Annotated in this window: 64 protein-coding genes and 1 tRNA gene (1 of these 65 running past the window's edge); 14 read left to right on the forward strand and 51 right to left on the reverse strand. The window is 40.6% G+C overall.

Going from position 1 to position 54,608, the window contains the following annotated elements:
* Nucleotides 1-254: 254 nt before the first annotated feature.
* Nucleotides 255-4,697 (reverse strand): retention module-containing protein, encoded by a 4,443-nt coding sequence (locus CVS91_RS08535; protein ID WP_159071411.1) that lies wholly within the window; start codon nucleotides 4,695-4,697, stop codon nucleotides 255-257.
* A gap of 82 nt (nucleotides 4,698-4,779) precedes the next feature.
* On the reverse strand, nucleotides 4,780-5,157 hold the full coding sequence (locus CVS91_RS08540; RefSeq protein WP_035142338.1) for a RidA family protein: 378 nt from the start codon (nucleotides 5,155-5,157) through the stop codon (nucleotides 4,780-4,782).
* A 94-nt stretch (nucleotides 5,158-5,251) separates the two neighbouring features.
* Between CVS91_RS08540 and CVS91_RS08545 the strand changes: the two genes are divergently transcribed.
* The gene (locus CVS91_RS08545; RefSeq protein ID WP_107831589.1) at nucleotides 5,252-5,725 is read left to right on the forward strand and encodes a cysteine permease; all 474 of its coding nucleotides are present in this window, start codon (nucleotides 5,252-5,254) and stop codon (nucleotides 5,723-5,725) included.
* Here CVS91_RS08545 and CVS91_RS08550 read toward each other — a convergent pair.
* From CVS91_RS08550 to CVS91_RS08560, 3 genes are read right to left on the reverse strand one after another with little or no spacing between them, the layout of a single operon-like run.
* Nucleotides 5,703-6,242, reverse strand: coding sequence for an L-cystine-binding protein TcyA (locus CVS91_RS08550; protein ID WP_107831591.1), 540 nt, complete (start codon nucleotides 6,240-6,242; stop codon nucleotides 5,703-5,705). The genes CVS91_RS08545 and CVS91_RS08550 overlap by 23 nt on opposite strands.
* 42 nt (nucleotides 6,243-6,284) lie before the next feature.
* Nucleotides 6,285-6,845: a Fe-S-containing hydro-lyase gene (locus tag CVS91_RS08555; RefSeq protein WP_002942950.1), complete on the reverse strand. Its 561-nt coding sequence runs from the start codon at nucleotides 6,843-6,845 to the stop codon at nucleotides 6,285-6,287.
* A gap of 9 nt (nucleotides 6,846-6,854) precedes the next feature.
* On the reverse strand, nucleotides 6,855-7,700 hold the full coding sequence (locus CVS91_RS08560) for a fumarate hydratase (protein ID WP_009295312.1): 846 nt from the start codon (nucleotides 7,698-7,700) through the stop codon (nucleotides 6,855-6,857).
* Nucleotides 7,701-7,858: 158 nt separating this feature from the next.
* Between CVS91_RS08560 and CVS91_RS08565 the strand changes: the two genes are divergently transcribed.
* The 3 genes from CVS91_RS08565 to CVS91_RS08575 are packed head-to-tail and all read left to right on the forward strand — an operon-like array spanning nucleotide 7,859 to nucleotide 9,979.
* Nucleotides 7,859-8,422, forward strand: a complete 564-nt coding sequence (locus tag CVS91_RS08565) for a LemA family protein (RefSeq protein WP_103580958.1) — start codon at nucleotides 7,859-7,861, stop codon at nucleotides 8,420-8,422.
* Between the two features lie 9 nt (nucleotides 8,423-8,431).
* On the forward strand, nucleotides 8,432-9,322 hold the full coding sequence (locus CVS91_RS08570; RefSeq protein ID WP_107831593.1) for a DUF3137 domain-containing protein: 891 nt from the start codon (nucleotides 8,432-8,434) through the stop codon (nucleotides 9,320-9,322).
* A 9-nt stretch (nucleotides 9,323-9,331) separates the two neighbouring features.
* Nucleotides 9,332-9,979 (forward strand): sugar transporter, encoded by a 648-nt coding sequence (locus CVS91_RS08575; protein WP_107831595.1) that lies wholly within the window; start codon nucleotides 9,332-9,334, stop codon nucleotides 9,977-9,979.
* A gap of 462 nt (nucleotides 9,980-10,441) precedes the next feature.
* On the opposite strand, the gene CVS91_RS08580 is transcribed toward CVS91_RS08575, so the two are convergent.
* The gene (locus CVS91_RS08580; RefSeq protein ID WP_107831597.1) at nucleotides 10,442-11,782 is read right to left on the reverse strand and encodes a hemolysin family protein; all 1,341 of its coding nucleotides are present in this window, start codon (nucleotides 11,780-11,782) and stop codon (nucleotides 10,442-10,444) included.
* Between the two features lie 170 nt (nucleotides 11,783-11,952).
* On the opposite strand from CVS91_RS08580, the gene CVS91_RS08585 reads away from it, so the two are divergent.
* Entirely contained in the window at nucleotides 11,953-13,266 is a 1,314-nt protein-coding gene (locus CVS91_RS08585; protein ID WP_107831599.1) for a sodium-dependent transporter, read from the forward strand.
* A gap of 39 nt (nucleotides 13,267-13,305) precedes the next feature.
* Here the strand turns inward: CVS91_RS08585 and CVS91_RS08590 are convergent, their stop codons facing one another.
* Entirely contained in the window at nucleotides 13,306-13,752 is a 447-nt protein-coding gene (locus CVS91_RS08590; RefSeq protein WP_107831601.1) for a DUF411 domain-containing protein, read from the reverse strand.
* A gap of 109 nt (nucleotides 13,753-13,861) precedes the next feature.
* On the opposite strand from CVS91_RS08590, the gene CVS91_RS08595 reads away from it, so the two are divergent.
* The 5 genes from CVS91_RS08595 to CVS91_RS08615 all read left to right on the forward strand — a co-directional run bounded on the left by CVS91_RS08595 (nucleotide 13,862) and on the right by CVS91_RS08615 (nucleotide 18,562).
* Nucleotides 13,862-14,830: a putative transporter gene (locus CVS91_RS08595; RefSeq protein WP_107831603.1), complete on the forward strand. Its 969-nt coding sequence runs from the start codon at nucleotides 13,862-13,864 to the stop codon at nucleotides 14,828-14,830.
* 707 nt (nucleotides 14,831-15,537) lie between these two features.
* Nucleotides 15,538-16,341 carry a M48 family metallopeptidase gene (locus CVS91_RS08600; RefSeq protein WP_107831605.1) on the forward strand — a complete coding sequence of 268 codons (804 nt, stop codon included), beginning with the start codon at nucleotides 15,538-15,540 and terminating at the stop codon, nucleotides 16,339-16,341.
* A gap of 2 nt (nucleotides 16,342-16,343) precedes the next feature.
* Nucleotides 16,344-16,826 carry a GNAT family N-acetyltransferase gene (locus CVS91_RS08605; protein WP_107831607.1) on the forward strand — a complete coding sequence of 161 codons (483 nt, stop codon included), beginning with the start codon at nucleotides 16,344-16,346 and terminating at the stop codon, nucleotides 16,824-16,826.
* 43 nt (nucleotides 16,827-16,869) lie between these two features.
* Nucleotides 16,870-16,957: transfer RNA gene (locus tag CVS91_RS08610), tRNA-Ser, on the forward strand.
* A gap of 30 nt (nucleotides 16,958-16,987) precedes the next feature.
* Nucleotides 16,988-18,562: a Na+/H+ antiporter gene (locus CVS91_RS08615; protein WP_103569983.1), complete on the forward strand. Its 1,575-nt coding sequence runs from the start codon at nucleotides 16,988-16,990 to the stop codon at nucleotides 18,560-18,562.
* On the opposite strand, the gene CVS91_RS08620 is transcribed toward CVS91_RS08615, so the two are convergent.
* The 12 genes from CVS91_RS08620 to CVS91_RS08675 form a co-directional block, all read right to left on the reverse strand.
* A complete protein-coding gene (locus CVS91_RS08620) occupies nucleotides 18,559-19,071 on the reverse strand; it encodes a chemotaxis protein (RefSeq protein WP_103569982.1) in 513 nt (170 codons plus the stop codon). The genes CVS91_RS08615 and CVS91_RS08620 overlap by 4 nt on opposite strands.
* A gap of 829 nt (nucleotides 19,072-19,900) precedes the next feature.
* Nucleotides 19,901-20,308, reverse strand: a complete 408-nt coding sequence (locus tag CVS91_RS08625; RefSeq protein ID WP_107831609.1) for a tetratricopeptide repeat protein — start codon at nucleotides 20,306-20,308, stop codon at nucleotides 19,901-19,903.
* Nucleotides 20,309-20,441: 133 nt separating this feature from the next.
* A complete protein-coding gene (locus CVS91_RS08630) occupies nucleotides 20,442-21,269 on the reverse strand; it encodes an ABC transporter permease (protein ID WP_009295293.1) in 828 nt (275 codons plus the stop codon).
* Nucleotides 21,262-21,915, reverse strand: a complete 654-nt coding sequence (locus CVS91_RS08635; RefSeq protein ID WP_002941553.1) for an ABC transporter ATP-binding protein — start codon at nucleotides 21,913-21,915, stop codon at nucleotides 21,262-21,264. Before CVS91_RS08635 ends, CVS91_RS08630 begins: the two co-directional genes overlap by 8 nt.
* 9 nt (nucleotides 21,916-21,924) lie before the next feature.
* Nucleotides 21,925-22,824, reverse strand: a complete 900-nt coding sequence (locus CVS91_RS08640; RefSeq protein ID WP_107831611.1) for a NapH/MauN family ferredoxin-type protein — start codon at nucleotides 22,822-22,824, stop codon at nucleotides 21,925-21,927.
* 2 nt (nucleotides 22,825-22,826) lie between these two features.
* Nucleotides 22,827-23,288: a c-type cytochrome gene (locus CVS91_RS08645; RefSeq protein ID WP_087581143.1), complete on the reverse strand. Its 462-nt coding sequence runs from the start codon at nucleotides 23,286-23,288 to the stop codon at nucleotides 22,827-22,829.
* Nucleotides 23,285-23,836, reverse strand: a complete 552-nt coding sequence (locus CVS91_RS08650; protein ID WP_107831613.1) for a c-type cytochrome — start codon at nucleotides 23,834-23,836, stop codon at nucleotides 23,285-23,287. The genes CVS91_RS08645 and CVS91_RS08650 overlap by 4 nt, the downstream gene beginning before the upstream one ends.
* Nucleotides 23,833-24,510, reverse strand: a complete 678-nt coding sequence (locus CVS91_RS08655) for a 4Fe-4S dicluster domain-containing protein (RefSeq protein ID WP_107831615.1) — start codon at nucleotides 24,508-24,510, stop codon at nucleotides 23,833-23,835. Before CVS91_RS08655 ends, CVS91_RS08650 begins: the two co-directional genes overlap by 4 nt.
* Nucleotides 24,503-25,759, reverse strand: a complete 1,257-nt coding sequence (locus CVS91_RS08660) for a nitrous oxide reductase family maturation protein NosD (protein ID WP_107831617.1) — start codon at nucleotides 25,757-25,759, stop codon at nucleotides 24,503-24,505. Before CVS91_RS08660 ends, CVS91_RS08655 begins: the two co-directional genes overlap by 8 nt.
* Entirely contained in the window at nucleotides 25,752-26,507 is a 756-nt protein-coding gene (locus CVS91_RS08665) for a cytochrome C (protein WP_103571961.1), read from the reverse strand. The genes CVS91_RS08660 and CVS91_RS08665 overlap by 8 nt, the downstream gene beginning before the upstream one ends.
* An 81-nt stretch (nucleotides 26,508-26,588) precedes the next feature.
* Nucleotides 26,589-29,177 carry a Sec-dependent nitrous-oxide reductase gene (gene nosZ / locus CVS91_RS08670; RefSeq protein ID WP_107831619.1) on the reverse strand — a complete coding sequence of 863 codons (2,589 nt, stop codon included), beginning with the start codon at nucleotides 29,175-29,177 and terminating at the stop codon, nucleotides 26,589-26,591.
* 12 nt (nucleotides 29,178-29,189) lie between these two features.
* A complete protein-coding gene (locus CVS91_RS08675) occupies nucleotides 29,190-30,008 on the reverse strand; it encodes an ATP-dependent protease (RefSeq protein ID WP_107831621.1) in 819 nt (272 codons plus the stop codon).
* Nucleotides 30,009-30,423: 415 nt separating this feature from the next.
* On the opposite strand from CVS91_RS08675, the gene moaC reads away from it, so the two are divergent.
* From moaC to CVS91_RS08690, 3 genes are read left to right on the forward strand one after another with little or no spacing between them, the layout of a single operon-like run.
* Nucleotides 30,424-30,900 carry a cyclic pyranopterin monophosphate synthase MoaC gene (gene moaC, locus CVS91_RS08680; protein WP_199906254.1) on the forward strand — a complete coding sequence of 159 codons (477 nt, stop codon included), beginning with the start codon at nucleotides 30,424-30,426 and terminating at the stop codon, nucleotides 30,898-30,900.
* The gene (locus CVS91_RS08685) at nucleotides 30,875-31,141 is read left to right on the forward strand and encodes a DUF493 domain-containing protein (protein WP_009295275.1); all 267 of its coding nucleotides are present in this window, start codon (nucleotides 30,875-30,877) and stop codon (nucleotides 31,139-31,141) included. The genes moaC and CVS91_RS08685 overlap by 26 nt, the downstream gene beginning before the upstream one ends.
* A 9-nt stretch (nucleotides 31,142-31,150) precedes the next feature.
* Complete coding sequence (locus tag CVS91_RS08690) at nucleotides 31,151-32,389, forward strand: hypothetical protein (RefSeq protein ID WP_107831625.1); 1,239 nt, start codon at nucleotides 31,151-31,153, stop codon at nucleotides 32,387-32,389.
* A gap of 69 nt (nucleotides 32,390-32,458) precedes the next feature.
* Here the strand turns inward: CVS91_RS08690 and CVS91_RS08695 are convergent, their stop codons facing one another.
* The 14 genes from CVS91_RS08695 to CVS91_RS10230 all read right to left on the reverse strand — a co-directional run bounded on the left by CVS91_RS08695 (nucleotide 32,459) and on the right by CVS91_RS10230 (nucleotide 43,518).
* Nucleotides 32,459-33,253: an undecaprenyl-diphosphate phosphatase gene (locus tag CVS91_RS08695; RefSeq protein WP_002941660.1), complete on the reverse strand. Its 795-nt coding sequence runs from the start codon at nucleotides 33,251-33,253 to the stop codon at nucleotides 32,459-32,461.
* Between the two features lie 58 nt (nucleotides 33,254-33,311).
* Complete coding sequence (tkt, locus tag CVS91_RS08700; RefSeq protein WP_107831627.1) at nucleotides 33,312-35,222, reverse strand: transketolase; 1,911 nt, start codon at nucleotides 35,220-35,222, stop codon at nucleotides 33,312-33,314.
* A gap of 107 nt (nucleotides 35,223-35,329) precedes the next feature.
* Nucleotides 35,330-36,229 carry a polyprenyl synthetase family protein gene (locus CVS91_RS08705; protein WP_107831629.1) on the reverse strand — a complete coding sequence of 300 codons (900 nt, stop codon included), beginning with the start codon at nucleotides 36,227-36,229 and terminating at the stop codon, nucleotides 35,330-35,332.
* Nucleotides 36,226-37,335, reverse strand: a complete 1,110-nt coding sequence (locus CVS91_RS08710) for a PDZ domain-containing protein (RefSeq protein WP_103571955.1) — start codon at nucleotides 37,333-37,335, stop codon at nucleotides 36,226-36,228. Before CVS91_RS08710 ends, CVS91_RS08705 begins: the two co-directional genes overlap by 4 nt.
* Entirely contained in the window at nucleotides 37,332-37,646 is a 315-nt protein-coding gene (locus CVS91_RS08715) for a YbaB/EbfC family nucleoid-associated protein (protein ID WP_002941513.1), read from the reverse strand. Before CVS91_RS08715 ends, CVS91_RS08710 begins: the two co-directional genes overlap by 4 nt.
* Before the next feature lie 3 nt (nucleotides 37,647-37,649).
* Nucleotides 37,650-37,997 (reverse strand): aspartate 1-decarboxylase, encoded by a 348-nt coding sequence (panD, locus tag CVS91_RS08720; RefSeq protein ID WP_002941539.1) that lies wholly within the window; start codon nucleotides 37,995-37,997, stop codon nucleotides 37,650-37,652.
* A gap of 2 nt (nucleotides 37,998-37,999) precedes the next feature.
* Nucleotides 38,000-39,283: a UDP-N-acetylmuramoyl-L-alanyl-D-glutamate--2,6-diaminopimelate ligase gene (locus CVS91_RS08725; protein WP_107831631.1), complete on the reverse strand. Its 1,284-nt coding sequence runs from the start codon at nucleotides 39,281-39,283 to the stop codon at nucleotides 38,000-38,002.
* Nucleotides 39,261-39,815 (reverse strand): hypothetical protein, encoded by a 555-nt coding sequence (locus tag CVS91_RS08730; protein ID WP_035142362.1) that lies wholly within the window; start codon nucleotides 39,813-39,815, stop codon nucleotides 39,261-39,263. Before CVS91_RS08730 ends, CVS91_RS08725 begins: the two co-directional genes overlap by 23 nt.
* Entirely contained in the window at nucleotides 39,802-40,077 is a 276-nt protein-coding gene (locus CVS91_RS08735) for a NifU family protein (protein WP_009295267.1), read from the reverse strand. Before CVS91_RS08735 ends, CVS91_RS08730 begins: the two co-directional genes overlap by 14 nt.
* A gap of 136 nt (nucleotides 40,078-40,213) precedes the next feature.
* On the reverse strand, nucleotides 40,214-41,134 hold the full coding sequence (locus CVS91_RS08740; RefSeq protein ID WP_107831633.1) for an ABC transporter substrate-binding protein: 921 nt from the start codon (nucleotides 41,132-41,134) through the stop codon (nucleotides 40,214-40,216).
* 74 nt (nucleotides 41,135-41,208) lie between these two features.
* Nucleotides 41,209-41,901: an ABC transporter ATP-binding protein gene (locus CVS91_RS08745; RefSeq protein WP_107831635.1), complete on the reverse strand. Its 693-nt coding sequence runs from the start codon at nucleotides 41,899-41,901 to the stop codon at nucleotides 41,209-41,211.
* Nucleotides 41,898-42,647: an ABC transporter permease gene (locus CVS91_RS08750; RefSeq protein WP_107831637.1), complete on the reverse strand. Its 750-nt coding sequence runs from the start codon at nucleotides 42,645-42,647 to the stop codon at nucleotides 41,898-41,900. Before CVS91_RS08750 ends, CVS91_RS08745 begins: the two co-directional genes overlap by 4 nt.
* Nucleotides 42,644-43,255: a hypothetical protein gene (locus tag CVS91_RS08755; protein ID WP_107831639.1), complete on the reverse strand. Its 612-nt coding sequence runs from the start codon at nucleotides 43,253-43,255 to the stop codon at nucleotides 42,644-42,646. The genes CVS91_RS08750 and CVS91_RS08755 overlap by 4 nt, the downstream gene beginning before the upstream one ends.
* A gap of 104 nt (nucleotides 43,256-43,359) precedes the next feature.
* Entirely contained in the window at nucleotides 43,360-43,518 is a 159-nt protein-coding gene (locus tag CVS91_RS10230; protein ID WP_159071412.1) for a hypothetical protein, read from the reverse strand.
* A gap of 134 nt (nucleotides 43,519-43,652) precedes the next feature.
* Here CVS91_RS10230 and CVS91_RS08760 point away from each other — a divergent pair, with 134 nt between their 5' ends.
* Nucleotides 43,653-44,579 carry a formylglycine-generating enzyme family protein gene (locus CVS91_RS08760; protein WP_159071413.1) on the forward strand — a complete coding sequence of 309 codons (927 nt, stop codon included), beginning with the start codon at nucleotides 43,653-43,655 and terminating at the stop codon, nucleotides 44,577-44,579.
* A gap of 86 nt (nucleotides 44,580-44,665) precedes the next feature.
* Here CVS91_RS08760 and CVS91_RS08765 read toward each other — a convergent pair whose 3' ends face one another.
* The 18 genes from CVS91_RS08765 to rplX form a co-directional block, all read right to left on the reverse strand.
* Nucleotides 44,666-44,890: a hypothetical protein gene (locus CVS91_RS08765; protein WP_107831641.1), complete on the reverse strand. Its 225-nt coding sequence runs from the start codon at nucleotides 44,888-44,890 to the stop codon at nucleotides 44,666-44,668.
* Between the two features lie 1,059 nt (nucleotides 44,891-45,949).
* On the reverse strand, nucleotides 45,950-46,306 hold the full coding sequence (gene rplQ / locus CVS91_RS08770) for a 50S ribosomal protein L17 (RefSeq protein ID WP_002941584.1): 357 nt from the start codon (nucleotides 46,304-46,306) through the stop codon (nucleotides 45,950-45,952).
* An 11-nt stretch (nucleotides 46,307-46,317) separates the two neighbouring features.
* Nucleotides 46,318-47,334: a DNA-directed RNA polymerase subunit alpha gene (locus CVS91_RS08775; RefSeq protein WP_002941564.1), complete on the reverse strand. Its 1,017-nt coding sequence runs from the start codon at nucleotides 47,332-47,334 to the stop codon at nucleotides 46,318-46,320.
* A 14-nt stretch (nucleotides 47,335-47,348) separates the two neighbouring features.
* On the reverse strand, nucleotides 47,349-47,975 hold the full coding sequence (gene rpsD, locus CVS91_RS08780; RefSeq protein ID WP_002941501.1) for a 30S ribosomal protein S4: 627 nt from the start codon (nucleotides 47,973-47,975) through the stop codon (nucleotides 47,349-47,351).
* A 25-nt stretch (nucleotides 47,976-48,000) separates the two neighbouring features.
* Entirely contained in the window at nucleotides 48,001-48,393 is a 393-nt protein-coding gene (rpsK, locus tag CVS91_RS08785; protein ID WP_002941551.1) for a 30S ribosomal protein S11, read from the reverse strand.
* A 22-nt stretch (nucleotides 48,394-48,415) separates the two neighbouring features.
* Nucleotides 48,416-48,784, reverse strand: coding sequence for a 30S ribosomal protein S13 (gene rpsM, locus CVS91_RS08790; RefSeq protein WP_012140556.1), 369 nt, complete (start codon nucleotides 48,782-48,784; stop codon nucleotides 48,416-48,418).
* A gap of 3 nt (nucleotides 48,785-48,787) precedes the next feature.
* Nucleotides 48,788-48,901 carry a 50S ribosomal protein L36 gene (gene rpmJ, locus CVS91_RS08795; protein ID WP_002941545.1) on the reverse strand — a complete coding sequence of 38 codons (114 nt, stop codon included), beginning with the start codon at nucleotides 48,899-48,901 and terminating at the stop codon, nucleotides 48,788-48,790.
* Nucleotides 48,902-49,090: 189 nt separating this feature from the next.
* On the reverse strand, nucleotides 49,091-49,309 hold the full coding sequence (gene infA, locus CVS91_RS08800) for a translation initiation factor IF-1 (RefSeq protein WP_002848031.1): 219 nt from the start codon (nucleotides 49,307-49,309) through the stop codon (nucleotides 49,091-49,093).
* Between the two features lie 33 nt (nucleotides 49,310-49,342).
* On the reverse strand, nucleotides 49,343-50,101 hold the full coding sequence (gene map, locus CVS91_RS08805; protein ID WP_087583627.1) for a type I methionyl aminopeptidase: 759 nt from the start codon (nucleotides 50,099-50,101) through the stop codon (nucleotides 49,343-49,345).
* A 1-nt stretch (nucleotide 50,102) separates the two neighbouring features.
* The gene (gene secY / locus CVS91_RS08810) at nucleotides 50,103-51,365 is read right to left on the reverse strand and encodes a preprotein translocase subunit SecY (protein WP_009295263.1); all 1,263 of its coding nucleotides are present in this window, start codon (nucleotides 51,363-51,365) and stop codon (nucleotides 50,103-50,105) included.
* The gene (gene rplO, locus CVS91_RS08815; protein WP_107831643.1) at nucleotides 51,365-51,766 is read right to left on the reverse strand and encodes a 50S ribosomal protein L15; all 402 of its coding nucleotides are present in this window, start codon (nucleotides 51,764-51,766) and stop codon (nucleotides 51,365-51,367) included. Before rplO ends, secY begins: the two co-directional genes overlap by 1 nt.
* A 15-nt stretch (nucleotides 51,767-51,781) precedes the next feature.
* Entirely contained in the window at nucleotides 51,782-52,225 is a 444-nt protein-coding gene (rpsE, locus tag CVS91_RS08820) for a 30S ribosomal protein S5 (RefSeq protein ID WP_002941646.1), read from the reverse strand.
* 15 nt (nucleotides 52,226-52,240) lie between these two features.
* Nucleotides 52,241-52,597 (reverse strand): 50S ribosomal protein L18, encoded by a 357-nt coding sequence (gene rplR, locus CVS91_RS08825; RefSeq protein ID WP_002941658.1) that lies wholly within the window; start codon nucleotides 52,595-52,597, stop codon nucleotides 52,241-52,243.
* A gap of 10 nt (nucleotides 52,598-52,607) precedes the next feature.
* Entirely contained in the window at nucleotides 52,608-53,144 is a 537-nt protein-coding gene (gene rplF, locus CVS91_RS08830) for a 50S ribosomal protein L6 (RefSeq protein WP_002941606.1), read from the reverse strand.
* Nucleotides 53,145-53,341: 197 nt separating this feature from the next.
* Nucleotides 53,342-53,737 (reverse strand): 30S ribosomal protein S8, encoded by a 396-nt coding sequence (gene rpsH / locus CVS91_RS08835; protein ID WP_009295261.1) that lies wholly within the window; start codon nucleotides 53,735-53,737, stop codon nucleotides 53,342-53,344.
* 9 nt (nucleotides 53,738-53,746) lie between these two features.
* Entirely contained in the window at nucleotides 53,747-53,932 is a 186-nt protein-coding gene (locus CVS91_RS08840) for a type Z 30S ribosomal protein S14 (RefSeq protein WP_002941532.1), read from the reverse strand.
* A 1-nt stretch (nucleotide 53,933) separates the two neighbouring features.
* On the reverse strand, nucleotides 53,934-54,479 hold the full coding sequence (gene rplE / locus CVS91_RS08845; RefSeq protein ID WP_002941643.1) for a 50S ribosomal protein L5: 546 nt from the start codon (nucleotides 54,477-54,479) through the stop codon (nucleotides 53,934-53,936).
* A gap of 5 nt (nucleotides 54,480-54,484) precedes the next feature.
* Nucleotides 54,485-54,608, reverse strand: partial view of a 50S ribosomal protein L24 gene (rplX, locus tag CVS91_RS08850; protein ID WP_009295260.1) — the 3' portion only. Its footprint extends 113 nt past the window's final position; the window shows 124 of its 237 coding nt (coding positions 114-237); the start codon falls outside the window, past its right edge; its stop codon occupies nucleotides 54,485-54,487.

The following is a 54,608-nucleotide window of genomic DNA, read 5'->3' on the forward strand; positions in this document are numbered from 1 at the left end:
AAGATTGACTAATAGTTTAACAATTGTAAGTTAAAAGAACAACGATAAGAAAAAGGCTTTATTAACGGTGAAGTTAAAGGTGGTTTCTCGTTTCGTGAGCTGGAATTATATATGAGGGATGCTTAAAAGAAGTTGAAAGATCGTAAAAATGTTTTATAAATTTAAATTTTATTTTTGAGATAGAAATTTGGAGAGCTTCCTTGCTCTCCATTTTAATTTAGCACTGCCATTTAGCAGCAAATTTACATCTATGATTACATAGGTTGTGTTACTTCGTCTTTGATCTCGACGGTAACAGTTGTTCCTGTAGTATCATTTGTGTATGTAGTATAGCCATCAGCTGAGGCACCTTTTTGCCATCCACCATCTTTAAATGCTACTTTGTCACCAGAATCAGCTGTGATCTTAAGTATATTGTCATTATCTGTTAAATTTATTACATCAGATAGTTTGACATTTAAAGTAGTATTTTGACCCTTGTTAGAGATGTCAAGCTCTTCAAAGTTATGTGCTTTGTCTGCGCCTGCGATATTGCTTAGATCTACATTTGTGCCTGGGCTGGTGATAGCTAGTTTATCGTAGCCAGCGCCACCATCTATATTACTACCTGTTATGTCTGGCTTTGTTATCATCAACGTGTCATCACCAGCACCTAGCTCTATAGTAGAGTGATGGATATAGTTACCAACTTTGATGGTGTCGTTTCCACTTCCAGTTTTTACAGTGCTACCTTCTATGTTTGTTCCAACTGTTAGTGTATCGTTACCATCGCCTAAATCTATATTAGAACCTTTTGTTATCCAGCCCTGACCACCTTTTTGCCATTCACCAACAGTTACCACATCATCGCCATTTCCCGCTGTAACAGTTGCTTTATCGATATTTGTTGCAACATCCAATGTATTGTCGCCATTACCTAAATTCAATGTTGAACGATCGTTTAACCAACCATAGCCACCACTACCAGTTTTTGTAATGGTTACATGATCATCTCCATCACCTAAAGTGACTGTAGAGTTACGAGTAATGACATTTACGTTGATATCAAAATCTCTATCAGGATTTGTGTCTATCTTATCATGTTGAAGATCAGATGCTTGAAGTTTTCCAAATTGACCAGGCAATACCCCTACAAGAACTTTCTCCCCATAGATGGTTGAGGCATTTATTGTTGGTGCATGTTGAGCTCCTTCATACATAAAGTAATCTTTAGCTTCATTTGATTTATTACCTGCTTCGTCAGTAATATGTGCTTTAGCTACTGTCCAACTGCCCTTTTTCATGCCTATGCCATTTATGTCAATAATCTTACTACCGTTACTAGAAGTTTGGATAGGAGCTGCCGCGCCTATTGGAGCCATTCCTTTAAGTGACTCGCTAGCGCTTTCGACAACTGCACTATTACCTACTTTTTTCAAGACTATATCGCCACTGCCCTTAGAAGGATCGTCTAGATGTAAAGTGATCTTATCGCCATCTTCAAAGCTGCCGCTCACTTTTAACTGAAGTATAGTAGCTTTTACATTACCATCAGTCTTGTTTTCTTTTAAAGTCAGTCTATGATCATCATTTCTATCTTCGACAAATCTAGCCTCTATAGTTCCTATGGTGTTATCGATAGTTATCGCATATCCATCACTTGCGTTGCTGCTAACTCCACCGATGATTGTTTTGGCTGTAAAATTATGCTCACCGTCATTTAGTGGAGTTTTAGGAGTGAAATTCCAGTTACCATCTTTGTCAGCCTTAGTTGTGCCTAAAGAGTGTGTGCCATCAAAAATTTCAACTGTAGCAAATTTCTCTGCCTTGCCTTTCAACTCTGGAGTTTTGTCGTCAGTCTTGCCATTTTTTGATACATCTCCTGTTGTGCTACCAAAATCATCATATATGGTTGTGATAGTAGGTTCTTGCACATTACTGATGTTTTCAAGGAATACATAGCTAGTGCTAGATACATTTTCATTACCATTAAGTAGTTCATTATCAGGAGTATCAGAGACTTTTGCTGTGACCTCAGTAGCATGAACGAATTTATCGCTAGATCTACTCATCATGCCTATGCCAGGTATATCTATGGCATTGTTATTTACTGATGGGATGCCTGCATGTATGACGTGACCACTCGCATCAACCTCGTCAAATGTCACTGTGCCATCAGCTGCTTTATGTGCGATAAATGTCTTAACTTCTGTCGGAGCTGGGTTGTTGCTTGGATATACTTTTACGCCAGTGTCTGCATAAATTTTGTTAAAGTCAGTTATCGATACTGTTATCTTATCGCCATCGACTATGCCATTTTTTATAACTACACGTGCGGTTGTATGATCTATATCGCCATCTCTCATAGCTTCTGCTAGTTTCATGCCACCACTGTTTGGATTTGCACCATCGCCAACTTGACTGTTAGTGTATGTTTTATTACCTTCCACAAAAACAACTTCTGGTTCAACCCTGCCCCTATTTGTCCATCTAGGGTTCATACTTACACTTGCATCATCTTCGCCTTTTATGCTTACTTCTATACCACGTGATGTAGTTTTATAAATGACAGCTGTTGGCATATCATGGATATCTATACCAAATTTCTCTCCAGCGCCGTTTGTAGATGTAAGACCTGACTTGATAACTGTCTTATCAGTAGCTGAAGTGATCTGATCAACTGTCATAGAGCCATCAGCTGCTTTATGAACTAAGAAATACTTATACGCAGTTGTATCTGTGCCACCTGTTGCAGCCAAAGATGCAGCATTAGGTCCAAAACCATATCTTACAGTAACAATGTCGCCATCTTGGACATTATCAGGTAGTGAGATACGTGCTGTGGTGTGGTTGATGTCGCCATCAAGTGCAGCTTCAGCTCTATTATAGCCTTTGACAGTATCAGTGTTCGTAGTTTTCTTATCACTTAGAACATTACCATGGCTATCAAGCTCTACAAATTCAACGTCAGCCATTTTGACATTTTCAAATTTAACGCTTCCTGTTGTCTTAAGAGCTGTGTTATCAAGCTGTGCTGTGATATTGACATTGCTTCCACCAGCTGTATATTTATACGCGATAGTAAAGCCGTTATTGCCGTCAAATACGTTTTTGTTATTACTGTCAGTAACACTTATGACGTTGCCGCTAGCATCTTTATGAACTGTAAATTCACCATCATTTATACCAGTGCCTGAAATTTTTATCTTGCTACCATCTTTTGCAAGGTTTGGTATGCCGATAGTTGCAGTGGCTTTTGTGCCTTCATCAGCATAGTTCTCAGCTCTTGTAATGATGCCATCAGGTGTAGTGTCATCATTAAATTTGATACTAATCTTGTCTGGTGTAGTAGCACTATCTTCGCTTGAGTTACCAGCATTATCAGTCACTTTTGCAGTTATAGATGTGCCATCTTTTGTAGCATTATCACTAACTACGACTTTACCACTGTGTGGATCAAGTGTAAAGTCAGTTGCAGGTGCTGTTGTCTTACCAGGAGTGCTATCTACGACCCACCCAGCACTTGGGTTTTTGATCACAGTGATGGTTTGTGAGTTGCCGTTATTGTCAGTGTATGAAATTTCGACTTTAGACGCATCACCATCATGTGAGACAACGCTAACTGTGCCATCAGGGTTTGGAGTAAGCTCAGCATGAGGCGGCACTACGTCAGTTGTTGGATTAGAATTTACTGGGTTACTTGAGCCACCATTATCTTCTGCTGTTGCTGTTACAGTAGAGCCTGGAGTAAGTGGGTTATTACCTGGAGTTGGAACAGTCCAGTTACCATTGTTATCTACTGTTGTAGTAGCTGTGCTTCCATCAGGGAATTTAACAGTTACAGTAGTGTTTGGCTCAGCATTAGGAACTTTACCAGATACAGTAGTGTCATCGTTATCAATTGGATTGATTGTTGGATCTTTTGCTGGAGTAACGTCAGTTGTTGGATTAGAATTTACTGGGTTACTTGAGCCACCATTATCTTCTGCTGTTGCTGTTACAGTAGAGCCTGGAGTAAGTGGGTTATTACCTGGAGTTGGAACAGTCCAGTTACCATTGTTATCTACTGTTGTAGTAGCTGTGCTTCCATCAGGGAATTTAACAGTTACAGTAGTGTTTGGCTCAGCATTAGGAACTTTACCAGATACAGTAGTGTCATCGTTATCAATTGGATTGATTGTTGGATCTTTTGCTGGAGTAGTATCTATATCTGCTCCAGTTCCTGCAATGCCACCTGATGCTCCACCGCTTACGCCACCTATCCTCTCAGCGCCTGTTGCACTGTTTAGATCGCCTAAAGAGCGGAAATTTTCACTGATATTTGAGTAGTGACCACCCTCATCAAATGACGCTGCTCCAAGGCTAACACCATCTCCGCCACCAGCTGCGGCTGCATTACCACCAGCGGCAGTTTCTTCTAATTTTGTTAAGTCTTTTCCATCAAGTAACGCTTTTTGCAAGTCGCTAACATCGGCTACCGTATTTGAATTTTGTCCTGCGATTGTATTTTCGTCAAGTTTTAATGACTCATCACCCAAAATAGTGACATCTTTGCCATTATCCATTGAAACTACGGCTTTAGAAGCTGCTGAAGATGTTTTTATAACCTCTCCAAGATATAAAGCATCGCCAACTTTTAAAACGCGGCTAACACCATTTTGATCTACAGCCACCACTAAGCCCGAAATTTGTTTGATTACTCCTACTTGAGTTGCCATAAAAGTCCTTTCATCCTTTAGATTTATTTGCATTATTATAAGTAAAAATATAATTGTTGTAAATTGTACCTAAGTACAATGTTTATTTGCAAACTGCGATAACCTCAATTTCTACAAGTGCATCTTTTGGCAAAGTCTTCACAGCTACCGTGCTTCTGGCTGGATATGGCTCTTTGAAAAATTTAGCATATGTGACATTTACTTTGGCAAAGTCAGCCATATCAGCTAAAAATATCGTAGTCTTTACGACATTATCAAAACTAAGTCCAGCCTCAGCCAAAATGTTTTGTAAATTTGTAAGTGACTGCTCGGCCTGAGCCTCTACACTACTACCTGCAAACTCACCCGCTGGTGTGACGCCAAGCTGACCTGAGATAAATAAAAATCCATTCGCGCTAATCGCCTGAGAATATGGTCCGATCGCTTGTGGGGCGTTTTTTGTTGAAATTTGTTTTTTCATATCTTCTCCTTTGAAATTTGGCAAAATCCTACTATAAATTTCTAAATTTTTAGGCACCAAAGGCTATAATGAGCAAAATTTCAAAAGGACAAAGATGCAAATAACCCTTGCACCAAACGAATTTTTAGATGACTACGTGCTTAGCGCGCAGCTTGCCAAAAATGCCGGCATCTCATCAAATGCCTATCTTTTTTGGAAAAATGCGATCAGCGCTAAATTTGAAAACTCGCGCATCGTTTTTATTAGAAAAAAGAGCGTCCCAGAGAAATTTGCAAGCGCTTTGCAAGCTTGCACGCCCTTAAATGGCCTCGTGCCAACTGGCGTATTTTGCTCATTTACCTCACTCGCCCCCTCGCACCTCGTGGCGAAAAATGGCTCGAAAATTTTTGAGTTTTTTGAATTTCATGAAATTTGCGGTATCAAATTTTTAAATTTAAAGAAATTTTATGATGATTTTAAGCTTAGCTACTCGTATAGAATTTACATCGAAAAGTGCAAATTTTTCTCGCCAGCGCCCTTTGAAAAGCGCATAAAACTGACTGAGACTATGTGTCTTGGCTACTACTAGCCACCTCGTAAACGATTAGCGCCTCGGTTTTGTAGCCCCCTATCCTATCTTTATATAGTAAAATTTCGTCGTTTTCTCTTTTGGCGTAAATTTTAATGTGAGCGGAGTTTGTGCTCTCATCGTAGTCCTCGTATATAAATTTAAACTCCTTGCTACCCAGCGTGACAAACTGCAGTGCTTGAAACGAAACAGCAAGCACTATCTCCTCGCTAATGCCACTTGCTCTAAATTTATCAGCCAGTCTCACTACAAACGAGCCCACGTCGCTAAAGTACTCCTCGCAGCTTTCATACTCGCTTTCAAAAACTACTATCTCATTTATCGACCACTCATTTTGCGTCTTGTTTTGCTCAAATTTCTGCCTTTTTCTTATGGCAGCTTTTAAAAATATCCCTTGTGGTTTTGAGATAAAGCCCTCGTTTAAAATTTGCTTTAGTTTTAAATTTACTAGCTCGCTTTTGGTTTTGGTAAAAAATTTAAGTAGTGGCTTTGCTTGATCGTTGTAAAAAGTTTTCATTTTAGAAGAAATTCCGCTAGCCCCAAAGCTAGCGGATCAAATTTAGATTTTTTTGTAAGGTGCTTGGCCAACTTCGTAGAAGTTATTGCCCTCGCAGTCGATAGCGACTATCGCTGGAAAGTCCTCTACTGTGAGCCTTGCGACTGCCTCTGGTCCTAGCTCTGGATATGCCAAGACTTCATATTTTTTGATACTTTGGCTAATGACCGCTCCGATGCCACCGATAGCGACCATATAAACACAGCATGATTTTTTCATCGCATCAACTACGGCGTCGTTTCGGTAGCCCTTGCCGATCATGCCATTTATGCCAACTTCGTTTATCATAGTTGGTGTGTATTTGTCCATTCTGCCGCTTGTTGTTGGACCTGCTGCGCCGATAGCTTGGTTTGGTTTAGCTGGTGTTGGTCCGACGTAGTAGATAGTCTCGCCTTTTAGCTCAACTGGTAGCTTCTCGCCACGTGCTAGAGCCTCTGTTAGTGCCTTGTGAGCGGCGTCACGAGCAGCGATGATAGTGCCTGAGATTAGGACATTGTCGCCTGCTTTTAGGCTTTTTACCACCTCTTTATCAAATGGTGCTGTTATTCTTTTTACTTCTGACATGTTATCTCCTTAAAGCTCGGCGTCTGCGTGGCGTGCAGCGTGGCAGTTGATATTTATGGCTACTGGTAGGCCTGCGATGTGAGTTGGATACCACTCAACATTTACTTTTATGGCAGTTGTATCGCCACCAAGCCCTTGAGGTCCGACGCCTGTTTTGCTAGCAAGCTCAAGAAGCTCATCTTCAAGTTTTGCATATCTAGCATCGGCATTTTTGCTATCTACTGGACGAACTGCAGCTTGTTTAGCTAGAAGTGCAGCTTTATCCATAGTGCCGCCTATGCCAACGCCTATTGTCATAGGAGGGCAAGCGTTTGGTCCAGCATATTTTACAGCCTCTAAAAATACCTTTTTAACGCCCTCTATGCCATCAGCTGGCACAAGCATTTTTAGTATTGATTTGTTTTCACTGCCAAAACCCTTTGGAGCGACTTTTATCTTTAGCTTATCGCCTGGGACGATCCTAGTATGGATGACTGCTGGAGTGTTGTTTGTGGTATTTTTTCTTTCAAAAAGGGGCTCAGCGACGACTGATTTTCTAAGATAGCCCTCAGTGTAGCCTTTTGCAACGCCTTCGTTGATCGCATCTTCGATATATCCGCCTTCTATATGCACATCTTGACCGATCTCGACAAAGACAACCGTCATGCCTGTATCTTGGCAAATAGGCGCAACACCCTCTTCTGCTAGCTTGGCATTTTGCAAAATTTTGCCCAAGATATCCTTACCTAGAGATGAGCTCTCAGTGGTTTGTGCTTTTGTAAAAGCAGCCTTTAGATCTGGCGTAACGACGTAACAGGCTTGTTTGCAAAGCTTTGCAACAGTCTCTTTTATATCTTTTACGTTTACCGTTCTCATTTATCCTCCTCGTAAAAAACAATTTTTAATTATATAAATTATATGTAAAATTTAAGATTAAATTATAATATTAAATTTAATTGCCCAACCTCGGTGTTTAAATACTCTTAAGCAACTTTGGATAAACTACAACAAACTTAAATTTCAAAGGAAAAGTTATGAATTCGTTAGTCATCGTGATACTTGTTATCGCAGTCATTTTTGTCTTTTTCATCAGCCTTTACAACTCGCTTGTTGCAAAGCAAAACCAAGTAAAAAGCGTGGAGGCTGGCATCGACGCACAGCTAAAAAGAAGATATGACCTCATACCAAATTTAGTAGCTACTGCAAAAGAGTACATGGTGCATGAAAAAGGCCTACTAGAAAACATCACTGCCCTTAGAGAAAGTGCTAGAAGCGCCTCTACAAATGAGGAGAAATTTGAGCTAAATAACAAAATTTCAGGCTTACTAAATGGCCTAAGAGTGAGCGTAGAAAACTACCCTGATCTAAAAGCAAATCAAAATTTACTTCACATCCAAAGCACACTAAACGAGGTTGAAGAGCAAATTTCAGCTGCCAGACGCGCTTACAACTCAGCTGTTGAAATTTACAACAACGCCACACAGATGTTTCCTTCAAACATCGTAGCTTCAATGTTTGGCTTTCACAAAGATGTGTTTTTCGATATCCCTGAAAATGAAGCAGCTGCTCCAAACGTCGGTGATCTTTTCAAAAAATAAGGCATAAAAATGCAAGCAGACGAACTAAAGGGCATCGATCTAAGCGACCTTGACGAGCTTGAAAAAGAGCGTCTTGCTATGGGGCAAAAAGCCTTTAAAATGATCGTTTATGGCTTTCTTGGCATCATAGTTATAAGTGGTTTTTTGGCGTCACTGCACCTTGGAAATTTATTTTTCTTTTTGCTAATAGGCGGAGTTTTTTATCTTGGCAAGACGATAAATGGGCTAAAAAACGAGCTTGTAGCAAAATTTAAACAAAAAGTAGTTGGCGTCATCGTAAAAAACTATGGCCTAAATTTCAGCGCAAATGGCGGGCTAAGTTTGGATGATTTTTTAAAAATTTACGACGCTGATGTAAATAGACACTACGCAGAGGATATGATCTACGGACAGATCGATAACACGCAGTTTAAGCTTTGTGATTTTTATGCGGCAAAAGAAGTAAAAGGTGAAAAACGCACCACTACAACAGTGAAATTTCAAGGAATTTTGTTAAAGGCTGAGTTTAAAAAAGAGCTAAACGCCACGATCTACGTCTGCGATAAAAAGCGAACATCTGATCTAAGAAGCGAGGGTGAGCAAGCTGTGATGGATAATCCTAAATTTAATGAGCTTTTTAAGACCTATGCGACCGATCAGATCGCTGCTAGATACGCTCTAACGCCAAAGCTGATGGAAAATTTAACCACTCTAAGAACCAAATTTAACGCCCCGCTTTCGGCAGTGTTTTTAAAAAATGAAATTTTCATCGCGATCGATCTTAGAAAGGACAGCTTTGAGCCTGATCTTAAAAAGCCGATAAACAGCAACGAGAGCGTGCAAAACTACATCTCAAGTATCAGTGACTTTTCACAGATCATGCGTGATCTGGAGCTAAATAAAAACATCTGGAAGAGCTAAATTTATAAAATGCCAGATAAGACAAAGCTCAAAGAAGGCGACATATTTTACGTCTATAATGATTACTACAAGAAATTTTTCTTTGGCAAGATATTAGCCGATATCATGAACCGTTTTATAAAGCGAGCGAATGAGGGCCTTCTTTGGCCGCTTGATTTTTTTAGTGACTGCTACTTGGTTGCTGTTTATAAAGATATAGCAGATACGCCAGTGCTAAAAAGCCGTGAATTTATAATCCCGGGTAGCTTCATTTACAAAAGTAGTTTCAACCGCAAAAATGAAGACGGCATAAAGTGGGTGTATTATGATCACGAAGATATCAACTACAAAGAGCTAGAATTTCCAGAATATATCGTCAGTAGCAATGATAAAATTTGCCTACAACGGGGAGAGCTTAGCATACCAACTGGCTTAACTCGCGCGCAATATGAGAATGAATTTAACATTACTGGCAGCAAAACTGGCGGCATAAACTACTCAAATGCCCTGCTCTTACAAGGTTTGCCAGCGTATAAAGAGAGGATAGACTATAGCGATCTTCGCCTTTTACCAGAGCTTCGTAAAAAGCTCTATGAGATGATAGGAGAGAACCCAGACACGCCGTACTACGAGCTAGCATTAAAGCACGGCAAAGATCTAGCACGCTTTTATAAATGATAAATTTACACATAAAAATAGATAAGCAAATTTGGCTACAAAAGAGCTATTAAGAAGCGCTTTAAAAATTTAACAAAAGAAATTTAGCTCTCTTGTTGCAGCCTAGTTGAGCGCGATAGAGAAATTTATGATGAAATTTCGTGACACATCTCCAGTCAAGGTTAATTAACTTTAGTAAATTTAAATATCACAAACAAGATCAGTCTTGGCTACTTTTGCAAGCAGATGTTAAATTTAAAACTCGCAAGCCATTTTAAAAATTTATAACCAAATTTACGAAAAAAGCGATGGTAACGTTTTAGAGAGCTATTTAAAAAGGTAGTGCCGCTTTGAATTTTGTGGTTTTAAAAGCTAAATTTGATGGCTTAGAGTTTTAAAAAGCGCAATGCCACTTAAATTTGCCCTATTTTTTATGATTTGTGAGGTTAAATTTAATGGCCAAAAAGCCATTAAATTTATAAACTAAGCCTGAGCAGGCTCCTCTTCTTCTTTTATCTTTTTTCTAACTTTTACGCGTGAGATGCTAGCTCCATCCATCTTTCTCACCTCATAGTAGCAGTTTTCATCCTCGATCTTATCCCCGACTACTGGCAAACGACCGATAAGGTTAAAGACATATCCGCCGATCGTGACTTGATCGGTCTCTTCATCAAAGCTTATGCCAAGAAGCTCCTCAACGCTCTCCAGATCGTATCTGCCTTGGAATTCATAGATGTTTTCATTTATCTTTTTGTAGTGTTGATCGACCTCGTCGTGCTCGTCGTTAAAGTCGCCAAGCACCTCTTCCATGATATCTTCCATCGTAAGAAGTCCAGCCGTGCCGCCATACTCATCAACGACAAGTGCAGCTGAAATTTGCTCCTTGTTCATCATCACAAGCACCTTTGAGATAGAAAGGCTCTCAGGCACGATGACAAATTTACGCACGATCGCGTCAAAACTCTTCTCTTTTTCCTCACTAAAGTGCAGCTGCAAGATATCTCTAATGTGTATCATGCCTAAAATGATATCTTTTGAGCCGTCTATATAAGGATAGCGAGTATATTTTGACTCAAAAACGACTTGTAAATTCTCTTCAAAGCTTTTTTGTTTGTTTATACAGATCATGTCGCGTCTTGGCGTCATAACCTCTTTTGCGACCGTGTCACTAAAATCAACTGCATTTTTGATAATCTCAGTCTCAAAGCTATCAAGCACGCCGCCCTTTAAGCTCTCGCCAACGATGATCTTGATCTCCTCTTCAGAGTGCGCTAGCTCATTCTCTTTTGCTGGCTGGATACCTAAAATTTTAAGTCCAAATGTAGCTAGGATGTCAAAAAGCTTTATGATAGGCGAAAACAGTATCCAGAAAAAGTGAAGCGGACGAGCGATTTTAAGCACTGCTGATTCTGATTTGGCTATGGCGACTGACTTTGGCACAAGCTCGCCCATAACGACGTGAAGTAGCGTGATAAGCGTAAATGCAATCGCAAAGCCGACTGTATGAACTAAGATATCGCTAAGATTAAAAACATTTTTAAGTGGGGCTTCTATGAGCCTTGCGACTGCTGGCTCACCGATCCAACCAAGGGCGAGCGAGCTTAGCGTGATGCCAAGCTGAGTGGCGCTAAGATAGGTATCAAGCTTGTTTGACATCTCAAAGGCAAGCTGGGCGTTTGGCTTTTTCTCTTTGATAAGCTCTTCAAGTCTAGACTTGCGAACCTTAACAAGGGAAAATTCCGACAAAACAAAAAATGCGTTTAGTAAAATGAATATAATGGCAAGTATTACCATTAAAAGCGAGTTATCGCTACTGGGGTACAATTATGATCCTTAAGAGTTAAAAATTTTGGCTGATTATAGCGAATTTATATTTAGCGGTCAAATTAGCCGCGCCCAAAAGTAACAACATTTCTTAAATTTAAGATTTATAAAAAGTTCTTAAATCATATTTTGATAACATTATTTTTATCACTAAATTTATGGATTTTACAATGAGCAAAAAGAATTTTTCATCACGCTGGGCGTTTATACTAGCCTCAGTTGGTTCAGCCGTTGGTATGGCAAATGTTTGGGGCTTTCCTTACAAGCTTGGCACAAATGGTGGTGGAGCGTTTTTACTCATCTACATCTTTTTTGTAGCACTTTTTTCTTACGTTGGACTAAGCGCTGAGTATGCGATCGGCAGACGCGCAAAGACTGGCACGCTAGGATCATATAAATTTGCTTGGCAAAGTAGAAATTTAGGTGTCATCGGCAGTATCGTCGGCTGGCTCCCACTTGCTGGCTCACTTTGCATAGCCATCGGCTACGCTGTCATCATCGCTTACGTGCTAAAAGCCCTTACTCAGGCGCTTACTGGCTCATTTATGAGCGTTGATACAAATGTTTGGTTTAACTCTTTTGCGCTTCATGAGTACTCGGTCCTGCCATATCACTTCATAGTCATCGTTGGCACGCTTCTTACGCTATTTTTTGGAGCAAAAAGCATCGAAAAGACTAATAAAATAATGATGCCGCTATTTTTCGTGCTATTTGCCATTTTGGCTATAAATGTCGCGATGCTTCCAAACGCATTTGAGGGGTATAAATTTCTTTTTATCCCTGATTTTAGCAAGCTTGAAGATCCGATGGTCTGGGTCACAGCGATGGGTCAAGCCTTTTTCTCGCTCTCTATCACTGGTTCTGGCATGATAGTTTATGGAGCATATCTTTCAAAGGATGAGGACATCGTAGAAAGTGCCAAAACTACGGCATTTTTTGACACGCTTGCAGCCCTTGTTGCAGCGCTTGTCATGATTCCAGCAGTCTTTGCCTATGCTATGGACCCAGCTGAGGGTCCAAAGCTACTTTTCGTAACGCTTCCTAAAATTTTACAAAATATGATCGGCGGTCAAATTTTTGCGATCATACTATTTACCGCAGTCATCTTTGGCGGTATCACATCGCTACAAAATATGTTTGAGGTCGTGGCTGAGTCGCTTATGCATAAATTCCCGCGCCTTAGCAGATTTTGGGTGCTTGCGCTGCTTTGTGTGGTTTGTTTTGGGGCTGGAGCGTTTATGGAGCCTATTAGTAGCTGGGGGCCTTGGATGGACTTTGTCTCTATCTACATTATCCCAATCGGCGCAGTCATCGGCGCAATATCTTGGTTTTGGATCATTAAAAAAGAAGAAATTTTAGACGAGGTAAATTCAGGAGCAAATAAAACTTACGGCTCATTTTGGTATTTTGTAGGTAAATTTATCTATGTGCCAATAGCCTTTTTACTCTGCATCATCGCTATTAGCAAGGGAATTTCTTTTTAACTTAGCCCATCAAAAGACGAGCTAAGTCTAAATTTGAAGTTATTTTAGCTTTTTAGAGCCGATGTAAGTAGCAAAGACCTCTTGTGAGCCATCTTTTTTAAAGAGTATGACGTCGTATTGCTCGGCTTTGCCGCCTTGCTCCATGCCCTGACTCTCCATCGGCATGCCAGGCACTGCGATACCAACGGCATCTTTTGGTTTAAGCTCCAACAGGCGCTTGACCTCATCAGCTGGCACGTGACCCTCGATGACGTAGCCATCAACGATAGCTGTGTGGCAGCTTGAAAGCTCTAGTGGCACGTGAAATTCTTTTTTAACCTTGACCATATCATCTACTTTTATGGTCTCTTCGCTAAAGCCAGCCTTTTGCATAGCACTCGCCCAGTTGCCACAACAACCACAAGTTGGGCTTTTATAGACCTTCATATCGGCCCCAAGTGCTAAGGTCGCACAAAGGCTAAGAGCTAAAAATGCAAATTTCTTCATCATTTTCCTTTACGTTAAAATTTGCAAAATGATATAGTTTGGGTTTAAATTTTATATAAATGCTTAAACCTTGCCTGCTATAATTGCCAAAATTTACAAAAGGCACTTTATGTTTTCATCATTTTTCAAAGACAAAAAATGGGCGCTTTGGGCTTACGGCGGAGCGCTATTTATCATCTTGCTGCTTGTCTATCAAACGCACCTAAACGTCCGCATCAACGAGTGGTATAAAAATTTCTACGACATCGTGCAAAACTCAAAGGATCACAATGTAGGTGAGCTTTGGCGCGAGATATTAAATTTCATAAAGCTTGTTATGCCTTACGTAGTAGCTAGCACGGTGATATCGTTCTTTGCGAGCCACTGGGTCTTTCGCTGGAGGGAGGCGATGACCTTTAAATACCTCAAATTTTGGAGAAACTGCCAAAACGACATCGAGGGTAGCTCGCAGCGTATCCAAGAGGACGTCTACCGCTTTGCCAAGATCATGGAGAGCCTTGGCGTGCAGGTTTTAAAGGCATTTATGACGCTGATTGCCTTTATACCAGTGCTTTGGGAGCTAAGTAAAAGCGTGAGCCTGCCTTTCATCAAGGACATCGAGGGCTCGCTAGTTTATATCGCACTGCTAATTAGCGTCGGAGGCCTTATCGTATCGTGGTTTGTGGGCATAAAGCTGCCACACCTTGAGTATAACAACCAAAAAGCGGAGGCGGCGTTTAGAAAAGAGCTAGTTTATGGCGAGGATGATAAGCTCAAATTTTGCCAGCCAAACGTCATGCTAGAGCTTTTTACAGGGGTGAAGCTAAACTACTACAAGCTCTTTTTGCACTACGGCTACTTTAATCTCTGGCTCATCTCGTTTTCGCAAATTTTAGTCATCGTGCCTTACATCATCATGGGCAATGGCCTATTTAGCGGCGTCATCACGCTTGGCGTTTTGATCCAAGCTAGCAATGCCTTCTCGCAGGTCAGAGAGAGCTTTAGCGTCTTTATCGATAACTGGACGACGATAACGGAGCTAAGATCGGTCAATAAGCGTTTGAGAGAATTTGAGAGAAATATAGACTATAAAGCGTAGGTGGTTAAATTTAGGATATAGCATCTAAATTTTGAATTTATGTGGACATAAATCAAGCAGCACACAACATGCGCTTTATTGTCAGGCAAGTGTTAGGCAAATTTTAAAATTTACAAGCGAGCATATCACGGCTCTAAATTTAGTGGCGAGTGGCTACGAGACCTAAATTTAGTAGTCTGCTAAGGCGAGTGAGTAAAGTTTTAAAATTTGTAAATTTGCTTCGTCAATTCATATAAGTGTCAGGCAAATTTTAAAATTTCATGAGCGAGTAATTTCGGCTCTAAAATTTGAACTAAGCGTTAAGCGAAGTCAAATTTTAGTAGTCAATTCTTGCGAGTGAATGAGATTTTAAAATTTGTAAAGCAATCTAATCAAATTTAAATGTTTGCTTCTTTGTTAAGGGGGAAGAGGCTTGAATTACGAAGTCGCTCCCTTCCCCCTTAACAATCCCCTAACCCCGACAACGTTAGCGGTGGCATGCGATAGTGCTAAAGCACTGCATGCGGTTAAAAAATACGATAAATTTTAAAATTTCATGAGCGAGTAATTTTAGTAGTCAATTCTTGCGAGTGAATGAGATTTTAAAATTTACAAAAATAGTAAATTTCTATTTTTGAAATCGCAAAATTTAAATTTCACCCCTCGTTTAACAATGCATATCCAACTCAGGCTATAATACGCCAAATTTTAATCCAAAAAGGATGAAAATGAAAAAAATTTTACTTACGTTATTAACAGCTAGCATGCTTATCACAGGCTGCACGAGCGTCACAAAGTCAGGCGTCGTAGGCGCAGATCGCAAGCAGTTCATGCTAGTATCTTCTGAAGCGATGGAGCAAAGCTCGGCTCAAGCCTACGTCAAGACACTCACAGCTGCTAGAAGTAAGGGCGAGCTAAACGTCGATCCGATCCTCACAAAAAGGGTTCAAGATATCGCAAAAAGGCTGATCGCGCAAACTGGCGTTTTTAGAGATGATGCCTTAAAATGGAAGTGGCAAGTAAATGTCATCAACGAAGATACGCTAAATGCTTGGTGCATGCCAGGGGGCAGGATCGTCGTTTATAGCGGTATTATTAAAAAGTTAAATTTGACAGATGCGCAGCTAGCAGCGGTCATGGGTCACGAGATCGCCCACGCGCTTAGAGAGCACAGCAGGGAGCAAGCGAGCACCGACCAACTCAAAAACATCGGCATCTTCGCAGTCGCAACAGCCACCGGACTTGGCGACCTTGGCGCAAGCGCTCTAAATTTAGCCAGCCAATACACCATCTCACTGCCATTTTCTCGCTCGCATGAGACCGAAGCCGATCGCATCGGCACTGAGCTAATGGCAAGAGCTGGATACGATCCAAAAGAGGCGGTCGAAGTCTGGGTCAAGATGAGCAAGACAAATATGGGAAAAATACCTGAAATTCTAAGCACTCACCCATCAAACGAGAGCAGGATAAAAGACCTAAAAGAGGTCGCGGCCAAACTCGAGCCAGTCTATCAGGCGGCAAAAAAAGGCTAGGTTTGATCGAGCGAGCAAATTTAAGCGACCTTGAATCGATCACGCAAATTTATAACGAATACATCTTAGAAAGAAGTGCGACTGCGGATATGCGCCCAGTTAGCACAAAGGAGCGAGAGCCTTGGTTTAACGCCCACGGCGGCTCGCGCCCTATCTTTATCTACAAAGAAAATTATGAAATTTTAGGCTACTGCTCACTAAGCGACTTTAGTCCCAAGATCGCTTACGATATAAGCGTAGAGATAAGCATCTATGTTGCTAAAAAAGCCCTTAAAAAGGGCATCGGCAAGCAGCTTTTAGCCCACAGCTTAAATGAAGCTAGAGAGCTAAATTTAAAAAATATTATCGCGCTAATCTTTAGCAAAAACGAAGCAAGCCTTGAGCTATTTTTGAAATTTGGCTTTGAAAAATGGGGCGAACTGCCGGGCGTTTGCCTGATGGATGGCGAGTATAAAGATGTTGTTATCTTGGGGCTAAAGCTCTAAAAGCCAAGCATTAAGCAAATGAAGATATAATCACCTTCTTTTTGGGTAGATGTCCGAGCGGTTTAAGGAGCACGCCTGGAACGCGTGTGTGGGGCAACTCACCGAGAGTTCGAATCTCTCTCTGCCCGCCATAAATTTAAAAGAAAATTTAAAGGAAAAAGATGATTGAACACTTACTACTATTTTTGGCTTTACTAGCTATCATTATCGCTTTAGTGATGATCTCAAACAGCCTAAAAGTAGCCTATCCGGTGCTTTTAGTTTTGGGCGGTCTTGCCATTAGCTTTGTGCCAAATTTACCCACCATCAGGATCGATCCAGAGCTTATTTTCATCATATTTTTACCGCCGCTTCTTTACGAGGCCGCATGGGCAAACTCGATAAAAGAGCTCTATAAATGGCGCCGAGTGATTGGAAGTTTTGCATTTATCGTCGTTTTCATAAGCGCAGCAGCTATTGCCGTGATAGCAAATTTAGTGATCCCTGGCTTCTCGCTCGCCCTTGGCTTCATGCTTGGCGCCATCGTCTCACCACCAGATGCGGTGAGTACGGCTGCGATCTTTAAATTTGTCAAAGCACCGCGCAGGATCAGCGCTATTTTAGAAGGCGAGAGCCTTTTAAATGACGCATCATCGCTCATCATCTTTCGCTTTGCCGCAGTGGCAGTGACTACTGGGCAGTTTATCTGGTACAAGGCGGCTGCAAGCTTTGTCTGGATGGTGGCTGGCGGTGTTTTGGTCGGTCTTGTGGTGGCATTAGTAGCCTACTTTTTGCATAAGACCTTGCCAACCGATGAGAACAGCGATACGATCATGACGATCACGACGCCTTATGTTATGTATATTTTAGCTGAGGAGCTTGGCGCGAGCGGCGTTTTGGCGGTAGTTTGCGGCGGACTTTACCTCTCGACAAAACGAAACGAAATTTTAACCGCTTCAACAAGGATCCACGCTTTCCCCGTTTGGTACAACCTTATTTTCTTGCTAAACGGCCTTGCCTTTACCATGATCGGCCTTGATCTGCCTGAAATTTTAGCAGGGCTAAAGCGTAGCGGTGTCTCGCTGCTTGAGGCACTATCTTACGGCGTTTTGGTGACTGCCGTGCTCATCGTCATTAGGCTTTTGGCATCATACGGAGCCGTTTATATCACGATATTTATGAAGCGCTTTATCAGCGTGGCGGATGATCGCAACCCTGGCAAAGCCACACCATTTATCGTCGGTTGGGCGGGCATGAGGGGCGTAGTCTCGCTAGCTACGGCACTCTCTATCCCCGCCATGGCTGGTAGCGAGCCGTTTCCGCATAGAGATCTCATCTTGTTTATCACCTTTGTCGTGATCTTGCTAACGCTCGTAGTTCAGGGGCTAAGCTTGCCACTGCTCATCAAAAGCGTGAAATTTCCAGACTTTAACGACCACATGCCAAATGAACTTGCAAGGATCAAGATCAAAAAGGCACTTGCGCAGGCTTCGCTTAAATTTAAAAAGGAGAAATTTGTGGGCGATGAGCATTTTTTATTTCAAAAGCTTGAGGAGGTTTGGAATTTCGAGCTTGAGAGCGAAAATTTTGAGATCAGTGACGAGACAAAACAGAGGTATTTTGAAATTTTAGAGGAACAAAGAAAGGCGCTTCGTGAGCTAAACAAAGACCCAAAAATCGACGAAGAGATCATCAGGATCTTTTTGTATCACATCGACCTTGAGGAGCGAAGGTGGCAGGAGCATAGCGAGTACTAAAATTTTCTTGCGACATTGCAACTTACCGCACCGCAAAATCTCTTGCCAAATTTGGCTTCGACGATGAGAACTAGCACGAAAAATATCTTCTCATCGTTTAGCCTCGCGATCTGGCGTAAAGTCTGGCTAGCGTCATTAAATTTAACATCATTTTCGCGCAAGCTCTTGCAAAACTCGGCCTCATCAAAGCCAAGCATGCGTGAAATTTCACTGATAGTGTAAGGCTCAAGCGAAGCGATGATGCGGTCCATGTTGCAGATCGTTGGATTTTTGCGGTGTGTAGTGACGTCGATTATCTCATTTATGAGCTTTACTAGCTTTCTTCTGCGGTTAAAAAGGTGCAAGATCACGGCACAAACGATCAAAGCTCCTGCAAATTTGTGCGTGCTCATCATCCACTCACTATAATCACCCATGGCGAAATTTAGCCCAGTAAATGCAAGCAGGCAGATACCACAAGCAAGAGCGCAAACAAGACAAAATTTATATATCACTTCTACTTTAAGCAATGCAAATTCCTTATTTTTTTTGAAATTATACACCTACTATGCAAAAAATGAATGGTATAAAATAAGACTTTGTATATTTAAAAGAAACAACTCCTCTTTGTGTAAGCGGAAAAGCCAGAAAAGGGGGAAGCAAAGTCTTAACCGCTACAAAAAGGAGGGCCCGTTTAGGACGATGAAATGTTATTATTTAAATATAAATTTTAATGAAATTTTTAGTTAATAAAAAAGAAATTCTGCATAATACTAAAGTAAATCACGATATTTAGGCATTTTATAAAGAAATTTCTCTTTTAAAATGGTAAAAATATATGCTTTGTGTGAAAGCAAAAATCACATTTGAAATTTCATTTTTATTACTATTAAACGTGGCTTATTCAAAAGTTTTATCAAATTTTAAAATTTACAAGCGAGTATATCACGGCTCTAAATTTAGTAGCATGCTAAGGCGGGTGAGTAAGATTTTAAAATTTGTCAGAATTTTCTAATCAAAACGCATGCAGTGCGCAAGCACCATTGCATGCCACCGCTAACGTTGTCGGGGTTAGGGGATTGTTAAGGGGGAAGGGAGCGACTTCGTAATTCAAGCCTCTTCCCCCTTAACAAAGAAGCAAACATTTAAATTTGATTAGATTGCTTTACAAATTTTAAAATCTCATGAACGAGTAATTTCGGCTCTAAAATTTGAGCTAAGCTGTAAGCGAAGCCAAATTTTAGTAGTCAATTCTTGTGAGTGAATGAAATTTTAAAATTTGTAAATTTGTTTTATCAAGTTAAATAAGCGTCAGACAAATTTTAAAATTTGCAAAAAAGCTTTATAAATTTATAAATTTTAATTCTTAGGCACGAGTTCTAAGACGTTGCAGGCTCGTTTGCTGCCCATTTTGCAAGCTTTATCAAGGGCATTTGCAGATAGATCAAAGCTCTGCTCTACGCCGTTTCCTTGCAGATATTTTGTAGCTAGCTCGTAGCAAGCTTCGCTGCTGCCATTTTCGCAAAGCGACTTAAATATCTCATAAGATCTAACCAGATCTCTCTCCACGCCAAGACCTCGCCCTAGCATATCAGCATATAAAAAGCAAGAAGTTTTATCTTTGTTCTCGCACTCGTTTGAAAGCTTTTTAGTAAAGCTCTCGCAAGCTTTTGCGTCACTTTTGTTGATGCAGTTTTGCATATTTTCATCCCAGTTTGCACTTAGAGATAAAACGGCAAAGGCTAAAAATAAAATGGATTTTTTCATAAATTTCCTTGAGAGAGATAAACCCCCTTTGGGGGAAAGGGGGTCATTACAAAAAGGAGGTTTCTTGTTGGACAAGTGGAATAATACAAGCCTCGTCTAAATTTAAAGCCAACTCTTATTTAACAAAAAACAATCAAACAAGATCTCTCTTGCTAAAGCCCAAATAGCCGCAAACTAGCAAGATCGCGCCAAGCACCAAAGGGTAGATGATCGCGTAAGCTACGAAGGTCGCTTTTGAAAATGTGCCTAAGATGAAGTAAGATGCAGTGCCGATGACTGCTAAATTTGGATCAAAAAGGCTAAGTGCTGCTATCCTAAAAAGCTCGATCGGATTTAACATCGCGATAGAGTAGATGACGTACTCATCGACAGAGCTTCGCATAAGCAGTCCAATGAGCGCTAGGTCGATAAAAGCTAGCATGATAAGCCAGAGCAAAAACGCTACGCCTTGGCCTGTTTCTTGGTTTTTAATAAGGCTTGAGATGAAAAAACCAAGCGATAAAAAGACGATACTTAGGCTAAAAAGCAGGCCAAAGTAAAGCACCAGCACGCCCCAAGGTATCGACACACCCTTTATAAAGCCAACCACCACGCAAAGCAAAAGCGAGAACAAAAGCGGTACAAAAACGACAAATGTCCGCCCGAGCGCCTTGCCAAAATAATACTCTTTAAGGCTTAGCGGGAAGCTTAGCACGTATTCAAGCAGGTTTGTATCTCTGTCTTGGTTTATGCTTCTAACGGTTGAGATGAGGATAAAAATAGGCACGATGATGACGCAAATTTGTATAAACAAAAGTAGCGCCCTTGTTAGCCCAGAAAAGCCTAGCACGCGCGAGTCAGTCACTCCGCTAAATAAAAATCCTATCATCAAAGCAGAAAAAAGGAGCGCATAGATCGCAAACCACCTCGAGCGAAACGACTCTTTGACGTCTAGTTTTGCTATTAAAAAAAGGTTATTCACTCTTGCTCCTTAAATTTTCTTCTTTGATGATCTTGCCAAGGTCCATATAGACGCATCTATCAAGCAAATGAGCGATCTCATCTATGCGGTGCGAGATGAAAACTAACGTCTTTTTTTGCGTGAAGTTATCGAGCAAATTTTTAAAAGACTCTCTTGCTTTTACATCTAAATTTGCCGTTGGCTCGTCAAACATCAAGATTTCACTATCTTTAGCAAATGCGATAGCTATTAACATCTTTTGCTTCATACCGCCAGAGAGCTTGTAAAAGGACTTGTTTAAATTTGCATGCAGGTCAAGCTCTAAAAGCTTGCTAAATTTCTCAATATCTTCAAATTTGACATTTGAGCTTTTGCAGACAAACTCGCAAAGCTCACGCAGGCTAAATTTAAGTGGTGGCGGGGTTTGCGGCACAAATGAGATAAACTTTAGCGCCTCTTTTCTATCTTTTAGGGTATTTACGCCATTTATCGCGACGCTTCCGCTATTTGGCACAAACTCGCCCAAGATGATACGCATGAGCGAACTCTTACCAGCTCCATTTTGCCCAAGTATCGCTATCTTTTCGCCAGCTTTTACATTTAGACTGACGCTATCAAGTATCTTTTGCGAGCCAAAAATTTTCGTTACTTCTTTTATATCTATCAAAAAATTTCCTTATATGAGTTTCTTAAAGCCGTTGTCAAATTTAAGTGCATCTTGGTGGCAAACGTCGATGCACCTGCCACAAAGCGTGCAGTCAGCCCCAGCTATTCTAAAGAGCTTTTTACTATCATCAGTTTTTGCGCCTTTTTTTGTCATAAAAAGCACGTGTGGCACTAGGCAAACATCGGTGCAAACTAAGCAGTGGTCGCACTTTTCTTTATCCCAGCTGACCTTTATCGCATTTGGCTTTGCTAGTAGCGAATAGGTCGCTCCAACAGGGCAAACATACCTACACCACGCCCTGCGTGAAAAGAAAATCTCAACCACAAGCATAGCTATAACTAGCCAGATAGCGTGAAAGTAGCCATAGATGATAAATCTTGAAAATATCCCAACGACATTAAAAATTTCAAAGACTAGGCTTGAGCTAGCAAAGCTAAGAGCCAAAAACAAAATGGTAAAAGCGTAGCGCCACTTTGTGTCAAAAACTCGAGGCTTTACTATCTTTTTGGCGCGCAAATTTTCATGGATCTTCTCAGCTATCTCGCTTATAAGTGAGTATGGGCAAACCCACGAGCAAAAGCCCCTGCCACCAAAAATGATGTAAAAGGCTAAGATACTAAGCGAGCCGATTAGTAAATTTACATGAATTTCATGCGTTGCCAAAAAGACTTGCAAGCTCATAAATGCGTCTGCTAGATGAAAGCCAAGTATCCTTGAGGCGCTGATGTCGCCCTCTAAAATTTGCACATCGACCCTATAAGAGAGCACAAATAAAAGATGAACTAGCACGATGGTAAAAATGCGCCAAAATCGTATGCTTGGGCGCTTTTTGCCATCTTTTGTAGTCGTTATTAACGTGCTTAGAAAGCTTACGTTTCTAACGGTCGCACGAACGTTATATTTATCCATTTTTACTTTTTAAATTTAGAAATTTCATCAGCAAGGCTGTTTAGATCGCTGTCGCTAACGTTTGTTAGCAGTCCCTTCATGAGCGTGTTTTGCACCTTACCAGCCTTGTAATCAGCTAGTTTTTTTAGCAGATCCTCTTTGCTTAGATGAGTGATATCAGGCGCTACGACACCCTTGCCATTTGCGCCGTGACATGGTGCGCAAGAGGTAAGGTATTGCTTGCTAACGCCTTCATTTTGTGTCTTAGCCACGCTTAGGCTTAGCTCTTTTACCTTTTTTAGCTCATCTTCGCTGGCAAATTCCTCGCTAGACTTTGACTGCTCTTTTGAGATATTTTGCTCCACTTTTGGCTGAACGCTAGCTTCTACTTTCTCCTTTTTAGGCGGAGTTTGGCTTAGCATAAACACCATGATGCCACATATTAGCACCGCTAAAATGATCGTTATGATTTTTCCGATTTTCATTGTTTGCTCCTAAACTGCGCATTAAAATCGCTTATCTCTTTTGCTAGATTTCTAATCTCACTCTCATCCATCTTTTTAACAAGATCACGCATCAGCACATTTACCTTCTCTTTGTTTTTATAAGCGTTTATCATCTTATAAATTTCATCCTCGCTCTTTGTTAAAAGAGATGGTCCGATGATGCCGTTTGCATAGTCGTCGTGGCAGGCTGAGCACTTTGTGATGAAGTCCTTGCTAAGTCTGCCCTTTATAAGCCTTAAATTTATACTTTGAAGCGGGCTTTTTACCATAGCAAGCGCTCCGATCTGGCGGCTTACGTTGTTATCTTCAAGTCCAAATTTAACGCTTTTTTCGCCGTGCATATCGTATTTTATAAATTCATTTTGCTTATTTGCACTCTCGTTGTTTTCATTTTTTTCGACCTTTATGCTAGCACTTGTCGCTACTTTTGCACCTTGCTCGCTAGCAGCCTCTTGCGCTTTGTCCTCACTCTTTTCACAGCCGACAAATAGCAACGCAGCAGCTATTAAAGGTATTATTGCTCTCATTTTTTCTCCTTGTAAATTTCATCATAACTCATCTTTGGGGCGATATTTATGATCTTTGCTGGGCAGACCTCAGCGCAAACGCCACAACCCACGCAGCCATTTTTTATAAGCGGTAAATTTGCCTCGCTCATTGCTATCGCGCTATCGCCAACTGGGCAAAGCGTGACGCAAAGATCGCAAATTTGACCGATCTTGCCTTTTATCTTATCTTTTAGCGCCTCTTCTCTGTCGTTATAAGCTTTGCGATCAAGCAGATGTTTAACGCCAGTTTCGCTTAAATTTTCTCTTTTCACGCTCAAACAGGCCGCCGTGTCACTTAAAACTGCAACGCCCATTTTGACATCACCCACGACCTTTGTGGCGTGATCGAGCGCACCGCTAGGACAGGCTAGCACGCATGGGAAAAGGTCGCACAAGTAGCAGCCTCGCTCTTTAGCATCGATGTGAGCTGAGCCACTTGAGTAGCCATCTTCTATATCAAGCAAATTTATGCTGTGATATGGGCAGACTTGCACGCACTGACCGCATTTTACGCAAAGATCATCAAAGTCATCAACAGCGCCTGGCGGTCTAAGATAGAGCTTATCGCCACTACTTTTTGGCAAAAACTTGCCTATGGAGTATCCAGCCACTGCTGCAGCTGAGCCAATTATCATAAAATTTCTTCTATCCACGTTTCGCCTTTAAAGCGTTGAAATTTGAAACATCAAGCGGTTTTATCCTAGGCGAACTATCTTCAAGTAGCTTTATGGGCTCAGAAAATGGAGCGAGTTTAGCTAAGAAATTTAAGACGCTAAAGACGCTTGAGCCATAGAAAAACTGTAAATTTGGATAGTACTGCCAGAGCTGATCGATGTATGAGAGGTGCAAAAATGGCGTGTCGCCGTAGCCATCTTTATCTCTATCAAAGCTCTCATACTCGTCATAGTAGTTTTTGCTCCATCTATTTAGTAGCATCTTTTCGCCCGGAGTGTCGTTTACGACGATGTCCATGTTGCCGATAAAGTCATTGTTTTCAAAGATACTTGTGCCTTGCGTGGCATGAAAATAGACGCCAACCACGTTGTGTAAAATTTTATTGCCTATAAAATTTATAGTTGATCCCGGCTGAAACGGCGAGTTATCAAGCAAGATGCCACGCGCGTTATAGACAAGGGTGTTATTTTCTATCGTAAAGTCAGACACGTCCTTTAGTCCGATGCCGATGCCAAAGGCGCCGTCGCTATCCATAACGAGATTGTTTTTTATATTTGAGCTAGCTGAATACATAAAAAACATACCAACAGCGTTGCCGATAAATTCGTTATTTTCAACTAAATTTTGATTAGCATACATGAAGTGAAGCGAGTATCTGCTACCAACTGCTTTGTTGCTTAGAAATTTATTGTGGCTTGCGTACCATGCGACCATGTCACGGCTGTCGCGGATGTTGTTGCGCTCGATCAAATTTTCATGGCTATACCAAAGTCTCACCGCATCGCCTCTAAAGCCAAGGCTAGCGCCCTTTTTTGAGGTGATGTTGTTTTCAGTGATCTTTGAGCTACTGCACTCTTTAAAGTCAATCCCAAAAAGCACATCGCTTATGTCGTTTTTAGAAATTTCAACGTTATTTGCCTTGTCACAGCCTATGCCAGCATCAAGCTCGCCAAGGTCGTTGCCACTGCCACTTATCTTTAAATTTTTAAGTGTCACGTTTGAAGCGATGATCTTTATAACACTGCCCTTGCCGTCGCCTTTTATATGGGCATTTTTGCCCTCGCCGATGATAGTAAGAGGCTTATTTATCGTTATGTCACCTTCATAAACAGCATCCCCCAGCTTTATCACATCGCCAGGGCTAGCGTTATTTATCGCATCTTGAAGGACGTTTGCAAAGCCAAAAAGTGGCAAAAAAACAAGGGCAAATTTACAAAATTTACGCATTTAGCTCTTTTTTCTTTGAAAAGACTGCAAGTATGCAAAGCACGCTCATCACCATCATCACCCAAAAGCCGATGGTCGGATAAGAGTGCGTAGTAAAGTGCGCCACGCTACCATCGCCTAAAACGGTTGGCATAAATGGCTTGATCTTAAAGGCGCCCCACTCTTGCATATTGTGTCCATACCAATATAGCCAGCCCACAAATGCACTCATAAATAGCACAGGTGCGATGATAGTTGGCACCATGAGAAGCGAGTTAAATTTACCGTCATAGTATAAAAATGCAAGCATGCAAAGTGTGGCTATAAGCAGATAGTAAGGCGCGATCGCTCGCTCGACATTGCCGCCATGTTCCATAGGATACATGCCGATGTAGTGGTTTATCGTATTCATCTCGTGCACATCGCCACTATATCCATCTACGTGAAAATATACTGGGATACCATCTGGAAAGGCTGCCTTTGGATAGTTTGGCGCTTCAAGAGATACGTACCAGATAGGGAAAGATGGCGTGCCGATCTCTGCTTTTTGCTCGATCATCTTATGAAGATCGCTTGCCACCTCTTTTGGCAAAAGGTGGTTTTTATACTGAAATGAGCTATAAAGATCGTAGATAGTGTAAGCATAAGATGGTAGCTCGTCGCCGTTAGCTATACGCTCTTTTGCTCCGTGCCAGCCAAGAACTGGCAGAGTAAAACAAACGCTCATAATGATAAGTGCAACAATGGTATAAATTTTATATTTACTCATAATCTCTCCTTTAAATTTTAAAATTTAGCCTAGCAAAAGTTAAATTTTAAAATTTAAAAGGGGCAAAAATGCCCCTTAAAACTACATACCTGCGTTTTCGTCTATCCATTTTAGATACTGGATGATATTTTTAATCTCTTCGTCACTCATGTGCTGATTTGGCATTCTAAGTTTAAAGAAATCAATCATCGCTTTAACGTAGTCGTCGTTATAGAATTTAGCAGGGTCTTTGATGAAGTCTGCTACCCATTTTTCGCCGTTTTCATGTCTTAGCAAGACGCCAGTTAAGTCTGGGCCTGAGCTTACTTGACCGATAACGTGGCAACCATTACAACCGCCTTTTAGATAAGCTTCCTCACCTTTTGCAGCAGCTGGGCTCATCGGAGTTGCGATCTCTTTAGCTAGGTTGTTTTTAGCTCTTAGACCAACGTCAGCAGTTTTTACCATGTATTGCCATACTTGGTACTCCCAAAGGATAGCGCCATTTACGTCGCCTTTTTTGTAAGCTTCGTCAGCTTTAGCTTTTACCTCTTTGATGTGGCCGTATTGATCAAGTGCGTCATCAACCAAAGCTTTTACTTTTGGATATTTCTCATAATGTTTCTCTTTTAGGTATTTAACAACCTCTTGGATAACATCATCAGTAGCTTTGTTAGTTGCGATTACTTTGTCGTACTCAGCTTTTAGAGCTTCTGGGCTTAGAGTTTTTAGCTTGCTATTTTTTGCAGATTCATATTTTTTATTTGGATCTTTAACAAGCAAATAACCCATCATCTCTAGGTGAAGTGCTGAACAAAACTCGGTGCAGTAGTATGGGAAGACACCTTCCATATCAGCTACGAAATTTACTGAAGCAGTTTTGCCAGGCTCAAGTGAAGCGTGGATATTGTAAAGGTCGATGCCAAAGCCGTGAGTCTCATCTTGCGCGCGCTCTAGGTTTGTTAGGTGAATTGTTACATTATCGCCTTTATTTACCTCGATGTGCTCTGGGTTGATGTGACTTCTGATCATTGTTGCATAGACAGTTACGTTTTTGCCGTTTCTCTCAACTCTTTCTTGACCAGCTAGAGTTACATATGGGCTAGCCTCGCCTGTTCTTGAGTTTGTACCCATGTTGTAAGTAAGCGCTGGAGTTAGCTTGCTAGCAGCTATTGAGACAACGTCGTGTGGCTCACCAAGTGGAATAGGCATATCATAGATTAGCTCCATTTTTGGACCATTGATGTCTATTAACTGGTGGTTTTGTGGGTGCAAAGGACCAACTGGGTTGAAGCGATCGATTGAAAGTTTATCAAGTGCGATTGCATATTTGCCAACTGGTTTTGCTGATTTGCCCTCCATTGTGTCAAGGTGACCGATGTTGTAATGAACATTTACTTTATCAAGCACTTTTAAATTTTTGTAGTCCCATTTTACGATTTGACTATCAACGTAAAGTGAAGTATAGACTACGCCATCTTGTGAGTCAAATGATGTATGCAGTGGTCCAAGGCCAAGTTCTACTTGTCCGTGCATTGTCTTTTCTCTATCTAAGATAGGTATGCCGTATGGGTCAGTGCCAGCGTACTCTTTTTTGTCGATTAGCTCTTTGATCTTTTTAAAGTCATAAACTGATGCGTGAGTATCAAGCTTACCACCAACGATGATGTATCTGCCGTCTGGTGTTACGTCACAACCGTGTGGGCTCTTTGACTCTGGGATCAAAAATAGCGCTCCTGCTTTTACAGCAGCTTCTATTGTAACTACCCTGTGACCATTTATAACTTTGTAGTTTTTCTTGTCTTGTGCAAGTTTTTCTAAAATTTGCCAGTTATAAACGTGTAAGAAGTCGGTGTCATTTCTACTAGCACCTGCCTCAAATGGAGGAAGACCCTTTTCGATACCACCTGTATACATCTCGCTGTTTATTGAGTTTGTAAAGCCCCAGCCGTAGCTCTCGCCCTTACCAGCGTCGCTTAGGTCTTGCCAGTATGGAGGAAGCTCGAGAGAGAAAGATGCTTTCTCGTCAATCTTGCCTTTTGGATAGTCAAATTTCCAAAATGTCACAGCGCCTCTATAAACGGCTTCGTAGTCGTCCATTGAGTGATAGTTGTCATCAAGTGGAGCTGCATACTGGCTAGCTTCGATAACGTACTCGCTGTTTGGAGTGATAAAGCTACCGCCGTGCTCACTCTTCATGATAGGGTTTACGACCATTTGAGTTGTCTCAAAGTCTTTTAAATTTATAACAGCGATCCTTGGGTTTGCCTTGTCGTTGATAAATAGATAATCACCAACATACTCACCATTTTTCTCAGTGAAATTTGGGTGGTGTGTATCGCCCCAAGTTATCTCTTTGCCCCTGATGTTGCCTTGTTTTAAAACGGCTTTTGACTCATCGTCATAGCCATATCCTTGCCAAGGCTCTGGGGTGAAAACGCCGATGTATTTGTAAATTCTCATCGACGGAACGCCATAAACTAGCACTTGACCACTCTGCCCGCCAGATGAAAAGACGATGAAATCATCTTTTTTACCGCTTGGCTGGTAAGTCTTAGCAGCTGCAAGGACATCTTTTTCGCTTAGCCCGCGCTCTTTCATGACTTTTTCAAGGTCACTACTAGCAGCACAAGCAGCAGTTAAAGATAGCCCAAGCAGTGCAGCACTTGCGACACAAAATAACTTTTGCATTTGCTCTCCTTTTTAAAATGAATTTATCTCTAAACTCTTTATCTTATTGCCTAGATCCACGCCAACAAGCACATTTTTATCTATAAAAATTTCTTTTATCTCGCCGCTAAAAAGCTCTTTTTTGCCCTTTAGCTTAAAGCTTTTGTCAAATTTATAGATCGCTCCGTCCTCGCCAGCTACCAAAACTTCATCTCCCACGCACGCAAGAGCTGAAATTTTAGATCTTAAAACTTGCTTTTTAGCTCCACTTTTAAGATCTAAAATTTCTCCGTTTCTAAAGCCTATGAAAATTTCATCATCGTTAAATTTACAGGCACTAATGGGCGCAAAGCCAACGTTTTTTTGCTCTTTTGCGTTAAGCTTGCTATCAAGCAAAAATGCCTTGCCATTAAAGCTTGTAAAAAACACTCCCTCACCAAGCGGTAAAAAGCTAGAAATTTTATAAACATTGTTAAAATTTTTTGATATAAATTTTTTAGAACCCTTGTCAAAAATGGCGATCGTTACGACATTTGCCATATCGCAAGCGACGTAAATTTTCTCTTTGTCTAGCAAGATATTTGAAACCTTACAGCCAACATTTGGCAGTGCAAATAAAAACTCCTTCTCGCTAGCCACCTTTACGATCTCGTTGTTTAAATTTGCAACGTAAAAAGAGCTCTCATCAAAAGCACATCTTTGATCTTTGTAAATTTTCTCCTTTAGTCCTAGGCTTTTTGTCTCGCCATCTTTTACAAAGATGATGTTTTGACTATTTTCATCGACGAAACAGCCCTTACTCTCAGCAAAAAGCGCTATCAAAGATAAGCTAAGACATAGCAGAAATTTCATTATCTAGGTTGCTTTCATCGTAAATTTAAAATTAACAAAAATATACAAGCTTAAATCTTAAAATTATATTAGTAGTTAATTTATTTTTTTAAGTTATTAAATAAAAATATCAGTAATTTTTTTTAATTTTGGCTATTTATTAAAAATATATTTTCTAATTCAAGTAATAGAAATAGACTTTTAATAAAATTTATTATCTATATAAGCACCTATTTATCGGTATTTTTTGTTTAAATTTTATAAAATAAATAAAAATTTAAAATTTTTAACTAATTTAAATTTTTATTTTAAGAAATGGCAAATTTCAAAGCTAAAATGAAAAAGAGCAAATTTAATGGTAAAAAAATATTTTTGCTTAAATTTCTTGTTGGGCTAAATTTGTTTAAATAGGCTATAATCTCCCAAAAAAGGAGAGATAATGCTAACACATTTAGATGAAAAAGACCGTCCAAAGATGGTCGATGTAAGCCCAAAAGATCCAACTAAAAGAGTAGCAACTGCTAGCGGGATCATCAAAATGAGCGAAGATGCTTTTAAGGCGATCAAAGAAAATACCGGCAAAAAAGGCCCAGTCATACAAACAGCCGTTGTCGCCGCGATCATGGGTACTAAAAAGACAAGCGAGCTAATACCTATGTGTCATCCGCTGGCCATTTTGGGCGTAGATTGTGACATCGAGGAGCTGCCTGAAATTTGCGCTTTTAAGCTTTACGTGAGCGTCAAGATAGAGGGCAAAACAGGCGTTGAGATGGAGGCGCTAACAGGCGTGAGCGTGGGACTTTTAACCATTTATGATATGGTAAAAGCCATAGATAAGGGCATGGAGATCAATAATATCGTGCTAGAGAGCAAAACAGGAGGCAAAAGTGGCGAATATATGCGATCTAAATAATAAAAAGGCAAAAATCGACTACCCAACACACTGGGAGTATAAAGTGATATTTGACGCTGGCGTAAATGCCGAAGAGAAGGTAAAAGAGATAGTAAAAGATAGAGAATTTAAGCTAGTTTTTTCAAAATTTAGCAAGGATAAAAAATACGCTAGCTATGATCTGGCGGTGCTAGTTTTGAGCGAAGAAGAGAGGCTAGAGATATTTTCAGCGCTAAAACACGAAGCAAAATACGTTTTATAAGGCAAAAATATGGATAAACTTGAACAAAATTTACGTGATTATAAAGATAGCGAGGGGCTACTAACTAGCATAAAGGCTCTTTGCAACGACTTTTTTAGGGACGTCTCAGACAAAGACGAAAACACACTGCCTGATCTTTTGAAGCAAAAGATGAATGAGCTTTACAACAAGATGGACAAAGAGAGCCTCATAAATGCCAAAAATCTAAAAAGCGCGATGGAGGGGATAAATCAAGCTCTAGTTAGCGGCGAAGAGAAGGAGCTTTATGAGCTATTTGATAAAAGAGATGAGATAAATAGAGCCATCGAGACAAAGCGTGAAGAGATAAAAAATAGGCTAAAAATTTCATTTGAAGCGGCTGAAGAGGTCGTAAAAGATAGAGAATTTGGCGAAAAAGAGGAAATTTTAGAGCTTTTAAACAATGCGATCATTAGAGAAACGAGAATGCTTGGCATCTTAAAAGAGAGTGCTCAAATCGCCTTTTTAACGACGCTTGAAGGCGCAAAGGATGTCGAAGAGACTGCTGGCGCGATAGCTAAAAATATGACCTACGCTGCGATAAGAGGCGGGGAGTTTAGCAAAGAGCGAATGTTTGAAATTTCAAAAAATGTTATCAGTGCAGCGGGGAATTTAGCAAATGAGGGGCATATATTTGCAAAAGAGCTCATAAAAGGTGCAATAAATGGCACAAGAGATGGCATTTTAAGAGCTATTGAGAAGCTAAAAGATGAGGCGAAATTTGCTCCAGATGAGCTAAGGCTAAACTCACAGCTTTTAAATTTAAAAAACGTGGATGAAGAGTTTATAGCGCTTCTTAAAGAGCTTGAAAATGAATTTGACGGCGTGGCTAAAAGCGAGATCGAAAGCGTGATAAATAGCGAGCTTGACACAAATCTAGCAAAATTTAAACGCATAAGCGATCAAGCGATCGAGCAGATCAGCTCAAGGCTTGAAGAGCTAAAATCAAACGGCGTTGCAAAGCTTATGAGCGAGGCGAACAATAAATTTGAAGCCCTAAAACAAGAGCTAAACGACAAGAGCAAAAAGCTAAAGCTAAATTTTGACGCTAACGATAAGCTTGAAGGCCTTAAACAAGATATCGCAGAGTTTGAGAAAAAGGCAAATGATAAGCTTGAAGACATCAAACAAATGGATATAAAATCAGAAGCTAAGAAATTTGGCGACAGAGCATATCAAGCCGCAAAAGACTTCATAAACGTCATAAAAAAAGATAAAAAAGAGGAGTAAATTTGCCAAGCTTTTTGGCAAATTTATCATTTTGGCTAGGTCTTAGCCTAGCCATTTTACAACTTAAATTTATAAAAACAGATAGAGCAAAAACGCACCCAAGATCAAGCGGTAGATGACAAAAGGTAGCATCCTGATCCTTGAGATGATCCCCATAAATAGCTTCACGCAGATATAAGCACTAACTGCACTTATGATGACGCCAAGGGCGATATCGCTCCATGGCAAGGCGTTTGGATCTTTTATAAGCTTGATACTCTCAAGTCCGCCAGCTAGGATGATGACAGGTATCGAAAGTAAAAATGAGAAATTTGCGCTGCCTTTATGGCTAAATCCTAAAAAAAGTGCCGCTGTCATCGTTATGCCTGATCTTGAGACGCCAGGGATGAGCGCCACAGCTTGTGCTAAACCGATGATAAGAGCAAATTTTATAGTCATTTCATATTCGCTTTTGTTTGTCGAGCGAAGATCAGCAAAGTAAAGTGCGATGCCAAAGATGATCGTAGTAACAGCGATCACAACGCCGCTTCTTGCGTACTCTTCGATCACGTTGTTAAACAAAAGCCCAAAGATGCCAACTGGGATAGTAGCAAATCCCACGCACCAAACAAGCAAGCTATCGCCCACCATCTTTCGTTGTGCGATAGAGGCAAAAAAATCACGAAGTAGCTTAAAAATCGTATCTTTAAAATAAAAAAGTATCGCGCTTAGCGTACCAACATGCACTGCCACGTCAAAGGCAAGCCCTTGATCTGGCCAGCCAAGTAGCTTTGGCACCAAGATGAGATGAGCCGAGCTTGATATCGGCAAAAACTCGCTTATGCCTTGCACCAAGGCCAAAACGATAACGTGAGAAATTTCCATAAAATGCCTTTTTTGATTGTAGATTGCAGTTGGGGATTTTACTCCCCAAAGTTAAATTTTATATAAGTTCGCTAGCAAAATTTGCAAGCTTTTGCGGAGTAAATCCGAAGTGGTCAAATAGCTCATTTGCCTTGCCGCTAGCGCCAAAGCTGTTCATGCCATAAACTGCGTCAGCAAATTTATACCACTCATAGCCAGTTGCAGCCTCAACTGCGATGATAGTTGTGTTTTTATCTAAAATTCTAGCCACATACTCAGCTGGCTGCTCGCAAAGTAGGTCAAAGCAAGGCGCTGATACGATGTTTGCACCGATGCCCTGCTCAGCTAGAAGTGCGGCTGCTTTTACGCAGAGTGAGACCTCGCTGCCGCTTGCTATAAATGTTATCTTCGCATCTTTTGCCGAGCTTAGTAGATATGCGCCGTTACTAACCTCGCCAAATTCGCCTTTTGCAAGTGGGTCAAGCCCTTGGCGACTAAGTACAAATGCACTTGGAGCGTTTAAATTTAGAGCCACTTGCCAGCTAGCTGCGTTTTCGTTGCCATCAGCTGGGCGGAAAGTGTAGAAATTTGGCATAGCTCTAAATGTGCTAAGCTGCTCGATAGGCTGATGTGTCGGACCATCTTCGCCAACGCCGATACTATCGTGTGTGAAGACAAAAAAGTGTTTGATGCCCATTAGCGCTGCTATCCTCGCACTTGGCTTTAGATAGTCACTGAAGATGAAAAATGTCGCTGAAAATGGTAAGAAAAGGCCGTATCTGGCGATGCCGTTGTTGATAGCTGCCATGGCGTGTTCTCTGATGCCGTAGTGGATATTTTTGCCATTTGGGAAGTCGCCCATACCCTTTAGCTCGGTCTTGTTTGACGGAGTAAGGTCTGCACTGCCGCCGATAAAGCCAGGGAGTTTTTTAGCTATCTCATTTAAAATGACGTGGTTTGTATCTCTTGTGGCTAGTTTTTTGTCGCTAAAGTCTGGAAATTCGATCTTGCTAAAGTCTGGATTAAGAAGTGAGTTTAGTAAATTTTTGCCTTCAATGCTTAATGCCTCAACCTTTTTGTTCCACATCGCCTCTTCAAGATCGCCCTTTTCAACTGCACCTCTAAATCTTAAAAGCACGTCCTCGTCGATAGCAAATTTCTTCTCAGGGTCAAAGCCAGCTGCAGCCTTTGCCTTTTTGATGATCTCTTCGCCAAGCGGTGCGCCGTGGCTGTGGTGGCTGCCTTCAAGCTCCATTGCGCCGCGTGCTATGTGTGTGTTTGCGATGATGAGATATGGCGACTCTTTCTCGCTTGCTTGCTCAAGTGCAAATTCGATCTGGTTGTAGTCGTGTCCGTCGATGCGTGCGACCTCCCAGCCCTGCGCCTCAAATCTTGCCTTGACGTCCTCGCTAAATGCGATCGCTGTATCGCCCTCAATCGTGATGTTGTTTGAATCATAAATGAGCACAAGGTTGTCTAGTCTTAAATTTCCAGCCACCGAACATGCCTCGTAGCTTATGCCCTCCTCAAGATCGCCGTCGCCACAAAGGCAGTAAATTTTGTGATCGATGATTTTATTGTCTGGCTCATTTAGCACGTTTGCAGCGTATTTTTCTGCCATGGCTAGGCCAACTGCATTTGCTACGCCTTGACCAAGTGGGCCAGTAGCCACCTCAACGCCTGGAGTGTGAATTTCTGGGTGTCCTGGGGTGTTTGAGCCAAGTTGGCGAAATTTCTTAAGCTCATCTAGGCTTAGATCGTAGCCACTTAGGTGCAAAAAGCTATAAACCAAGCTTGACGCGTGACCACCGCTAAAAACGAGCCTATCTCTGTTTAGCCATTTTGGATTTTTAGGGTTGTGTTTTAAAAAGTTGCTTAAAACCACCATGATATCGGCTAGGCCCATAGGAGCACCTGGGTGTCCGCTGTTAGCGTTTTGCACCATATCAGCGCACAAAAATCTTATAGTATCGGCTTGTTTTTTTAGCATATGATCTCCTTTTATTGCGTTAGATTATACAAAAAAGTGATTAAAACTTGCCTTGCATTTTTGCCCAAAATGTCTAAAAAGTGATATAAATTTACGAAATTTACGCACTATCTTAAGTGCTTGTCTGTAAGCTCTAAGATCATTTTTGCGATGTTTGCATCTATCTGTTTTAGCGCCTCTTCTATCTCGCAAATAAGCTCATCTTTTTTCTTTTTTGCGCCAGATAGACCAAGTAAATTTGTAAATGAGTTTTTCGCTAGGTCGTTATGCACCGGCTTTCCAGCGGCCGCTTCGTCGCTTGTAAGATCGATGATATCATCTTGTATCTGAAAAGCAAGCCCAAGCTTTAGACCGATATCATAAATTTTCTCGCACTCTGTTTCGTCTAAATTTACTATCACAGCGCCCATTTTTAGGCTAGCAGCGATGAGCTTTGCGGTTTTGTGGATGTGTAAAAAGACTAGCTCATCAAGGCTTAACATCTTGCCAGAGAGACCAAATTTAGCCTTTGCTCTTTTGATGTCCTCTTTGTTTGTATTTTCAAAAAAACAATCAAGCGCCTGACCTAGCACCATACCGCTAACGCCAGCATTTTCGCTTAAAATTTCAACGCATTTTATACGAGTGTCAGCTGGCAACTTGGCACGTGAAATTTCATAAAAAGCATGCGTATTTAGTGCATCTCCTGCAAGTATCGCAGTCGTTTCGTCGTAGGTTACGTGAAGCGTTGGTGTGCCACGCCTAAGGCTTGCGTTATCCATCGAAGGCAGATCATCGTGGATGAGCGAGTATGTATGCATCATCTCAAGCCCCAAAGCCACTCTCATCGCCTTTTGCGTGAGGCTTTTATCCACATTTGCGACCACACCAAGAAGCAAAAGCGCCCTAAAGTGCTTGCCTCCAGCCTTTAGCATCACCCCAAGCGCCTCCTCGTAGTAAGGGTGAAAGCTAGGCGCCTTTGGCAAATTTGCATTTAGAAATTTTACGAAGTCCTCAAGCAGGCTCATTTTGGCACTCTTGCAAAAAACTGAAAGTCGTTTCTAGTAAATAAAAGCACGAAATTTTGCAGATCGCTGATCTTTTCTAAAAGCTCCTCGCGATTGCTCACGCTCTCTTTGTTGTAGCCTAAAATTTTATCGCCTATTTTGATGCCAAAGATGTCGGCATTTGACTTTGGCTCGACCTTAGTAACGACTAAATTTTTATCGACCGTGATACCATAATCCACCAAAACTTTATCATCTAGCAAGCTCTCAGGCGACTTTGGCATGACGTTTAAATTTGGCAGATCAAGGCTTGAAGGGGCGTCTATATCAAGACTTTGGTTAAATTTCACATCCCCGCTTACTGGCACTTGAAAGAGTAGCTCTTGCCTATCACGCTTCACGATGATATCCAGTTTTGCGCCCTTTGGAGCAAAAAGCACCATCTCATTTAGCTCTCTTAGGCTCTTTGGCTTTATGCCATTTACACTAACAAGCTCATCATCAACCATCATCATCTTGCCGCGGCCTAGTGGATCAACAAGACCCACAAAAAATTTATCCTCTTTTTGCAAGAATTTCACGCCGATATCGCCGTAATAGACGTCATCGTAAGATACAAAGTGCTTTAGATAGCGGTTTGGTATAAATTTATCAGCTCCAACAGCTATGCCTATCATCTTACAACAAGGCGTGTTTATCTCGCCAGTTGCGTTATACTCGAAGCTTAGCGTGTCAAAGTCGCCTAAATTTTGCCCCAAAGACTTGATGTGACCCATGACGGTGTTGTTAGAGTCGTTTAAGATGCCAACCCAAGTGCTCTTTTTGATGCGCTCCTCGTTGGTCTCATCAGCCATCACAACAGGGCTTAGCTCCTTGCTAGAGCGCACTAAGAAAAGCTGCAAATATGGGTCAAATTTGACATATTCGCCAAGTGGGGCTCCGTCACTTTTTGGCACTGCGATCAAATTTTTAGTGATAGCCACGCCAAAGTGTTTATTTACTGAGACGATTGAGTTTTTGTTCTTTTCAAAGCAGGCGTTAAAGTCCTCTTGAGTAGGCCTAGGATCGGCGTTTAGGCAAAGCGCTGATAGCAAAAATGCAAGGGCAAATTTATATTTTAGTCTCATTTTATCCCCATCGAAGCAAGGCCGCCAAGCATCCTTGAAGCGGTGTTTTTCTTATCGGCCTCAACTGATTTTAGCACGTCATTTACGGCGCTTATTAGCAAAATTTGCATGCTCTCTTTATCTTCAAGCAAGCTATCATCTATGCTAATATCAAGTATCTCGCCGCTACCGTTTGCTCTCACGCTCACTAGCCCGCCACCGCTTTTTGCGCCAAATTCTTTATTTTTGCTCTCTTCTTCCATCTGCTTGGCCTGCTTTTGCACATCCTCAAGCATCTGCCCCATCTTCGAAAAGTCAAATCCCTCAAACATCGCCTACTCCTTTATGATCTCGTTTTTGTTATTTACATGCACGATGGTTGGCTTAAATTTCTTAGCCTTTTTAAATTTCATACTAGCATAAGCCACGATGATGACCACGTCGCCTACGCAGACCTTTCTAGCAGCTGCGCCGTTTAGGCAAATTTCGCCTTTTTTGCCCTTTATCACGTAGGTGGCAAATCTCTCACCGTTATTTACATCTAAAATTTCAACCTTTTGATTTTCTATCAAATTTGCAGCCTTTATAAGCTCCTCGCCGATGCTGATCGAGCCAACATAGTTTAAATTTGCGTCTGTTACGACGGCTCTGTGGATCTTACTAGCTAAAATTTCTATATTCATTTTTACCTCTTTAAAAGCTCTTTTACTACTTCTTTGTCGCTAAATGGGTGCTTGACGCCCTTTATCTCCTGATATGGCTCGTCGCCTTTGCCAAGTATGACAAGCGCCCAGCCAGGTTCTAGCTTGCTAATAGCTAGAGCGATCGCCTCTTTGCGGTTGGCGTTTCGTATCAAATTTTCATTTTGGCTCATGCCAGCGCAAATTTCATCGATTATGCTCTCTGGCTCTTCACTTCTTGGATTGTCACTAGTGACTATGCAAATTCTTGCGTATTTTTGGGCTATCGCTCCCATTTTAGGGCGCTTTGTCCTATCTCTGTCGCCGCCTGCGCCAAAGACTGCGATCAAATTTAGATGTCTAAGCGAGTTTAGCACCTTTTCGATGCCATCTGGCGTATGGGCAAAGTCCACGATAACTAGCGGATCGGTGCTAACAACCTCCATCCTGCCGCTCACTCCCCTAAATTTACTTATCGCCTTTGAAAGTGCGGCTGCGTCTGGGCGCTCTAGCAGGCAAACGGCGCCAAGGGCTGCGATTAGGTTGTAAAGATTAAACTCACCTTGAAGGCTTGAGTCTATCTCCACATCGCCATTTGGCGTCTTGATAACTGCGTCTATGCCGTCCTTTAGCCCATAAACTATCGGCGCAAAGCTGGCTGGCTTTTTGAGCGCGTATGTATAGGCATTTTTTGGGTTAAATTTAACGCCACCATCGTCAATGTTTATGAGTTTTACGCTCTCATCGTCAAAGAAGCTTGATTTTACTCTAGCATACTCCTCCATACTCTTGTGGTAGTCGAGATGGTCTTGAGTTAGGTTTGTAAAAATTTTTAGAGCAAATTTCAAGCTCTCTATGCGCTTTTGAGCGATCGCATGCGAGCTAACCTCCATCACGAAGTACTCACAGCCCTGCTCGCTGGCTGCTTTGAGATATGAGAGCGTCTTTAAAATGGCACTTGTCGTAAGCGCCTTGTCATCTATCTGCTCGCCCTCTATAAATGCCCCTCTGGTGCCACTTAGGCCGCATTTTTTGCCTAAATTTCGCAAGGTCTCGTAGATAGCCGCAGCCGTTGTTGTCTTGCCATTTGTCCCTGTGATGCCAACTATTTTTAAGCTTTCATCGATCTTTAAAAGCTTTTTGCACTCTTCAAGAGTGATTATCTTAGCGCCATTTTTTACCGCAGCTTCTGCAAATTTTGCATTTGCAGTAGTTTGCACAAAGTATGCACCCTGCTCGCACTCGTTTGAGTCATCTGTTATGAAGCTATTTTCTACTGATATTTTCATCGTTTTGTCTTTTTTGTATCTCTTTAAAAAGCTGATCTATACGCTCGTCGCCGCCAAACATCACCGCCGCACTCTCAAGGTAGTTCATGCTCATATCGATGAAGTCATTTTTTATCAAATTTCCTAAAAATTCCAAAAAATCGTCTTTGTTTGAGATCATGACTTTGGTTGAGAACATGATGTTTTCAAAGACCTTTTTAAAGCTGCCGTCCTTATAAACAGCCCTTTTAAAGTCCTCGTAGCTGATCGCGTCTTGCTCTTCAAAGTACTCGCTCTCCTCGTCTCTGGACTCTAAAATCTTTAAAATTTCCTCCACTCCCTCGTCGTCTTCGCCGGCTCTTACCTTCGCCATGTAGTAGTCAAACAAGAGCTTTGCCTCTTCGGCATTTTCCTCGCCAAGAGAGCAAATTTGTATCAAAAATAGCAAATTTCTCTCCTGCGTCTTTTCATAGGCTAATGAAAAGTAAAAGATCGCATCTTTAAATTTAGAGCGTTTGAAATATTTTATGCCTATTTTTTTATAATCTATCAATGTCAAATTCCTCGCCGATCGGAACATTTATGACCTCAAGCTCTGGATGAATGTCTATGCGAAGCTGCCTTTCGATGCCGTATTTTAGCGTGGTTGTGCTAGCTGCGCATCCGTGACAATGCCCTGTGAGCCTTACGTAAATTTTGCCGTTTTTTATTCCAAGTAGCTCCATGCCGCCGCCGTCATTTTCAAGCATCGGTAGCACCTTTTGCAAACTCGCAGTCACTGGTTTTAAAAGCTCTTCATCACTAAATGGGATCATATTTTTTCCTTAAATTTTTTAGCTATTATAGCAGATAAAGTGCAAACAAACGTTTTCTAGGCTTTTGCTGGGGGCGCTTTGGCTTTAAATTTTGGTGGTTTTTTGTGAAAAAAAGGGGCAAATTTGCCCTTTAAATTTAGTTTAGTAGAAGTGATTTTATATCGATTTTATGTTCAATCATCTTGCTCTCAAGCATAAATTCTTGCGTAGCCTCAAGCGCTTTTATATCATCAGCCGTGATCTTTGAGCTAAAGTCGTACTGAGGATACATGCTCTTTACCGCCTCTATGCTAAGCCCAGTCTCTTCGGCTGTAAATTTAAGCGCTTCGTCCTCGTTTGATTTGATGTAGGCCAAAATTTCATCCTGAGCCTTTTTAAATTTCTCAACTACATCTTTGTGCTTTTTATAAAACTCTCCGCTTGTAGCTGTGACGATGACTGGAGTGATGACGCCTTTGCCAGTTGTCACTACATTTAGGCCTGATTTTTGAGCGTTGTAGGCCGCTGGTCCTGCAAGAAGCGCTGCATCGACGCTGCCGTTTTCAAGTGCAGCTTGCGCAGCTGGGATACCCATAGAGATGAACTCTACGTCGTTTATGCCTAGGCCGCCAAGCGCTAAGTATCTCACCAAAAGCTCGTTTAAGATCGTGCCTTTTGGGCCTGCTACTTTTTTGCCTTTTAGATCTTTTGGCGACTTGATGTTTTGGTCTTTAGAAAATATGACAAAGGCCTCTGGTGCCCTTGAATAGGCGCTTATGATCTTTATATCAGCCTTATTTGCAGCTGCAAGTATGACCGAAGTGCCGCCCACGCAGTTTAAAAACTGGAGCGAATTTGAAGCGAGCGCTTGCGTTTGTTTCGCACCCGAGGTGATCTCAGAGTACTCGACTGGCACGCCAAAAGACTTCGCGTAAAAGCCTTTAAATTTATCGACGATCGATGGGACGTTTAGCGGCGATTTGACGTAGGTCATGCCGATCTTATCTAAGCCCTCGCTTGCATTTGCGACTAAGCAAAACAAAGAGGCCGCACACAAAACCTTAAAAAACTTTCTCATACTTACTCCTTTTAAAATTTTCAAGATTATATAATCTTTTACTTCATTTTGGTTTTAATTATCATTTTATTTGCCTAAATTTCACTCAAAATTTTGCGTTTTATCGCTATTAGCTCCTCGCTTAGCAGATCTCTTGGCTTTGCTAAATTTGATAGCTCGTAGTTTGACTTTATCCCGCCCTTTTCGAGCAAGATGATCTCATCAGCCAAAAATAGCGCCTCGTCGATGTTGTGGGTGACAAAAAGGATGGTTTTATCAGCTTGTATTTTTAAAATTTCAGCCTGCATGCTAGCTCTAGTAAAGGCATCAAGCGCAGCAAATGGCTCATCCATTAGGATCAAATTTGCCTCATACGCAAGCACTCTACCAAGCGAAACGCGCGAGCTCATGCCACCAGAGAGCTGTGAAACTGCGGCAAATTTAAAGTCGCTAAGCCCTATCATCGATATCAAACTATCGATTTTTTCAGCCTCAATCTCCTGCTTTTTAAGAGGAAAAACGATGTTTTCATAGACATTTAGAAACGGCATGAGACGGGGCTCTTGAAAGACAAAGCCGATCTTTGCTTGCTCTTTAAATTTTATCTCGCCCTGACTTACGCTCTCAAGGCCAGCTATGAGGCGTAAAAGCGTAGTTTTGCCACAACCGCTTCTGCCAAGTATGACGGTGATCTTATCTTTTTTTATGTTTAAGCTTAGCTCTCTTAAAACGTCGATCCGCCTTTCGCCTATAAAAAAATGCTTGGATAAATTTGAAATTTCTATCATTTCTCACCTCGCAAAAGGCTAAATTTCGCTATCAAAAGAAAAAAGAGCCTATCTATGAGCACGCCGCAAATGCCGATCGTAAAAATGCCTACAAATATCCTATCTGCGCGTGAGAGCTCCTCGGCGTCAAGGATTAAGTAGCCCAGCCCGCTTGAAGCCGCTATCATCTCAGCTCCGATGATCGCGCGCATGGCGTAGCCAAAGCCTATTCGCATGCCGACAAAGATATCTTTTAGCGCGCTTTTTAGGATGATCTTGTAAAAAATTTCAAATTTACTAAAGCCAAAAATTTTGCCAACCTCGATGAGCTTTATATCGCAGCTTGTTAGCCCCTTTTGGATACTTAGAAACATCGGGAAAAACGAAGCTAGGATGATAATGATGATCTTTGGCGTCTCGTTTATACCAAACCAAAGCACCAAAATCGCGATCAAACTAAGCGGCGGGATATTTCTAAAAAACTCCAGTATCCACTCGTAATAAACACTGATCTTTGGCAAAAGTGCCGCTATGCCGCCAAGCACGAGCGCTAGGGCAAAAGAGAGAGCATATCCTGCAAATATGCGCTTAAAGCTGATGATCGTATGCGTGGCAAGCTCGCCGCTTAGGCTCATACTATACATCGTTTTTATCGTAGCTAGCGGACTTGGCAGGATATACGGCGTGAAAATTTCTAGCTCGCAAACGACCTGCCAGATGGCAAAGATCGCTAGGATCAAAATGCTCTTTTTAAAAATTTCCCTCACAGCCCATCTCCGTTGTGACAGCCGTTTTCGCAGTATAAAAGCTCGATAATCCGGTAGTTTTTAAGCTCGCTAAATTTATATGAAAGGGCATTTTCTATCTTCTCTTTGCTGCTAAGACTTAGTGTTTTTACGCCCAAATTTGTGAAAAATCCCGGCGGTACTGGACTTTGCTCGATGTTGCGCATCTTTAAATTTATAGCGTTTTGCTCCCTAAAGCTTTTCCACGTCAAAAATGTGGTTCGCTCCAAATTTAGCCCCCTACCAAGCTCTGCCAAGTCTTCACAGGGCGTCGTTACGTAAAGCCACTCGTCCTCTTTTAGCTTTGAGCTTAGCTCGATGGCGCTTTCTATTAAAATGGGGTTTAAATTTGATATGAGATCGGCTTGTTCTTTGAAATTTACCCTGATAAAATTTACAGCCCTCGGACAGCGGCTATCGTAAATAAGCTCACTTTGTGCAAGAGCGTTTTTGTATGCGTTTTTTACGCTTTTAACGTGGTCTTTTTCGCACTCTACTACGCTAAAGCCTTTGTTTTGCAAAATTTCTTTAAGTGCGGCAAAGTCGTAGATGTTTTTTACAACAGGATTTAGCCAAACCACTTTTTTCATTAGAGCTCCCGTCAAATTTAAAGCAAAATGTAATAATTAAAATCAAAATTGTATCACTTGAAAGTAAAAAGATGGCTTTGGAGGTTAAATTTATAAGAAAACGGCTAGACTTTTACGTCTAAATTTCGCTTTTTCTGGCTTTTCTCCACTAGCTTTAGTATATCTATGCCGCTTTTTTCAAGGCGCATCAGCTCCTTGAGATAGGCAAATTTCTCATCTTTATTGATATCGTAGGTCGCTAGTTTCTCGCTTCGGCCGATCACCAAGGCTAGACCTTGTTGCCGTCAAGCTTATCGGTATTTTGCAGATTGTAGTTTGAGTGTGATTAACTAACATTGTATTTTTATTGTAAATTTCGCACTAGGATTGAGCTACAAAACATCTAAAAGGATTTTATATGAATAAAAAAATTTTAATTCCAGCTTTGGCTTTATCTTTGTCAGCTCCACTTTTTGCAGGCGACAATGGCTCAAATATGTATAGTCGTAGCAGCTTTATAGAAAAAGAGAGGCCAGCCTTAGACAAAGAGACTCAAGAGCTCATTAAGATATATAGAGAAACTCCATCAAAAGAGAATTATAATAGATTAAGAGCCAAGGTCGGGGCTAATTATGATGCGGTAATTGCTAAAAAGAGAGCAAAATTAGAAGAGCTAAAAGAGACAGCAAAAGACAAATCTTTGGTGGATGAGATGCAAAAAATAGTTGATGATATGCTTGCTGAAAGAGAGCATAGGATTGATACTACTATGGCTAGATTTGGTGATCCAAGATTGCTGCCAAATGCAAGAACGCCTGTTAATGGATTTTTACCTATTATAGGTGCAAAAGAAAATCTTTATATCTCTTATACCCCAGTTACCAACGAAGAATATAGTCTATTTTGTAGAGAAACAGATAGAAAATGTTTAAATAAAGGTGGCAGTGATACCCCAGCTAACAATATCAGTTACGATGATGCCATAGCTTATGCTAAATGGTTATCTAATAAAAAAGGGATAACTTTAAGATTGCCAACAGAGGAGGAGTGGGAGTTGGCGGCTGGTCACATGCCAAAAGATGCCCAGATGAATACAGCAAAACAATCAGACAAACCTCTATCTATTTACGCCAACAAAAAGACGTTGTCGGCTGTTGGAGCTATCGATATGTGGGGAAATGTTTGGGAGATGACTTCGACTTTTAAAGATGAGGATGATATTATCGTAAAGGGCGGCTCTTTTAAATCTGCAAAAACTGAGTGTAGAACAGAAAACAGAGACGAAATTAGAAACATTCATAAATCTTATGATGATTTAGGATTTCGTTTGGTATGGGAGAAGTAGGCATTTGCCTACTTTATTTTTGCCTCAGCGCATAGTCCAGCCACCTATCTTTAAATTCTTCTACGCTCATGTCCTTATCAAGCATCTCAAAGCCCTCTACGTGGCTTTTGTGGCCAAGTCCGAGCAAGGTGTTTTGCGAATAGATCGACGTTTGTTGGATAGTATCCGATGACCTCCTCGTGGGCTCTACCAAAACCAAGCGCTCCGGTCTGACTAACAAAGCTTTTAAGCTCGTTTATCTCCTCTTGACTCATTTGTTTGTTGTATCCCATGAGCTTGCCCCAGATGCTTATCTTGCCATTAGTGGCCATGCCTGTGAGTGAGTTGTCTTTAGCAAATTTTAGTGGCTCATCATCTTTGCTAAATTTGCTCTCGCTCGTTCGACCTAAATTTACCTAATTAGTGTTTTTGGCTAATTTTTGAGATGATAAATTTAAAGAATTATCGTCTGAATTTGGTTTAATATGGCTAGCGCTTGCTCCCTAATATTTTGAAATCCGCTATATAAATTTACATTAGCTCCGTTTACGCCACCTATCATTTCAAATCCTTTGCGAGGTAGTTTTAAACAAATATCGTCTTTTTCAGAGTAAAATTTAGAAATTTGTAGAGTTTGACTTGTAAATTTAGGCTGGCTTGGGGCTAGATAAATTTAGACATTTTAGAAGACTGGAATTTAGAATTTACTTTGTAGAAATTTGCATCTATCGGTTTTTATTGTATCTGGTTTAGCTTTATTATATCTAGTCTATATATTCGGTTTTGGATTTATCATATACAACTCTTTTGTCATATCATGGCTATTTCAGATCAAATTTATGTCATCTTCTCCGCCGCCGTAGGCACATTAGCCAAGCCTTTTTTGCAGTCTGTCAAAATTTAGAATTTTGCAACTCTTTGGATTATAAATTTTAAATTTCTTTTTTGAATAAATTAAATTTGAGATAGTTCGTATAGATAATTTGCCCTGCTTTTTTTGCATTTTAAATATATAGCCCTTAATCTTAAAACTTCGCAAATTAGCTTATAAATTTGACCCTAAACCACTTAAAATAGAAATAACCCACCTAAAGCAAATATCACAAAAAATTTTTGAGTTAGAAATTTATGACTTCTTTTTGAGGATTTTTGGCATAAATTAAAGAGCGTCTGCTCGCTTTTTTGTGCTTTAAAACCGCTATAAATTTACTTACATCAACTATTTTAACCTATCGCAGCAGCTCATTTGAAAGCTACAAATCAAATTTATAATGCTCCGACTTGTAAATTTGCCACAGACTAAAATGGATAAATTTAAAACAAAATTTTTAAAAAATAAACGTAAAAAGAAAATTTAGAAAGAAAAGAGAGCCAGATAGGCTCTCTGTGGATTATTCAGCTACTAGCTCTATATAAGCCATCTCAGCTGCGTCGCCTCTGCGAACGCGAGTTTTGATGATTCTTGTATAGCCACCGTTGCGCTCTTTAAATTTTGGAGCTACTTCAGTGACTAGCTTATTTGTAGTCTCTTTGTCTTGCAATGAAGCAAATACTGCTCTGTGAGCGTTTGAGTCACCCTTTCTAGCTCTTGTGATAAGCTTTTCAACATAGCTTCTAAGCTCTTTTGCTTTTGGTAAAGTTGTCTCTATCTTTTCGCTTTTGATGATAGCTATCGCTAAATTCTTAAGCAATGCAGATCTATGAGATGACGTTCTACCAAGTTTGCGATATCCGTGTTTATGTCTCATCTATTGTCCTTTTATTCTTTTGCACTCATTTGTGATTTTAGCTCGGTTATTTTCTTTCTGAGTTGCTCTTTGCTATCTTTTAACACATCGACACCAACTGGATAGCCTATCTCTTCCATAACCGCTTTTATCTCTTCAAGAGATTTTTTACCTAAATTTTTAAGCTCTTTAAGCTCATTTTCGTCCATCAACGCAAGCTCACCGATAAATCTTATATCGGCTTTGTCAAGGCAGTTAAAACTTCTAGCGCTTAAATTTAAATCTTCTACACTAGAAAGTAGTTTTGAGAACTCGCCGCTTGCACTTGAACTAGCAACTGGGGCACTAACATCAATATCCAAAATTCCTTTAAATACTGACATTTGTTGATACATAGCTTCTAAACAATTTTTAAAAGCCTCTACTGGACCAACTTGACCATCTGTTGTTATCGTAAACACGATCTTCTCGTAGTCTGGGTCATCTTCAACCAAGACGTTTTGTATCTCATAAACTGCTTTTTTCACAGGTGTAAAGAAAGCGTCTAGTGCGATATACTCGTCTTCGATCTCTTCTCTGATCTCTTCACTAGGAACATATCCGATACCCTTTTGGATGATAACTGAGAAATTTAACTCAGCATCTTCGTTGATGGTTGCAAGATATGCATCTGGATTAACGATCTCAACTAGGTCGTTATTTAGGTCAGCTCCAGTTATCTCTTTTGGTCCTTTAAAGCTATACTCTATAACTTCACGCTCGCTGCCGCTTTTTAATTTAAATCTGATCTTTTTCAAATTTATAATAAAAAATGCCACATCTTCAAGCATGCCGCGCATACTATCAAATTCGTGACTAACGCCTTTTATCTTTACGCCGATAGGAGCAAAGCCTACTGTGCTTGTGTAAAGAAGACGGCGTAATGGGTGAGCCAAAGTAACAGCATAACCTGCTTCAAAAGGGTATGCTGTAATGTTAGCGACATTTTCGCTAACACTTTTAACTTCTATTTCAGTTGGCATATAAGCTGATGTAGTAATCTTTCTCATCTTTATACCCTCTATTATTTTGAGTAAAGCTCTACTATAAATCTTTCCTCAACAGGAATGATAACCTCTTCTCTTTCTGGATTTCTAGTGAAAATTCCAAATTTTTTCTCTTTTTCCACATCTACCCAAGCAACGATGCCAGTTTGAGCTGTAAGATCGATCGCGCGAACGATTTGTGGATTGTTTTTAGATTTCTCAGCAACTTCTACTTTAGAGCCTGGCTCCACTCTGTAAGATGGGATATCCACTCTCTTGCCATTTACTAAAATATGTCCGTGAGTTACAAGCTGGCGAGCAAAACGACGAGTCGTTGCAAAGCCCATTCTATAAACAACATTGTCTAATCTTTGCTCTAGTAGTTGAACCAAAAGAGCACCAGTGTTGCCCTCGCGGCGTGCTGCTTCTTGAAACAATCTTCTAAATTGTTTCTCTGAAACGCCATACATAAATTTGGCTTTTTGCTTCTCACGAAGTTGTAAGCCATATTCGCTTATTTTTGCTCTTCTTTGTCCGTGTTGTCCTGGCGCATAAGGTCTTTTTTCTAAAGCACTTTTACCAGCAAGTCTTCTTTCGCCTTTTAACGCAAGAGACACACCAAGACGTCTTTCTAATTTTTCAACAGGTCCTGTATATCTAGCCATAATAATTTCTCCTATTTTTCTCTAATTATACGCGGCGGCGTTTTGGCGGTCTGCAACCATTGTGTGGTAAAGGTGTGATATCTTTGAAGAAAGTTACTTTTATGCCTTCAACACCACCTACACTCTTCACAGCCGTTTCACGTCCGCTACCTGGACCTTGAACCTTGATGCCAACTTCTTTAATGCCGTGTTCTTTTGCTTTATTTAAAGCATCTTCTACAGCTTGTTGAGCTGCATAAGGAGTTGATTTTTTACTACCCTTAAAGCCTAAGCCACCTGCACTACTCCATGCAATAGCATTTCCCATTTCATCAGTTACAGTTACCATAGTGTTGTTAAATGTTGCACTGATATAAACGATACCTTTGGCTATGCTTTTTCTAACTACTTTTTTCTTAACAATTTTTCTTTTCGCCATTTATTATCCTTTAACCCTTGCCTTACTTAGTAGCCGCACCGACAGTTTTACGTCTGCCTTTTCTGGTTCTAGCATTAGTTTTAGTCTTTTGACCACGAACAGGAAGACCCTTTCTGTGGCGAAGACCTCTGTAACTTCCAAGATCCATAAGAGCTTTGATATCCATAGCAACTTGTTTTCTCAAATCACCCTCAACGACGTGGTGCTCTTGAATTTCTTTACGGATAGCTGCTGCTTCGTCTTCGCTAAGCTCATAAACTCTCTTGTCGTAAGAAATTCCAGCTGCGTCAAGGATTTGACGAGATTTGTAAAGACCTATACCATAGATATAAGTCAAACCATACTCGATTCTCTTTTTGTTTGGTAAATCTACACCTGCAATACGTGCCATGCCTTATCCTTGTCTTTGTTTATGTTTTGGATTTTCGCAGATAACACGAATTATGCCACTACGTTTGACAATTTTACATTTGTCACACATCTTCTTTACAGAAGGACGAACTTTCATTTTAGTCTCCTAAAAATTTATTCCACTTTTTTAGGGGCTGCATCAGGTCTAAAGAAATAATTTAAACCAACTATTTTCAAAATAAGTGGGGAACTTTGAAAATAATTCTTCATACAGCTTTTCGCAAAGCTTGGATTTTACCCAAAACCAGCTTTAAATTTACTTAGCATATTTGCCACAAAATCAAATTTACTTATATCTATAAGTGATCCTGCCCTTGTCTAGGCTATATGGCGTAAGTTCTACTTTTACGCGGTCGCCAGGCATTATCTTTATATAATGCATTCTCATCTTTCCGGCGATATGACATAAAATGATATGTTTGTTGTCAAGTTCAACTTTAAAAGTTGCATTTGGCAGTGCTTCAACAACATTTCCATCAATCTCAATGACATCGTCTTTTGCCACAAACTCTCCTTTCTTTAAAATTGCTATAAATTTTTATGCTTGGCTTAAAATTTCAGCTTTGCCATTAACTATCGCCATGCAATGCTCATAATGGCTAGTTCTCAAACCATCTTTTGAGGTTACTTTCCAGTTATCGCTTCCTAAAACTGGCGTGCCATCTTTTTGGCAGATCATCGGCTCTATACAAAAAACCATTCCCTCTTTTATCTTTGGTCCAGCTTTTGGGTTGTTTCCTTCAAGATAGTTTGGAATTTCTGGCTCTTCATGTGGCCTTTTGCCTATGCCGTGACCGCAATATCCGCGCAAAGGTACATAGCCTCTACCTAGTATAAATTTCTCAAGCTCGTAGCTAATCTCTTTAAAGTGCATACCAGCTCTTATAAAATCAATCGCAAAATAAAGCGCATCTTTTGAGCAAGCGATCAAAGCTTCGTCTTCTTTTGAAATTTTACCAACTCCAAATGTCCTAGCTGAATCACCAAAATAACCATCTAAATTTGAACCAATATCTACACTAACGATATCACCCTCTTTTAGTTTGTACTCATTTGGAATTCCGTGGATCACCACTTCATTGACGCTTATGCAAGCTGCATTTGGAAAGCCATAAAGCCCTTTAAAAGCCGGTTTTGCTCCAGCGGCTCTTATCATATCTTCACAAATTTTATCTATCTCAAGAAGTGAAATTCCAGGTTTTATGATCGTAGAAACGTGATCAAGTGTTCGAGCGACGATCTTATTCGCCGCTCTCATTTTCTCTATTTCAGCTGGTCTTTTTAGCGTGATAGCCATTTTATAGACCTACTGCACTTAGAGTTTGATATTTGTTTGTATAAGACTGAGCCTCTATACGTCTCATCGTATCAAGTGCTACTGAAACCACGATAAGTACTGATGTACCGCCAAAATAAAATGGTACGCCCATGGTCTTTACAAGTACCCAAGGTAATGTTGAAATGATGCCCAAGTACAAAGCACCACCTAAAGTTAGCCTGCCAGCTACTTCATTTAGATAGCTAGCTGTGCTCTCGCCTGGCCTAACACCTGGGATAAATCCACCTTGTTTTTTCAAATTTTCACTTATATCTTTTGTGTTAAACACGATAGATGCATAGAAAAACGCAAAGAAGATGATAAATAAAAATGTTAAAACATTAAACATATAGCCATTTGGACTTAAAAAGTCGTTGATAGCTTGAATTACTGGATTTGTGCTAGCCTGCAAAATAGTGCTTGGAAACATCAAAATCGCACTAGCAAATATCGGTGGGATAACGCCACTTAAATTTACTTTGATCGGTATATAGTTCATTATACGCTTGTTTTGATTTTCCATTATCACTTTTCTTGAGTAAGAAATAGGGATACGTCTTTCGCCCATCTCGACAAAGATAATAGCACCGATGGTCGCTAAAATGATCACCAAAATAGCGATGACTGTTAGGAAATTCATCTCAGAAGTATTTACCAAATTTACAGTTCCGCCGATCGCACTAGGTATGCCAGAGACGATGCCCGCAAAGATGATAAGACTTATACCATTGCCTATACCACGCTGCGTAATCTGCTCACCTATCCACATAAGTAGCATAGTGCCTGTTAGCATAGATACAGCAGAGATCGCGATAAATAAATTCATATCTATCATGATAGCTTGCTCGCCGCCACGACCGCTTAAGCTTTGAAGTCCGATAGAGACGCCGATTGATTGTACAAGAGTGATAACGATGGTCGCATAACGTATGATTTGCATATATTTTTGCATACCGTCGCGCTCTTTTTTCATCTGACCTAACTTTGGAAATGTCGCTGCTAGAAGCTCCATGATGATCGAAGCTGTGATGTAAGGCATGATGCCCAGAGATATGATACTTAAACGCTCAGCGGCCTTACCACTAAACATATTAAATAGACCCAAGGCGTTGCTATTGTTTGAATTGAAAAATTCTTTAATTACGTCGACATTAACACCAGGAACTGGCACATAAGCCAGTATCCTGTATGCGAACAAAAATGCCAACGTGATTAAAATCTTGTTGGTCAGTGTTTTATCCATTATTTTGTTCCGCTAACGCTAACGTTCTCGTCTTTGATCTTTGAAGCAAGAGCTTTTGCGCTTGCACCGATTAGTTTTATCTTAGTAACGCTCTTTGAAATTTTATGAACGCTAGCTATTGTTGCGATTGAAATTTCCGCAAGCTCTTTTATAGCTGCGATCTTTTCAACATTGATAACATAAGGTTTTTCAAATTTAGAAGCAAAGCCTACCTTTGGAAGACGTCTTTGAAGTGGTTGTTGTCCGCCCTCAAAGCCTCTTTTTTCATTGTAGCCTTTTCTTGCTCTTTGACCTTTGTTACCTTTACCAGCAGTTTTGCCATTGCCACTGCCTTGACCACGGCCTATTCTTTTAGTTGCATGAGTTGAACCTGTAGCAGGTGTTAATTTTTCTAATGCCATCTTAACTCCTTTCTCTTAGCTTTTTAGCAAACTAAGTGCTTTTATAGTAGCACGAACGACGTTTGCTGAGTTATTTGAGCCAAGTGATTTAGTAAGGATATCCTTAATACCTGCAAGCTCGATAATAGGACGCGCACTACCACCAGCGATAACACCAGTACCTTCGCTAGCTGGGCGAAGTAGCATTCTACTTGCGTTGTATTTTACCTCTACATCGTGAGGAATAGTTGTGCCCTTGATCTTAACGTGGATAATATTTTTAAATGCGTCATCAATCGCTTTTCTCATCGCATCTGGTACCTCTTTAGCTTTGCCATATCCAAAGCCAACTAGGCCATTTCTATTACCAACAACAACTAAAGCTGTAAATCTAAATCTACGACCACCTTTAACAACCTTTGTAACCCGACCGATATCGACGATTACTTCTTCAAATTCTTCTCTATTATATTTTTCCATCGATTTTCCTTTGGGTTATAGCTTGATGCCATTTTCTCTTAAAGCTTCAGCAAATGCTGCGATAACGCCATGGTATAGATAACCATTTCTATCAAAAATTGCAACATCTATCTTCTTAGCTTTCAAAGCCTTAGCAAATTCTTTAGCTAAAGTGACCGCACCTTCTTTATTTGCTTTTATGCCTATTTTTCTACCATCAACTGCAGCTAGTGTAGTAGCTGTAACGTCGTCAATCGCTTGAACATAAAGAGTTCTGTTTGATTTAAAAATAGAAACTCTTGGGCAAGTTGCAACACCAGAAATTTTACCTCTGATTCTTCTTTTTCTCTTAATTCTAAGAGCGATTTTTCTTTTTAGTACTTTTGCTGTCATTTACCGCTCCTTACTTCTTAGATGTCTTGCCCGCTTTGCGGATGATACGTTCTTCTAGATATTTAACGCCCTTGCCTTTATATGGCTCAGGTGGTCTAAATCCTCTAACTTGAGCAGCCACTTGACCTACTACTTGTTTGTCGTCACCTTTGATAGTAATAACGTTTTTATCAACGCTAGCTTCAACACCTGCTGGTAGCTCATAGTTGATAAGGTGTGAAAAACCAAGAGAAAGCTCTAAAATTTTACCTTTTGCAGCTGCTTTGTAACCAACGCCGTTGATCTCAAGCTGGCGAGTAAAGCCATGAGTGATACCAGTTACGATGTTGTTAGCAAGTGCTCTATATGTTCCCCAGTAAGCTCTGCTTTGGCGATCTTCGCCCTTTGGAGCAAAAACTATATGACCATTTTCTATCTTGACATCAACGTGACCTTTTGTATCAAGCTCTTTTAAGTGATTGCCCTTTTTAAATTTTAGGACATTATTTTCAACGCTAACGTCTACACCACTTGGGATAGCGATAGGCTGTTTTCCAATACGTGACATTTTTTTCCTTTACTTGTCTAGGGTGTTCCTACATTTACGAATAAACACCACAATGCCGTAAATTTGATCGTCAAATTTGACGAAACCTTCATTTGAATTTCTAAATTTAGCTTTGGCGAAATATAAAATTTCACCTAGCTAAAAAGAAATTTTAACCTTAAGTTATAAGGTCAAAATAGCGCTTTTAACGCAGTTTGTTACCAAACGGTACAAAGAACCTCGCCGCCAACGCCAGCTTTACTTGCCTCAATACCGCTCATAACGCCTTTGCTTGTGCTAACGATAACTGTTCCGTAACCATTTTTAAAACGCTTAATGTCGTCTTTACCTTGATAAACACGGCGACCAGGTTTTGAAACCCTTTTAAGCTCGTTTATAACGCTTCTGCCGTATTCATCATACTTTAAAACTACGTTTATAAATTTCTTGTTACCTTCTTCAATAACGTTGTAGCTCTCTACATAGCCTTTTGCTGCAAGGATAGAAAGAGTAGCCTCAACAACCTTAGAATGAAGCAATTTCGCAGTCTCAAGTCTTCTCATACTTGCATTTCTAATGCGTGTTAATCCATCTGATATTAAATCGTTCAACATTTCTCTTCCTTACCAACTTGCTTTTTTAAGACCAGGTATTAGGCCTTCGTTAGCCATTTTTCTTAGGCAAACACGGCAAATTCCAAAATCTTTATAAACAGAGTGCGGACGACCGCAAATTTGGCATCTAGTATAGCCGCGAACCGCAAATTTTGGCTTGCGTGCAGCTTTTGCTATCATTGATTTCTTTGCCATTTTACTTTCCTTTTGCAAACGGCACACCAAATAGCTCTAGCAATTTGAATGCCTCTTTATCGTTTTTAGCCGTAGTAGCAATCGTAATATTCATACCATGAGTTCGTAAAATTTTATCATACTCAACCTCTGGAAACATTAGCTGCTCGCTAAGACCGAAGTTATAGTTTCCACGTCCATCAAAGCCATTTTTTGGAAGACCACGGAAGTCTTTAACTCTTGGAAGAGCAACACTGATTAGCTTATCTAAGAAAGCATACATTTGCTCTTTTCTCAAAGTTACTTTGATACCAACAGGGAAACCTTCGCGAACTTTAAAACCAGCAACTGATTTTTTAGCATCAGTGATAACTGCTTTTTGTCCAGCGATAAGTGAAATGGTATCAGCCATATTTTGAAGCACTTTTTGATCTTTCGCAGAGTCTCCAGCACCTACACTGATCACGATCTTCTCGAGCGCAGGGATAAGCATTGGATTTTTGATGTCAAATTCTTTTACGAGAGCTGGCTTGATAGTTTCGTTAAATTTATCTTTTAATCTACTCATATCTCTTATCCTTCAACTTTCGCGACGTTTGATATGTCAATTGGCATCTCTTTATTTACGTGACCACCATTTGGAGTTTTTTCGCTTGGTTTGATAGCTTTTTTAGCTACTTTGCATCCCTCAACTATA

Origin of the sequence: Campylobacter concisus (assembly GCF_003048985.1) — a bacterium.
Classification (GTDB): Bacteria; Campylobacterota; Campylobacteria; order Campylobacterales; family Campylobacteraceae; genus Campylobacter_A; species Campylobacter_A concisus_AY.

What these genes read in the sequence shown, in the direction of transcription:
- CVS91_RS08535 (WP_159071411.1), bottom strand. Translation starts at nt 4,697, where the DNA reads ATGGCAACTCAAGTAGGAGTAATCAAACAAATTTCGGGCTTAGTGGTG.
- CVS91_RS08540 (WP_035142338.1), bottom strand. Translation starts at nt 5,157, where the DNA reads ATGAAAAAACAAATTTCAACAAAAAACGCCCCACAAGCGATCGGACCA.
- CVS91_RS08545 (WP_107831589.1), top strand. Translation starts at nt 5,252, where the DNA reads ATGCAAATAACCCTTGCACCAAACGAATTTTTAGATGACTACGTGCTT.
- CVS91_RS08550 (WP_107831591.1), bottom strand. Translation starts at nt 6,242, where the DNA reads ATGAAAACTTTTTACAACGATCAAGCAAAGCCACTACTTAAATTTTTT.
- CVS91_RS08555 (WP_002942950.1), bottom strand. Translation starts at nt 6,845, where the DNA reads ATGTCAGAAGTAAAAAGAATAACAGCACCATTTGATAAAGAGGTGGTA.
- CVS91_RS08560 (WP_009295312.1), bottom strand. Translation starts at nt 7,700, where the DNA reads ATGAGAACGGTAAACGTAAAAGATATAAAAGAGACTGTTGCAAAGCTT.
- CVS91_RS08565 (WP_103580958.1), top strand. Translation starts at nt 7,859, where the DNA reads ATGAATTCGTTAGTCATCGTGATACTTGTTATCGCAGTCATTTTTGTC.
- CVS91_RS08570 (WP_107831593.1), top strand. Translation starts at nt 8,432, where the DNA reads ATGCAAGCAGACGAACTAAAGGGCATCGATCTAAGCGACCTTGACGAG.
- CVS91_RS08575 (WP_107831595.1), top strand. Translation starts at nt 9,332, where the DNA reads ATGCCAGATAAGACAAAGCTCAAAGAAGGCGACATATTTTACGTCTAT.
- CVS91_RS08585 (WP_107831599.1), top strand. Translation starts at nt 11,953, where the DNA reads ATGAGCAAAAAGAATTTTTCATCACGCTGGGCGTTTATACTAGCCTCA.
- CVS91_RS08590 (WP_107831601.1), bottom strand. Translation starts at nt 13,752, where the DNA reads ATGAAGAAATTTGCATTTTTAGCTCTTAGCCTTTGTGCGACCTTAGCA.
- CVS91_RS08595 (WP_107831603.1), top strand. Translation starts at nt 13,862, where the DNA reads ATGTTTTCATCATTTTTCAAAGACAAAAAATGGGCGCTTTGGGCTTAC.
- CVS91_RS08600 (WP_107831605.1), top strand. Translation starts at nt 15,538, where the DNA reads ATGAAAAAAATTTTACTTACGTTATTAACAGCTAGCATGCTTATCACA.
- CVS91_RS08615 (WP_103569983.1), top strand. Translation starts at nt 16,988, where the DNA reads ATGATTGAACACTTACTACTATTTTTGGCTTTACTAGCTATCATTATC.
- CVS91_RS08625 (WP_107831609.1), bottom strand. Translation starts at nt 20,308, where the DNA reads ATGAAAAAATCCATTTTATTTTTAGCCTTTGCCGTTTTATCTCTAAGT.
- CVS91_RS08640 (WP_107831611.1), bottom strand. Translation starts at nt 22,824, where the DNA reads ATGGATAAATATAACGTTCGTGCGACCGTTAGAAACGTAAGCTTTCTA.
- CVS91_RS08645 (WP_087581143.1), bottom strand. Translation starts at nt 23,288, where the DNA reads ATGAAAATCGGAAAAATCATAACGATCATTTTAGCGGTGCTAATATGT.
- CVS91_RS08650 (WP_107831613.1), bottom strand. Translation starts at nt 23,836, where the DNA reads ATGAGAGCAATAATACCTTTAATAGCTGCTGCGTTGCTATTTGTCGGC.
- CVS91_RS08660 (WP_107831617.1), bottom strand. Translation starts at nt 25,759, where the DNA reads ATGCGTAAATTTTGTAAATTTGCCCTTGTTTTTTTGCCACTTTTTGGC.
- CVS91_RS08665 (WP_103571961.1), bottom strand. Translation starts at nt 26,507, where the DNA reads ATGAGTAAATATAAAATTTATACCATTGTTGCACTTATCATTATGAGC.
- nosZ (WP_107831619.1), bottom strand. Translation starts at nt 29,177, where the DNA reads ATGCAAAAGTTATTTTGTGTCGCAAGTGCTGCACTGCTTGGGCTATCT.
- CVS91_RS08675 (WP_107831621.1), bottom strand. Translation starts at nt 30,008, where the DNA reads ATGAAATTTCTGCTATGTCTTAGCTTATCTTTGATAGCGCTTTTTGCT.
- CVS91_RS08690 (WP_107831625.1), top strand. Translation starts at nt 31,151, where the DNA reads ATGGATAAACTTGAACAAAATTTACGTGATTATAAAGATAGCGAGGGG.
- CVS91_RS08695 (WP_002941660.1), bottom strand. Translation starts at nt 33,253, where the DNA reads ATGGAAATTTCTCACGTTATCGTTTTGGCCTTGGTGCAAGGCATAAGC.
- tkt (WP_107831627.1), bottom strand. Translation starts at nt 35,222, where the DNA reads ATGCTAAAAAAACAAGCCGATACTATAAGATTTTTGTGCGCTGATATG.
- CVS91_RS08705 (WP_107831629.1), bottom strand. Translation starts at nt 36,229, where the DNA reads ATGAGCCTGCTTGAGGACTTCGTAAAATTTCTAAATGCAAATTTGCCA.
- CVS91_RS08710 (WP_103571955.1), bottom strand. Translation starts at nt 37,335, where the DNA reads ATGAGACTAAAATATAAATTTGCCCTTGCATTTTTGCTATCAGCGCTT.
- CVS91_RS08715 (WP_002941513.1), bottom strand. Translation starts at nt 37,646, where the DNA reads ATGTTTGAGGGATTTGACTTTTCGAAGATGGGGCAGATGCTTGAGGAT.
- panD (WP_002941539.1), bottom strand. Translation starts at nt 37,997, where the DNA reads ATGAATATAGAAATTTTAGCTAGTAAGATCCACAGAGCCGTCGTAACA.
- CVS91_RS08725 (WP_107831631.1), bottom strand. Translation starts at nt 39,283, where the DNA reads ATGAAAATATCAGTAGAAAATAGCTTCATAACAGATGACTCAAACGAG.
- CVS91_RS08735 (WP_009295267.1), bottom strand. Translation starts at nt 40,077, where the DNA reads ATGATCCCATTTAGTGATGAAGAGCTTTTAAAACCAGTGACTGCGAGT.
- CVS91_RS08740 (WP_107831633.1), bottom strand. Translation starts at nt 41,134, where the DNA reads ATGAGAAAGTTTTTTAAGGTTTTGTGTGCGGCCTCTTTGTTTTGCTTA.
- CVS91_RS08745 (WP_107831635.1), bottom strand. Translation starts at nt 41,901, where the DNA reads ATGATAGAAATTTCAAATTTATCCAAGCATTTTTTTATAGGCGAAAGG.
- CVS91_RS08755 (WP_107831639.1), bottom strand. Translation starts at nt 43,255, where the DNA reads ATGAAAAAAGTGGTTTGGCTAAATCCTGTTGTAAAAAACATCTACGAC.
- CVS91_RS08760 (WP_159071413.1), top strand. Translation starts at nt 43,653, where the DNA reads ATGAATAAAAAAATTTTAATTCCAGCTTTGGCTTTATCTTTGTCAGCT.
- CVS91_RS08765 (WP_107831641.1), bottom strand. Translation starts at nt 44,890, where the DNA reads ATGGCCACTAATGGCAAGATAAGCATCTGGGGCAAGCTCATGGGATAC.
- rplQ (WP_002941584.1), bottom strand. Translation starts at nt 46,306, where the DNA reads ATGAGACATAAACACGGATATCGCAAACTTGGTAGAACGTCATCTCAT.
- CVS91_RS08775 (WP_002941564.1), bottom strand. Translation starts at nt 47,334, where the DNA reads ATGAGAAAGATTACTACATCAGCTTATATGCCAACTGAAATAGAAGTT.
- rpsD (WP_002941501.1), bottom strand. Translation starts at nt 47,975, where the DNA reads ATGGCTAGATATACAGGACCTGTTGAAAAATTAGAAAGACGTCTTGGT.
- rpsK (WP_002941551.1), bottom strand. Translation starts at nt 48,393, where the DNA reads ATGGCGAAAAGAAAAATTGTTAAGAAAAAAGTAGTTAGAAAAAGCATA.
- rpsM (WP_012140556.1), bottom strand. Translation starts at nt 48,784, where the DNA reads ATGGCACGTATTGCAGGTGTAGATTTACCAAACAAAAAGAGAATCGAG.
- rpmJ (WP_002941545.1), bottom strand. Translation starts at nt 48,901, where the DNA reads ATGAAAGTTCGTCCTTCTGTAAAGAAGATGTGTGACAAATGTAAAATT.
- map (WP_087583627.1), bottom strand. Translation starts at nt 50,101, where the DNA reads ATGGCTATCACGCTAAAAAGACCAGCTGAAATAGAGAAAATGAGAGCG.
- secY (WP_009295263.1), bottom strand. Translation starts at nt 51,365, where the DNA reads ATGGATAAAACACTGACCAACAAGATTTTAATCACGTTGGCATTTTTG.
- rplO (WP_107831643.1), bottom strand. Translation starts at nt 51,766, where the DNA reads ATGGCATTAGAAAAATTAACACCTGCTACAGGTTCAACTCATGCAACT.
- rpsE (WP_002941646.1), bottom strand. Translation starts at nt 52,225, where the DNA reads ATGGAAAAATATAATAGAGAAGAATTTGAAGAAGTAATCGTCGATATC.
- rplR (WP_002941658.1), bottom strand. Translation starts at nt 52,597, where the DNA reads ATGACAGCAAAAGTACTAAAAAGAAAAATCGCTCTTAGAATTAAGAGA.
- rplF (WP_002941606.1), bottom strand. Translation starts at nt 53,144, where the DNA reads ATGTCACGTATTGGAAAACAGCCTATCGCTATCCCAAGTGGTGTAGAC.
- rpsH (WP_009295261.1), bottom strand. Translation starts at nt 53,737, where the DNA reads ATGTTGAACGATTTAATATCAGATGGATTAACACGCATTAGAAATGCA.
- CVS91_RS08840 (WP_002941532.1), bottom strand. Translation starts at nt 53,932, where the DNA reads ATGGCAAAGAAATCAATGATAGCAAAAGCTGCACGCAAGCCAAAATTT.
- rplE (WP_002941643.1), bottom strand. Translation starts at nt 54,479, where the DNA reads ATGAGTAGATTAAAAGATAAATTTAACGAAACTATCAAGCCAGCTCTC.